This is a genomic window from Streptomyces sp. NPDC004609, assembly GCF_042873655.1.
In the GTDB taxonomy this organism is placed as follows: Bacteria; Actinomycetota; Actinomycetes; order Streptomycetales; family Streptomycetaceae; genus Streptomyces.
Window position 1 is genome coordinate 1 of the sequence record NZ_JBIALS010000051.1, and the last position, 46199, is coordinate 46199.

Consider the following 46199-nt stretch of genomic DNA (forward strand, 5'->3'; position numbering starts at 1 on the left):
GCAGCCCCATCACCTACGAAGCCACACTCGAAGCACCACCAACTACGCTGGCATCAGCCGCATAACCCGTGTTCAGGATTCGGGGTCAAGGCCCGAGTGCACAGCAGAACAGAGGCCCTGTGGAGAGATCCACAGGGCCTCTGGCTTATGTCTTGACGGCGGTGTTTGACGGCGGTGTTTGACGGCAACCGCCTCAGACGGCCACGGGTGTTCTTGCTGGGAGCTGCTTGAAGAAGTGGAAGCAGGTATCCCTGTGCCCGGCCGGAGCGTGTGCGTCAGACGGTCGCGGCCAGCCAGCCGATGGTTTCGGTGGTGTGCTTGCCGTCGCTCTTGGTGGCGCCGGCGTACACCTCGTTCAGGCGGATCAGGAAGCCCGTGTTGGTGACGTCATGAACGCGGATCCCCGGAGTCTCCGGGCCATTGAAGGTCTGGGTCAGCGGGAGGACGACGACGTTGGAACCCGCCGGGAACGGTGTCGGGAACGTGACGCGCGTGAAGGTCGAGGTATTACCGCCGCTCGTCTCGATCGGGTCGTCGGACCGAAGGTCGATCTTGCCGGTCTGGATGAAGCTCATTGTCAGCTTCCTTCGTGTAGGGGGTTGGATTGCTCGGCTGTCTCCGGCAACCGATGGGAGGCTCGTCACGAAATCGGCCCTGTATGCCGAAGTCCCGCGAACGAGTGATCACCTTTCGGACAGCGGGTGATCTTGCGCTTCCCGGCTGGTCCACGTGACAAAGGCGTCTAGACAGCTACGAGGGCACTGGCCGCGCCGTCGTCATTGTCCGGATCGTTGCCGTCACCCCTCAGCGCGTCGCCGACACGATCGAAGGCGGAGCGCTGGGAGTCGAGCCGGACGAAGGTGTAGATGTCCATGGTCACGCGGATCGAGCTGTGGCCGAGGACTTCCATGATCATGCGGGCGTCGGCGCCCTGTTCGTGGAGGAGCGAGGCGCAGGTGTGGCGCAGGTCGTGAAAGCGGACCTTGCGGACGCCGGCGCAGGCGCACAGCACCTCGAAGGAGCGGTTCAGGTTGCGCGGCTCGATGGGGGTCCCGTTCTTGGTGGTGAAGACGAGGCCCTGACCCGTGCCCTTCCCGTTGTCCCCCGCGCCCTTCCGGTCGGCGATCTGCTGGGCGCGCTGGGCACGGAGCGCCGTCACGCACTCGGACGGCAGGGCCACGCGACGAGCCGAGCGCTGAGTCTTCGGCGCGACGATCAGCAGTTCACCGCCGACGCGCTGTAGGGCCTGCCGAACGGTGAGCACACCCTCGTGAAGGTCCACGTCCGACCAGCGCAGCCCCAGCAGCTCACCGCGCCGCAGGCCGATGCGGACCGCCAGTTCGTACGCGGCCCACAGCCGGTTGTCCCGGGCCGCCGCCAGGAGCTGACGCCCCTCCTTGGCCGTGAGCGGTTCGATCTCGCGCTTGGTTCCCATGCTCAGCTCCACGTTCCGGGCCACGTTGCGGGGCAACTCGTCTTCGCGTACGGCGTGCTGGAGAGCGGCACGCAGGATCACCAGGAGGAAGCGCACGGTCCGGTCGGACGGGAGCTTCTTGCAGCACTTCCGGAGGGCGCAGCAGCGCCGCTTGTGCTCCGGCCGCTTCTTGTCCTTGCCCTGCGCGCAGCACTGGCAGGTGACCGCCGTCTTCGCGAGGAAGGCGCGGATGTTGCGAGCGGTGAGCCGGACCAGCTTCTTCTTGCCGAACTCCGTGGGACGTAGTTGCGGACGAGGGATTCGTAGTTGACGTAGGTCGTTTTGCGCACCTTGCCCTTGGCGACATTCGTCAGCCAGTACGCCAGGTACTCGACGATCGTCATCTCGCTGGTGGCGACCGGCAGGCCGTTGAGGGAGTCGGCCTTGAGCTTGGTCAGCTTCTCGTGCGCCTCGTGCCAGCTCTTGCCGTAGACGCTGCGCCGCTTGTACGTGCCGTCCGTGGTCAGCGCGTAACGCACGGTCACGTCCGCTGGAGTGGTGTATCGACGGCCGCTCGGCGATCTCGGTTCTGAGGCTATGCGGTGAGTTCGGTCGGGATGGCGGGTTCGTCGGTTTCTGACTCGATCGGGTGGAGCCGGGCCTTGGCGAGGAGTTCGCGGCCCATGTAGCGGCGGGCCTCGGTCCACTCGTCGTTCTGCTCGGCAAGGACCGCGCCGGCCAGCCGGATCACGGCCGTGCGGTCGGGGAAGATCCCGACGACGTCGGTGCGGCGGCGGATCTCCTTGTTCAGCCGTTCCTGCGGATTGTTCGACCAGATCTGCCGCCGGAGCTCACGCGGGAAGCCCGTGAACGCCAGCAGGTCGTGCTGTGCCGGGTCCAAGTGGGCGGCCGCCTTGGGGAACTTGGCCTCCAGAGCATCCAGGACGTGCCGCACCTGGGCCTGGACAGCCGTCGTGTCGGGCTGTTCGAACACGGTCCGCAGCAGGGTTGCCACCCAGGGCTGGGCCGACTTCGGGACCTGGCTCAGGAGATTCCTCGCGTAGTGGGTGCGGCAGCGCTGCCACGATGCTCCGGGCAGGACGGCGCCGATCGCGTTGACCAGGCCGGTGTGCGCGTCGGGGACGACGAGCTGGACGCCGGACAGGCCTCGGGCGGTCAGCGGGCGCAGGAAGGCGAGCCATCCGGCCCCGTCCTCAGCGGTCGCGACGTCGATGCCGAGGATCTCGCGGTGCCCGTCGGCGTTGACACCGGCCGCGACCAGCGCGTGGGCGTTGATCGTCCGGCCGCCCTCACGGACCTTTCGGGTCAGCGCGTCGGCCCAGACGAACGCGTAGGGTCCGCCGTCGAGCGGACGGTTGCGGAAGGCGGTCACCTGTTCGTCGAGGTGCTTGGCCATCGCGCTGACCTGGGATTTCGAGAGCTGGGTGACGCCGAGGGACTCGGCGAGTTTCTCGACCCTGCGGGTGGAGACGCCGAGAAGGCAAGCGGTGGCGGCCACCGAGATCAGGGCCTGTTCGGCCCGGCGGCGTCGTTCGAGGAGCCAGTGCGGGAAGTAGCTGCCGGACCTCAGTTTGGGGACGGCGAGTTCGACGGTGCCCGCGCGGGTGTCCCACTCGCGTGGGCGGTAGCCGTTGCGGTGGTTGACGGCGTGCAGGGGCAGACTGTCGGGTGCGTTCATCGTGCTGATCTCCTTCGGGGCTTCGACACTTCGAAGATCAGCCGGTGGCCGTTCTCATATCCGGACCCTCACCCTGATGCCCGGGCAAACGCCCGGATCAGGGGGGAACCCGTACACCACTTCCCAGGACGCAACCCTTCCGGCAGGGAGAGCAGGACCAACCGGGTCGGCGGGAGAGGGCGTACAGCTCTGGTCCTCCGGGAGCGGCTCGTGGCCTGAGGCGGCGTTTTGTTGCCCTGGTGAAGGTGGGGCGTATGCGGTCGGACCGGAACACCTCGCCGTGAATAGGCTGAATCGCGACCTGTCGGAAGCTGTGCACATCCGATCAGACTCGAACGCATGGGGGCATCGAGAAGCGGCGGGGCGAGGACGTGTCAGGGCTGCCGCCGCCGGGGGCCGACCGTGCGTTCACGTGGCCGGATCAACCTCATGGCCATGCTCTGTGACGGCTGCTGGAACGTGCTCGCGAACGAACTGGCCGAGCACGAAGGGGCGACCGCCCCGCCCAGAGCGGAGCCCGACCCCGACGACGTGTCGAGGCTGGAGCTGCCCGTCTGCCCCGAGTGCGGCGGGCCCATCCGCCTGTATCCCACCAACTACGACCGGTGGGTCAGCCTGGCCATGTCGGAGCTTCCGGCGACGGAGGTCCCCAGCCGCTACCGATGGCGGTTGGTGCAGGTCCAGGCCCGGAACACGACGGTGATCACCGACACCGTCGCGGTACGGATCAAGGGAGTCGACCCCCTGCTCGGTAATCCGGTGATTCCCGCTCACCAGGCCGTCTGCCCCGGCGGCGAGGCCGAGCAGTGAGCGGCGCCGTGCGTGTTCCCGATGGTGTGGATCCGGTGCTGAGAGCGTGGGCGGCCAGGGGCGTTCCAGGCCGTGCCGAGCGGTGGTGGGGGCGGTGGTGCAAGTCCCGGGTGCCGATGGGGTGGGGGTGAGGGTGACGACTCGTGTCGCACGGATCAGCCGGGGGTGGGACACCGGTGTGGCGGGGGGCTTTTCATGAAGATCAAGGCTCGGAGAGCGGGGCTCGCCGCGCTGGTGGTGGCCGTGTTGGCGGGGTGTCAGGGCGGGGCGGCCACGGGGGACGAGCCGGGGGAGCGGGCGACCGCCGGTCCTTCCGCCCGGGTGCCGGCTTCTCCGGAAGCGCCCCCGGAAGGAGAGCGGCTGTCCTCCGGGGCGCTACAGAGCCGGTGGTGGACGTGGGCGGCGTCGGAGCCCGAGCGGACGAACCCGGTGGCCGATCCTGACGGGTCCTCATGCGGGCGCAATCAGCCGCGGGACGTATGGTTTCTGGCCGGTACTTTCGGCACCCAGGTCAGGCGGACGTGCACCGTCCCCGGCGGGGTGCGGCTCGCCTTTCCCGTGGTGAACAGCATCGGTACGTCGACGAACTGCGCGGACTTCATGCGTACGGCGAAGGGGACCGCCGTACTGGACGGCAGGAGGCTCGGCCCGGAGGTGTACCAGGGGGACGAGATCTCGGTGCAGGCGGCCGCCGGCAACCCCATCACGGAGTCGGCCGGACGGTTCACGACCACCGGGTGCGGGGTCTGGGTCCAGTTGCCTCCCCTGGCACCGGGGCGGCACACGCTGACGATTCGCGGTGAGTCCGCCGGCTTCTCGGTGGGGGTGGACTACTCCCTCGATGTCGGGAGCGCCTCCGGTGCCGGGAGTGCCTCGGCGTAGGCCCCGCGCGGTGCGTTCCCGGTCCGGCCGTGCGGTCCGGCCGGAGTCCCGCGGTCCGGGCGGGGCATACGGCAGTCATGTCGGTCGAGTCCCTCGGCTCGTGCTCATGCGGAGCTGAACGCCCGGAGCCGCCCGGGATCGTCCGGGATCGTCCGGGCCGGGCCGAGGCGGGGCAGGCGGACCCGCCTGCCCGGCTGCCCGTCCGCTCCGGCCCGCGGTGCCGGGGTCCGCCGGTCACCCCGGGCCCGGTCACCCCGGGCCCGGCATCCGGGCCCGCCGGTACCCGAGGTCCCGACGCCCGAGCCGGGCGCACCCGGCCCCGGCGGCCGGAGCGGGTGGGAGGCGGTGCGTCTCGGTCACGGGCGGGGCGGGCGGGCTTCCGGGCCGTACGCTGTTGAGGTGACACGGCTGATCGTGGCAGCGGGCGGAGGGGGCGACGTGATCGCCGCCTCGATGCTGGACGCTGCCCTCCACGGCCCCGGGGCACCGGCGGTGATCCTGACGTTCGCCTGGGACCGGCTGCTGGCCGATCCGGTGCCGGGTCCCCGGGGCCCGGCCGATTTCACGGGGCTGCGGCCCCTCACCGCGAACGTGTACGCGTTCACCGCGAAGGCGGAGCCGATTCCTCCGGCGGGATCCACCTTCCCGCGGCTGGCGGCCGAGCTTCCGCAGACACTGGCGCTCATCAACCCCCGGCACGGCGCCCAGGGCATCAGACGTCAGCTGGAGGAGCTGATCCAGCACCTGGCACCGGAGTCCGTCGACCTCGTGGACGTCGGCGGTGACATCCTGGCCCGTGGCGACGAGCCCGGCCTCCGCACGCCCCTCGCCGACGCGCTCACGCTCGCCGCGTGCAGTCGGCTCGGCACCCCCGTACGGCTCCTGATCGCCGGCCCGGGGCTGGACGGAGAGGTTCCGGCGGGTGAGCTGCGCGGTCTCCTCGGGAGGAACGTGCTCACCCTGGCGCCCGAGCACGTCGAGCCGGTCGGCGCGGTCCTGGAGTGGCACTCGTCGGAGGTGACGGCGATGCTCGCCGCCACCGCCCGGGGGATCCGCGGCCTGTGCGAGGCCCGGGAGGGCGGCCTGGCGATCCCGCTCACCGACGAGGGACCCACGGTGCACGAGGTCGCGCTCGATGTCGCCCTCGGCCGCAACCGGCTGGCGCGGGCCCTCGTGCCGACCCGTACGCTCGCGGAGGCGGAGGAGCTCAGCAGGGAGATCTGCGGTTTCTCGGAGATCGACGACGAGCGGGCCAAGGCGGCGTGGTTCGGCACCCAGCCCCGCCAGGAGATCGATCCGGAGACCGTCCTCGGCCAGGTCGCCCGCTTCGAGCGCGAGGCGCGCGGCCGCAACGCCAGCCACATCACGTTCCGCCGGCTCACCGAGGCGCTCGGCCTGCCCGGCACCCAGCGCGAGGAACTCAGGGCCCTGTTGGTCCGCAACAGCCCCGGACAGTACGTCGCCCCGCTCTGGCACCTCTCGCCCAGAGCCTGACGGTCCGCCGCCACCGTCCGGTGCACGGGTCCGCGCCGGGGTACGCCGGGGCACGAGGCCCGCGCCCGGGAGCCCGCACCCGCCGCCGGTCCGCGGGCCCGGGTCCGGCCCGGGGCGCCGGTCCTCGGGCCCGGGCCAGTCCGGGCGCGCCCGTCCGTGAGGCCCTCCACCGACCGTGAGTCCCCGCACCGTCCGTGAGGCCCTCCACCGACCGTGAGCACCGCCCCTGAGTCCCTGTACGGTCCGTCCCGGAGCCCCGTCCTCCACCGGCTTCGCCCTCCCCCGTACCCGGTGCGCCGGGAGAGACCGGGTCCATGACGGAGCCGCGGTGACCGGCCGGGAGCGGGTGGATCCGGACACGGGCGCTACGTGCGCGTCTTCGCCCCCGCGTGCGGTTCCCCGCGCCCTTCGACCCGGCGGGAACGGCCGGATCTCGGCGTACCGACACGGGAATGTCAGTTCGCTCGGGTACCCTCCGCGTTTTCGGTCGGACTGGGTGCTCCCGGAGGTACGTATGACATGGCGGTGCTCCGGTCTCGGGTGGCCTCCGGGAGCGCGGATGGCCGTGCTCCGGTGGGAGGGCGGCCGCGTCAGCCCGCTGACCTCGGGCAAAGCGATGGGTTTCCGGGCCGAGGGGCGCCGCCGGTGCCTGGGAGCACGCGGGAACGACTGCCCGCTGGGCTCCGTCGTCCTGGGCCGTGCCACACAGGCGCGGTGCCCGGAGTGCGCGCGGCTGGAGCAGGCGTACTCCGTCGCGGCCGACACCCTCCCCGACGACCCGCGGACGTACCGCGTGTATCTGGCCTGGTTCGGGCCCGGGATGGTCAAGGTCGGGATCACCGCCGAGGACCGCGGGCCCGCCCGCCTGCTGGAGCAGGGCGCGGTCGTCTTCAGCTGGCTGGGGCGCGGGCCCCTGATGGCCGCGCGGCGGACCGAGGAACTGCTGCGGAGCGCCCTCGGGATCCCCGACCGGATTCCCTACGCGGACAAGCGGGCCGTACGGTCCGAGCTGCCGGGACCGGTCGAGCGGGCCGCCGAGATCGAGGCTCTGCACCGGCGCGCCCTCGCGCTCGGAGCCTGGGCCGAGACACTGGAGCCGCTGGAGTTCGAGCCCGTCGACCACACGGAGGTGTTCGGGCTCGGCCGGCTGACCGCCGCCGCCTCCGTCGTACGGGAGCTGATCGGCGGCGGCACCGTCGCGGGCACCCTCGTCGCCGTCGCCGGGCCCGATCTGCATCTGTGGACCGCCGAGGACCGGCTCGTCGTGTTCGACACCCGGCTCATGACCGGCTGGTCCCTCGTCGGGGCGGACCCCGCCTCGGGTGTCACCGTGCCCACCGCGGATGTCAGCGCCAGCAGCGGCGGAGCCGTCCAGGACGGACTGTTCTGAACGGGCTTCTCCGATCGGGCTGTTCCCATCGGATCCCATCGGTTCCCATCGGACGGCACCGCCGCCGGCCCCGGCCCGGGAAGCGGATCTCCTGGCCCGTCACCCGTGGACACCGCCCGGTATCGCCCCGCAGGGTGGATGCCATGAGCAACACCAGCACCAGGGCTGCCGCCGCCGTCGAACCGAACCGAGCGTCTCGGGAGCACCAGAAGGACCAGGAGATCCGGGACGCCCGTGGAAACCAGGGCGCCCATGGGCCGGGGGAGGCGCAAGAGGCAACGGAAGTACGGGAGTTCTGGGGGCGCCTCGGCCTCCCCGGGCTCATCGACATCCACACCCACTTCATGCCCCACCGCGTCCTGAAGAAGGTCTGGGCCTACTTCGACGCCAGCGGTGCCACGACCGGTCTGGAGTGGCCGATCACCTACCGCGAGGACGAGGAACGCCGTGTCGCCCTGCTGCGGGAGTTCGGCGTCCGCTCCTTCACGTCGATGCTCTACCCGCACAAGCCCGGCATGGCCGCCTGGCTCAACGGCTGGGCCGCCGACTTCGCCGCCCGTACGCCCGACTGCCTCCACACCGCCACCCTTTACCCCGAGGACGGCGTCGAGCGGTATGTGCGCGAGGCCGTCGAGCGGGGCGCGCGGGTGTTCAAGGCGCACCTCCAGGTCGGTGCGTACGACCCCAACGACGCGCGCCTCGACCCGGTCTGGGGGATGCTCGCCGACGCCGGTGTCCCCGTCGTCACCCACTGCGGCTCCGGGCCCATGCCGGGCAAGCACACCGGGCCGGAGCCGATGGGGCGGCTGCTCGCCCGCCATCCCCGGCTGCGGATCGTCCTGGCTCACATGGGCCTGCCGGAGTACAGCGACTTCCTCGATCTCGCCGGGCGGTACGAGGGCGTCCGCCTCGATACGACCATGGCCTTCACCGACTTCAGCGAGCGCTTCGCGCCCTTCCCGCAGGAAGACCGGCAGCGGCTCGCGGATCTCGGCGACCGGATCGTCCTCGGCACGGACTTCCCCAACATCCCCTATCCGTACCTCCATCAGCTCCACGCGCTCGAAGGGCTCGGCCTCGGCGACGACTGGCTCCGCGCGGTCTGCCACGACAACGCGGCGCGGCTGTTCGCACAAGGGCCGCGGGGCGTGTGAAGGGATTTCTCACAGAATTCCCAGAGAGCGGCAAGGTCCTTTTGAGAGGAGCGTCTTAGCGTCGCCCGCATGACGCCGACCTCACACCAGACTCGTACCGAGATGCTCCGGCCCGACGGCAGCCCCGTCCGCGTGCTTGTCGTGGACGACGAGACCGCGCTCAGTGAGCTGCTGTCGATGGCACTGCGGTACGAGGGCTGGGAGGTGCGCAGCGCCGACGACGGCGCGGGCGCGGTGCGGTCGGTACGGGACTTCCGGCCCGACGCGGTGGTGCTCGATGTGATGCTGCCCGACATGGACGGGCTCGCGGTCCTGGCGCGGCTGCGGCGGGAACTCCCCGATGTGCCCGTGCTGTTCCTCACCGCCCGCAACCGGGTCGAGGACCGGATCGCCGGGCTGACGGCGGGCGGGGACGACTATGTGGCCAAGCCGTTCTCGCTGGAGGAGGTCGTGGCCCGGCTGCGCGGGCTGATACGGAGGTCGGGGACCGCTGCTCCGCGCAGCGACTCACTCCTCGCGGTCGGCGATCTGCTCCTCGACGAGGACAGCCACGAGGTCTGGCGGGGCGGTGAGTCGATCCATCTGACGGCGACGGAGTTCGAGCTGCTGCGCTATCTGATGCGCAATCCCCGGCGGGTGCTCAGCAAGGCGCAGATCCTCGACCGGGTGTGGTCGTACGACTTCGGCGGCCAGGCCAATGTGGTCGAGCTGTATGTGTCCTACCTCCGCAAGAAGATCGACGCCGGCCGCTCGCCGATGATCCACACCCGGCGCGGCGCCGGATATCTGATCAAGCCGGGGGACTGAGACCTCGTCCCCGGCGGTCGGTCCGCGGCGGGCCGGTGCTGCCGCTCTGTAGTGAACGCTCAATCCGATCGGACGAGGTGGTGCCCGGCCGCCGGGACTCCGATGGCCACGGGGGTGTACGAGGAATGGTCCCGTACGCCGTATAAGGGAGCAGTGATGGCAGCGCCGGCTGGTGTCGGGGCCCGGCGCGTCGGTGACCTCGCGGCCGGGATGACGACGGTGTCGGCGGGGCTCGCGGCGATCGCTCTTCCGGGTGGTGACGGGTACGGCGGGAGGTTCCCCGGACCGGTGGTCATGGGCGCGGGTCTCGCGTTCTCGACGGCCGCGACGGCCGACGCGATCATGAGCGTGATTCCGCCGGAGAAGGCGGGTGTGGGGGTCGGGGGGAACGGCCCGCTCGCGTGGGCCGGCAACGCGCTCGGGGTCGCCGTGCTCGGTGCGGTCTCCGCACTCCCGGTTCGCCGTGCTGATGCCGTCGGTCGCCGGGGCGGCGTCGCTCCCGGCGGCCCCGGCGGCCCCGGCGGCGACGGGCGGGCCCGCCGGGCGGGAGCGGATCTCGGACGCGTTCGCCTCCGGCCTGGAGACCGGCCGGCCGGTGGGCGCGGCCGTGGTCGTGGTCCTGGCGGGCGGGCTGCCGGCCGTGCTGCCGCAGAGGCGGGCGGAGGAGCCGGACGCGCGCGGCGGGCGGCCGGCCCGAAGGAGCGCCCGGGTGTAAAAGGGACACCGCGGACCGGGGGCCGGGCGGGATCGGCCGTGGACGATCGGCCGTGGACACACGCTCAAGCGCCCGGGCCGCGGACCGGACCCCACCGCGCGGTGACGGGCCGGGGTGCGGCATAGCATCGGGACGGGGTGGTCCGGTGTGTACCGGTCCGCGCGGCTACGAACGGAACCGAGGAGGATGGCGCGATGGTGAACGCGGCCGATCGTGCGCAGCGTCCCGCGCGGACCAGCGTATGGCTGGAGGCCAGGACCGAACGCGGCCGCAGAGCGACCCAGCCGTCCGGCCTCGACCGCCGGAAGATCATCGACGCGGCGGTGCGGTTGCTGGACGCGGAGGGCTCGGCGAAGTTCTCGATGCGGCGGCTCGCCGCGGAGCTGGACGTCACGGCGATGTCGGTCTACTGGTACGTCGACACCAAGGACGATCTGCTGGAACTGGCGCTCGACTCGGTGTACGGGACGATCCGGCTGCCGGATGTGAGCCCGGAGGGCGAGTGGCGCGAGCAGCTCCGCGCGCTGGCGAGGGAGTACCGGTCGGTGCTGGTGCGGCACCCCTGGGTCTCCGCCCTGATCGGCAACTTCCTGAACATCGGCCCCCACTCGACGGCCTTCTCCCTCGCCGTCCAGCAGGTCATGCGCAACACCGGCCTGCCGCCCGAGGGCCGGATGGGCGGCCTCTCCGCGGTCTTCCAGTTCGTGTACGGCTTCGGCACGATCGAGGGCCACTTCGTCCAGCGGTGCGCGTCGGCGGGGATGAGCGAGGACGAGTACTACCGGGAGGCGATGGGCGCCATCGAGGGACGGCCCGGCCTCCGCCGCACCTTCGAGAGCGCGACCGAGATGCGGGAGGCGGGGGGCGGCACCACGGTCGCGGACGTGCGGGAGCGTGACTTCACCTTCGCCCTCGATCTGCTGGTCGCGGGCATCGAGGCGATGCGCGCGCGATAGCCGGGAGCCGGGAGCCCGGCGGTCGGTTGCGCGCGGCGCGCCGGTTTGCCCGGAGCCCGAAGCCTGGTCAGCCGCCGGTCGCGCGTGCCCGGGGGCCGGGCGCTGGTGGGCGGCCGGTTGCCCGGCGGCAGAGAGCGGTGGCCGACGCCTCCGGCCGGAGCAGCGCGCGACCACACCGGCCCCTTCGGGCATCGGCCCCGGGCGCCGCCCGGCTCTCAGGCGGGCTGGTCCACCTGACTCCGCGCGGACGCCGGGGTCTGAACGGACTCGCCCACCAGCGCACGGCTCTTCAGCGCCACTTCCTTGATGAACAGGGTCACGACGAAGGCCAGCAGCGCGAAGGGCGCCGAGTAGAGGAAGACATCGCCGACCCCGTGGCCGTACGCGTTCTCCATCACGCTCCGCAGCGGCTCGGGCAGCGTGCTCACCTCCGGGATGCCCCCGTCGCCCGCGGCGCCGCCGAGTGCCGCGCCCTGGGGGCCGAGCTTCGCGAGACCGTCCTCGACGTAGTGGCCGACCCGGGTGCCGAGCACGGCCCCCAGCGCGGAGACGCCGATCGCGCCGCCGAGGGAACGGAAGAAGGTGACGACGGACGACGCCGCGCCCAGATCGCCGGGGGACACCTGGTTCTGCGTACACAGCACGAGGTTCTGCATCATCATGCCGATGCCCAGCCCGAGCAGGGTCATATAGACCGCCGTCTGCCAGTACGCCGTGTCGTGCCGGATCGTGCCCAGCAGCCCGAGTCCCGCCGTCACCAGCACGGCGCCGCCGACCAGCCACGCCTTCCAGCGTCCGGTCCTGGTGATGAGCTGGCCGGAGACGGTGGAGGAGAGGAAGAGCCCCGCGATCATCGGGATGGTCATCACCCCGGACATCGTCGGGGTCTCGCCGCGGGCCAGCTGGAAGTACTGGCTGAAGAAGACCGTGCCGGCGAACATCGCGACACCGACGAACAGCGAGGCGACCGAGGCGAGCGTGATCGTACGGTTGCGGAACAGCCGCAGCGGGATGATCGGCTCGCTCGCCCGCGACTCGGTGTACAGGAAGCCCGCGCCGAGCAGCAGGGTGCCGCCGACCATGGCGTACGTCTGCCAGGACAGCCACGCGTACTTGTCACCCGCGAACGTCACCCAGATCAGCAGCAGCGACACCGACGCGCTGATGAGGGCCGCGCCCGTCCAGTCGACCTTCACCCGGCGCTTGACGACCGGGAGTCGCAGCGTCTTCTGGAGCACGACCAGCGCGAGCAGGGCGAACGGCACACCGACGTAGAAGCACCAGCGCCAGCCGAGCCAGTCGGTGTCGGTGATGACTCCGCCGAGCAGCGGCCCGCCGACCGTCGCGAGGGCGAAGTTCGCGCCGAGGTATCCGCTGTAACGGCCGCGCTCCCTCGGGGAGATGAGCGCGGCCATGATGACCTGCGCGAGCGCGCTGAGGCCGCCGACGCCGATGCCCTGGACGACCCGGCACGCGATCAGCATGCCGGTGCTCTGCGAGAGCCCGGCCACCACCGAGCCGATGACATAGATCACCAGGGCTATCTGGACCAGCAGCTTCTTGCTGACGAGATCCGAGAGCTTGCCCCACAGGGGGGTCGTCGCGGTCATCGCCAGCAGCGAGGCGGTCACCACCCAGGTGTAGGAGCTCTGGCCGCCGTCCAGGTCGTTGATGATCTCGGGCAGGGCGTTGGAGACGATCGTGGACGACAGGATGGCGACGAACATGCCGATGAGCAGTCCGGAGAGCGCCTCCAGGATCTGCCGGTGTGTCATGGGCGCGTCGTCGCCGCCCGCTTCCGCGGGACCGCCGCCCCGCACATCGGCCGGAGTGGGCGAAGCCATAGGAGTCCTTTGCGTGCGTACGTCAGGTCGTGTCGTGGGGGTGTCCCGGTGCGGCGGGCGCCGGGCGGGTCCGGCAGTCGCCGAAGGAGTCACGGAGCCGGGCCAGCATGCCGATCAGCTGGCCGACCTCGTCGTCGGACCAGTCCTTGAGGTTGTGCGCGAACATCTCCGTCGACCGCTCGTGCAGCGCTTCGAGCATGTCCACGCCCGACGGGGTCAGCCGCAGAATGCGGGAGCGTCCGTCGTGGGGGTCGGGCGCCCGCTCGATCCAGCCGCCCTTGACCGAGTGGGCCACATGCCTGCTCGTCACCGACATGTCGATGGCGAGCAGCTCGGCGAGGCGGCTCATCCGCATCTCGCCGTGGCGGTGCAGCAGTGAGAGCACGGCGGCGGAGCCGGACGGGCACTCGGGCGGCAGCAGACGCAGCATGCTGCGTCTGAGGGCGCCGATGGAGTTGAGCTGGCGGGCCAGTTCCGCGTACTGAGTCTGTGCCGCCATGGCTCAGTCCCCCCCTACATGTTGTTGCTTAGGGCAACCATAGACATGATTGGTTGCCCCAGGCAAATGAAAAGGGTGCTTGCAGTAGTAAAGGAAAGTAAAGGCTTCGCATGGCGCAGGTCATCCTGGGCGGGGGCGGAGGGGAGCGGCCGTCGCGCGCGGGCGGGAGGGATCCGGCGCACAGCACGGCGCGCGGACCTCCCGCGGGCGGGCGGACGAACCACGGGCGGGCGCCCGTGGGCGGCGGTGGACGGCGGGCTGCCGGAACCGCGGTTCGTGGGAGCGCCGCTGGTCAGGGGCGTACGGCGGGCTCCGTGCCCGGAGGCGCCACGGGACGGGCCGCCAGAGGCGCGGCGGCCCGGGGTTGGGCCCTACCGCTCGGTTCGCTAGGGTCGTGGCCCATGGCACAGAACCCCCATACTCCCCAAGGCCAGGGCCCCGAGGGCAACTACGACCCCGCGGGCAGTACGCAGATGTTCCGCGCCTTCGTCGACGACGGTGTGCCCCAGGGCCGCCGCCAGGCCGCACGGACCCAGTCGGGACCCAAGCCAGGGCTGATCGTGGGTGTCGTCGCGGCGATCGTGATCCTGGGCGCGGTGGCCTGGCTGGCGCTCTCCTGACACCGGCGCCCGCGCCCGGACCGGCACCCGCTTCCGGCACGGCGCGTGTTCCCGTCCCGGTCCGCCTTCCCGGTCCAGCGCCTGCTCCTGCTCCTGCTCGTGTTCCTGCTCCGGCCCGTCGGACGAGTCCGGGCAGGGGCCGACCGCGACCCGCGCCCGGGCTCCGCCCGCAGCCGCGCGCCCGACGACGCCCCCTCCCGTGCCTCGGCCCGGGGCGCCGCCCGGTGTCCGGGGGCGTCGGCGGGGTGGTCGCTCACTTCCAGGTGGCTGTGACGTCCTGGGTCTCGATCCGCATCCCCAGCGGCACGCGCCAGGCGTCGACGCAGACGGTGTACGCCTCCCGGCGCGTCGTCCCCGGAGCGATCGGCGCGGGCAGGGCCTGACGGGACCGGATGGTCGCCCAGTCGACACCGAGGGCGCCGATGATGTGCGTCGCGAAGGTGACGGTGCCCGAAGTCGCGGCTGTCGCGCCGGTGTTGCGGAACTCGACGGTGACCTTCTCGCACCACCGCTTGTCCGTCGTGGCCCGGCCCGGGGCGCCGACCGACAGTACGGCGGGACCCGCGGGAGGCTTCGGCGCCGGGGCGCTCGCCGGCGGGCGGGTGCCCGGGGTCCCGGGCCCGCCGGGTGCCGTGGAGCCGCCCGTACCGCCGCTGTTGCCCCCGCCGCCCGTACCGCCGGAGCCCGGCGTGCCTCCCGGGCCGGACGTGCCTCCGGAGCGCGGCGAGCCGCCCGGGGCCGGGGTGCCCGAGCCGGGGTCCCGGCCGGTCGTCGAGCCGTCGCCTCCGGCCGGTGAGCCCGTACCGGCGCCGCCCGTGACGTCGATGCCTCCGCCGCCGCCCGTGCCGCCCCCGGGGGACCCGGCGGACGGCGACGAGGAGCCCGGTGCGCCGCCGGGGCCGTCGAGTGGCACCAGCGCGACCTTGCCGCGGGGCGGCACGGCGCCCGACGGGGCGCCGCCGGAATCCGGACCGGCGGCGCCCACCGCCGCGTAGCCGTCGCCGCCACCGCCCCCGCACGCGGTGAGCGCCCCGCCCAGGCAGAGCGCCACCGCCGCGAGAACCGATCTCTGACGTCGTCGTCGCATCGCGACAGTGTGGCTGACACACCGTCAATAAGGAACCCCCGAAAGCCGGGAGCACGGAAGGCACGGGGCGGGTGGGCGACCCCGGGGCCACCGAGCGCCCCGGCGCACCCGGCAACACTCCGGCGATCCCCGGGTTGTTCCGGCGAACCCCGGGACCCCTGGGATCTCCGGGACCCCCGGGATCTCCGAGAGGCCCTGGAGGCCCTGGAGGTCCCAGGGCTCTGATGAGCTCCGGGAGCTCCCGGCGACCCCGTGAGCCGGCGGCTCAGTCCGCGGTGAGACCGTGCCGCAACTGCGCGAGCGTGCGCGTCAGCAGCCGCGAGACGTGCATCTGGGAGATGCCGACCTCCTCGCCGATCTGCGACTGCGTCATGTTCGCGAAGAAGCGGAGCATGATGATCTGCCGTTCCCTCGGCGGGAGTTTGGCCAGCAGCGGCTTCAGGGACTCGCGGTACTCCACACCCTCCAGCGCCGCGTCCTCGTACCCCAGGCGGTCCGCGAGAGAGCCCTCGCCGCCGTCGTCCTCGGGGGAGGGGGAGTCCAGCGAGGAAGCGGTGTAGGCGTTGCCGACCGCGAGGCCGTCGACGACCTCCTCCTCCGACACCCCGAGCACGGCGGCCAGTTCGGGCACGGTCGGCGAGCGGTCCAGGCGCTGGGCGAGGTCGTCGCTGGCCTTGGTGAGCGCGAGCCGCAGCTCCTGGAGCCGGCGCGGCACCCGCACCGACCACGAGGTGTCGCGGAAGAAGCGCTTGATCTCGCCGACGACGGTGGGCATCGCGAACGTCGGGAACTCCACGCCCCGTTCGCAATCGAATCGGTCGATCGCCTTGATGAGCCCGATCGTGCCGACCTGGACGATGTCCTCCATCGGCTCGTTGCGGCTGCGGAAGCGGGCCGCCGCGTACCGCACGAGCGGCAGGTTCAGCTCGATCAGGGTGTCGCGGACGTAGGTCCGCTCGGGGCTGTCTCCCGTGCCCTGGGCGTCCAGGGCACGCAGCCGCAGGAACAGGGAACGGGACAGAGTGCGAGTGTCGATGGCCTCCGTGCTGTCAGGCGTGACAGGTGCGGGTGCGCTCTTTGTGAGCGTGAGCACCTTCGAGCTGCCCTGTTCTGCGGACATGCCACCCCCTTGAGGTCGCGGTCGGTCGCGGTGGCCGCGACCAACGGAGGAACGCAGCCTGCCCCTGAGATACCGGCGGCGAGGCTGCGGCAAACGCGTCTCCCGCAGAATGTCACATGTCGGCAACACGCTGAAGTGACATGTCGACAAGTAATGGGCCAATCCGCGCAGGAAGCGGGGGGTGTGCGGAGAACGGACCCGGCGGAGGTGCCCGGGAGGGGTGTACCCGTTCCGACTACGCCTCGATCCTGTTTGCGGATCGCAATCGAGCGAAGCTCCTGGCGAGTAGCCTTGACACATGCATCTGGGAGACTCCCAGTTCCTGGCTGATCTGCGACTGCGTCAGATTGCTGTAGTAGCGCAGCACCAGGATCCGCTGCTCCCGCTCGGGCAGTTGTACGAGCAGATGCCGTACGAGATCGCGGTGCTCGACGCCCACCAGCGCCGGGTCCTCGTACCCGAGGCGGTCGAGCAGGCCCGGCAGCCCGTCGCCCTCCTGGGCCGCCTCCAGTGAGGTCGCGTGGTACGAACGCCCGGCCTCGATACAGGCGAGCACCTCGTCCTCGCCGATCTTCAGCCGCTCGGCGATCTCCGCGGTGGTGGGCGTGCGGCCGTTCGCCGTGGTCAGGTCCTCGGTGGCGCCGGTGACCTGGACCCAGAGCTCATGGAGCCGCCGGGGTACGTGCACGGTCCTGACGTTGTCCCGGAAGTATCGTTTGATCTCCCCGACGACCGTCGGCATCGCAAAGGTCGGGAACTGCACCCCGCGGTCGGGGTCGAACCGGTCGATCGCGTTGATGAGCCCGATCGTGCCGACCTGGACCACGTCCTCCATGGGCTCGTTGCGGCTGCGGAAGCGGGCGGCCGCGTACCGCACGAGCGGCAGATTCGCCTCGATCAGCGCCCCGCGCACCCGGGAGTGCTCAGGAGTGCCCGGCTCCAGCCCCTTGAGTTCGCCGAAGAGCACCTGGGTGAGCGCACGGGTGTCGGCGGCGCGGCTCTGGGGGCGGGCGGGGGTCTCGGGAGCGGTTTCGGTGAGGGTCTCGGTGAGGGGCCGGCCGGAGGAGTCGACCGCGCTGCCGGTGGAGTCCGCCGCGGTTCCGGTGGAGGCGTCGCCGCCGGTGGAGGCGCCGGAGATACGGATTCCGGTGCCGGTGTCGGCGGACGTGCCCAGGGGCCCCGGGCCGGGCGTGGCCCCGGGTACTCCGGGGCCGGCGGGCGGCGAGGTGGCGGCATCGGGGGCGACGGGGGTGACGGGGTGCGCGTCCGCCGGGACAGGGACCCGGGCGGAGGGGGGATCGGCTTCTGGTGCGGCGGATGAATCGTCCGGGCGCTCGTTCTCGGGCGGCGCCTGAGGCGCGGTACTGGCCGGCACGATGACGCCACCCCTTTGCGGTCAACTACGGTCAACTCATCCGTCAAAAGCGGTCATAGCATCACAAGACATGTCCACTGTGTGCAAGCACCAGATAAAGCCGTGTTGAGGGCAAGTCGGGATTTAAACCTCAGAAAGCCCCTCGCCATCGGGGCGAGGGGCCGGAGAACGGAACCGTACGAAGGCCGCCGAAGCGGTGCGCACGCGGTACTACGAGTAGACGGCGGCGTATGGATTCATACGGAAACGGTTTTAGAACTCGTAGTCGGCGATCACCCACGTGGCGAATTCCCGCCACTGGGCGGCGGCCGCCTGGTGGGCGGGGTGCTCGATGTACCGCTTCAGCGCGTCGGCGTCGGCGACGGCGGAGTTGATCGCGAAGTCGTAGGCGATCGGCCGCTCGGTGATGTTCCAGCCGCACTCCCAGGACTCCAGCTCGGGCACGAGCGTGCCCAGCTCCTCGAACGCCTTCGCGCCGGCGGCCACGCGCGGCTCGTCGCGGGCGACACCCTCGTTGAGCTTGATGAGGACCAAGTGGCGGATCACGGGACACTCCTCATGGGGCCTGGGCCTCAGGGGGTACGCGTTCTAGTTGACCAGCTCGGTCATGAACTCGCCGACAGCCTGGGCCGCGCTCGATATGCCCTCGAAGCCTATCTGGACCAGATCCGCGGCCTTCGCCGGGGATGTGATGATCGTGTACAGCACGAAAACGACGACGACATAGAGGGCGATCTTCTTCGCCTGCACCATCAGCCCCTGCCTCCCCGGCGTTCCCCCGCGACCCCTGCCGCTCTCGGTGGGTCCGCAAGCACTCTGACCTTCACCGACCTCTGCTGATCGCGCAGTCGCGGAAGTCTAACCGAGCATTTATGGACCAAGGGCCCTGCGATCGGGGCCCTTTGCCGATCACTTTTATGCCGGTGGGGGAGCAGGATGGCAGGTGAGCCCGTACGGATCTGGCAGGAATCCGGCGGGATCAGGACCGGCCCTCACTGCGGGGCCACGCGACGCGCGCTTCCCCCGATGCGACGCGGGCCTGTGGGACCGGTCCTCGCCGGGGGGAGCGGCGGTCCCCCCGTTTGCCGCTTCCCCCGACCCGACAGCCCTGGCCGCTCTCCGCGGCCGGGGCTCTGTCCGCATTCGGCCTCTCCCGCGGGCGTCCGGCCTCATCGCTCCCCGCATCCCGCCGCTCCGGAACCCGCCGAGACGGGAGCCCGGAGACCGGACACCGGCCGGAGACCAGAACGGCCGGTCAGGCCGATTCCAGCAGCGTCCTGATGTCGTCCGGCGTCCAGAACCCCGCCGCTCCCGGGGCGTGTGCCAGATATCCGGCGATGGCCGCGGTGTCCCACGTACCGGCCGAGCGGAGGCCGGTGGCGAGATGCTTCAGGTAGGCGGCCGAGGGCCGGTTCCACTCCACTTCCGCGCAACGCCACGGGGCGGTGAGCGTGACAACAGGGAGGCCGTCCAGGAACCCGGGGCACACCAGGGTCTCGTACCGTCCGGGCCCCAGCACCTCCCTCCCCTCCACGAGGACCGTGGTCAGATCGAGGTCCGGTCCGGGGAGCCGGTACATCTCCTGCGCCGCGATGTCGGAGAACTGCTGCGCGCTGATCAGATGGGCGCGCGCCCAGACCCTGCCCTCGGCAGCGGGGTCGTAGAAGCCCCTGCCACCCGTCCACGCCGCCGACTCGGTCGCGAAGTACAGCACACCGGGAAGCTCGATCGGCACGGAGCGCTCGGGGGCGCTCCGGTCCCGGCAGCCGGGGTGCGTCCTCGCCGACCCGGCAGGCCGGCCGCCGGCGAGATAGCAGCGGAGTCTGCCGTCGTCCATGTTGGAGCCGTACGAGGCGTACCAGACCCTGCCGGCGGGCAGGGGGAGCGCGGAGGGCACGGCCGTGAGGCGATGGACGGGGCTCGGGTCGACGGTGGCCGAGGGATCCCCGGGTGTCTCGGTGCTCACCCTGCCGCCTCCAGGAGGTTGGCCATGTGGGGCGTCGAGTCTGACAGAAGCACGCTGCCGGAGCCGCACGGCAGCGGCCACGCCACGGAGACCACATGCGAGACGGTCACCATGACAGGCAAGAGGATCAGACGCGGACCCACTCCACAGGGCTGCTGCGGCCCACGGATGCCGCATGGCAGAGCTTCGGAATGTGGGATGCGTCGGTGGAGGCGACCTTCATCGGCCCGCCCGAGCACGCTGCCGTCGCGACCACGAGTGCGTCCCAGAGACCAGAGACTCAGGGCCGCGGGCGGGGCAGCCGACGGCGGTCCGGCCGTCGGGCGTCACTCTCCGTAGAGGGTGGGCAGATCGACCAGGAGGACGTCGTCGCGCTGGGCGGCGGACTTGATCAGATCGGGATAGAAACCGTGCAGGGAATACAGGGCCAGAGTGGCGCCGTCGATGTCGTACCCCTGCTCGGCGAGGAGAGTGCGGATGTGTTCCAGGCGCTGTAGGTCACCGGTTCCCCGGCGGGCGGCGGTCGCCTTGGCCTCGCCGAGGAGCGCGATCCTCGCCCGGGGTGCCTGCGGACGCTCACCGGCGGCCAAGGCGATGACATCGACCTCGTGCTTGGTCCGGGCGGCCTGGTCGGCGACCTCGGTCGTACCCACCGGACCGGTCAGTCCACCGGGCAACAGGGCGTGGGCGTAACGGCGGGTGAAGTCGCGGGCCAAGTCCTCGAAATGCGGGCCGAGGATCTTGGAGTTGAAGGTCGGAGCGGCCTGCTGCCACACCTGCTCGGCGAAGCCCTGCTCCACGGCGGCTGCCTGCGGCAGGGTGATCAGCTGGTTGAAGCGGATGACCGGGTCGGCGAGGGTGATGATCGGATGCCGAGCACGGAGGATGTCCTGTTCCCGCTGGATGTACCCGGTGGACTCCAGCACGCCGAGCGGGTGCGCGACGGCATTGCGCGGGCGTTCCAGAGCCGCACCGATCTTGCTGGGGGTGGTGGCCCCGTTCGCGAGCGCGGTGAGGATGTCGTAGTAGAGCGTGTGCTGCGTGATCCTCGGATCCTCACGCAGCAGGTACTCGGTCTCGGTGCGCGAGTACACCGCCCGGCCCGGGTCGAGGAGCGTCCGGGTGAGCCACGTGTCGAACCCGTCGTCGGGGTGCGGACGGGCGGCCACCGGCCGGTAGCCGGGTGCCCCGCCGAGGACCGCGTGCACTTTCAACGCGGTCAGTGGGTCTTCGATCTGCCAGAAGGCCCGGCTGTCCCGGTAGCCGAAGGGGCCGAGGCGCAGGTCGACGACGGCCCGGCCGCGCAGTGGCTTCGTCCCCGAGAGCAGCTCGTGCATGACGCTCATCGCGGAGCCGCACAGGATCAAGCGCGGGCCCGGTCCGGCCCCGGGCCGGGTGCCGCGCTGACGCTCGTCGTAGAGCTGCTGAAGCAGCCCCGGAATCTCGGGTGAGTGTTGGAGCAGGTACGGCAACTCGTCGATCACCAGCAGTGGACGCGGCGAGCGGGCTGTCACATCAAGGGCGTTGGACAGCACATCACGCCAGTCCGTCAGACGCAGACTCCCGGGCCGCAGGCCGGCGTGGGCGGCGACCGCGTCACTGAACCGCTGGATCGCGGGCAGCCGCCCCTCTTCCCTGACCGCCGTCACGTACAGGCCGCCGACCCGCTCGGACAGGGCCTGCAGCAGATACGACTTCCCGTGCCGCCGCCGCCCGGACACGATGCCGAGCCGCATCGCAGGATCCGGATCAGCGAGGAACTCCGCGAGCAGACCCCACTCCTGGTCCCGGTCCACCACGTCATCCGGTTTGGCCAGCAGGTTGCTCTTCACCGGACCTCCAGCTCATCGACCAGGACGGATTCCGTCTAAGTCTACTTGGACAAAATCTGTCGCACTGGGATCCATCAGTACTCTCCCGAAGTCGGTCGGCAACCCGTGAGTCTGTCGCTATGGGCGCCCTCCTGTGATTGCGGGAGGTGATCCCTTCGTGTGCGGCACCAACTGTGTCGGCGAACAAGGGAGACAGGGGAGGGCGGAATGGCCGGCGTATGGACATGCCCCCACAAAAAACACCCCCCTGAGCGCGTTTCCGCAGATCAGGAGGGTGTGAGAGCGGTAGCGGAGGGATTTGAACCCTCGGTGACTTGCGCCACACTCGCTTTCGAGGCGAGCTCCTTCGGCCGCTCGGACACGCTACCGGGAGAGAGCTTAGCCCACGGGGGCCGTGTGCCGAAATCCGTATCCGGGTGGGGGCGGGCAGAGGGTCCCGGAAGGTTCAGCCGTTGCGGAAGAAGGCGGTGAGGGTCCTGGCGCAGGCGTCCTCCAGGACACCCTGGATGACCTCGGGGCGGTGGTTGAGGCGGCGGTCGCGGACGACGTCCCAGAGGGAGCCGGCCGCGCCCGCCTTCTCGTCGCGGGCGCCGTAGACCACGCGGTCCACCCGGGACTGGGTGATCGCGCCCGCGCACATCGTGCACGGCTCCAGGGTGACGACCAGGGTGCAGCCGGTCAGCCGCCAGCCGCCGAGGCGCCGGGCGGCCCTGCGGATCGCCAGCACCTCGGCGTGGGCGGTCGGGTCGCCCGTCAGCTCACGTTCGTTGTGTCCCGCTGAGAGCAGGCCCCCGTCGCCGCCGAGCACGACGGCGCCGACCGGCACATCGCCGGACAGCACCGCGTGCTCGGCCTCCGCGAGGGCGAGCCGCATGGGCGCCTCCCAGGGATCACGTACGGGATCCCCGGCTCCGTGTGGGGCGTCCGTCACTATCGGACGGTCTCCAGCACATCGCCCGCGCCCAGCGCTTCCGCGATCTCCAGCAGTGCGTCCGATTCCAGTGCCAGCAGCTCCTTGTCCGAGAGGCCGAAGTCCAGAAGGATGTCCCGCTCGCCGACCGGACCCGAGGGGGCCGTGGCGGCCGCCGGGTCGGTGTCGGCGTCGTCGGTGTCACCGGTCTCGTCCGGCTCTCCGTCCTCCGTGCCGTCGAGGTCCAGCGCGTCCAGGTCGTCGGCGGGGTCGTCATCGTCCCTGCCGAGGAGTTCATTGGTCAGGATCTCCCCGTACGAGGAGCGTGCGGCCGCTGCCGCGTCGGAGACGAAGATACGAGGGTCGTCCTCGCCCTCCACCCGGACGAGGCCGAACCAGGCGTCCTCCTGCTCGATGAAGAGGAGCACCGTGTCCTCGTCCACCGAGGCGTCGCGGGCCAGGTCGGCCAGATCCGACAAGGTCTCCACATCGTCGAGCTCTGTGTCGCTCGCTTCCCACCCGTCTTGAGTGCGCGCGAGCAGTGCGGCGAAGTACACCGTGACTCTCCCACTGATCAGAGGTGTGACGATTGGGCGGCGCGGTGGTGCGTGTTCCGCCCACTCGGAATCGTGGCAGAAACCGGGGCTTTGCGAGAGGTCTTCCGTCGTTGCGTCGGCCATCAGTTCTCGACTGGGCCTTTTGCCGAGACTCCGCTCACACTTTTGCGCACGCCATCGGAGTTACCAGCGGAAGGTCCGCATACGCATCTGCCGGCGCATCCGGGCGGCCCGGGCGCGGCGCGGCTGGACGCGTTCACGCAGGGCTTTCGCCTCGTTCAGTTCGCGGAGGAACTGGGCGCGCCGCCGCCGGCGCTCGTCGTCCGATTCACTCTCCGCGTCGCTTCCTTCGCGCGTTTCGTCCGAATCACCTGTTCCGGGTGCTCCGTTCGTTCCGCGTGTTCCGCGTGTTCTGGGTTCCGTGTGTGTTCCGTGTGCTTCGGGCGCTGTTCCGCTGTGCTCCGTGTCGTGCTGTTCGTGCTCCGGTTCCGGCATGGGCCTCACCTCCCCACGGCTCTCCTTTTGCCTCCACCTTCCCTCGCCCACCTCCCTTGATGCGAGCCGGGCTACTGTGGAGGCCATGCGGATCCACGTTGTCGACCACCCGCTGGTGGCGCACAAACTCACGACGCTGCGCGACCGGCGCACCGACTCCCCCACCTTCCGGCGGCTCGCCGATGAACTGGTCACCCTGCTCGCGTACGAGGCGACCCGGGACGTGCGTACGGAGCAGGTCGACATCCACACCCCCGTGACGGGGACCACCGGAGTGAAGCTCTCGCACCCCCGGCCGCTGGTGGTGCCGATCCTGCGGGCGGGGCTCGGGATGCTGGACGGCATGGTCCGGCTGCTGCCCACCGCGGAGGTCGGCTTCCTCGGGATGATCCGCAACGAGGAGACGCTGCAGGCGTCCACCTACGCGACCCGGATGCCGGAGGACCTCTCCGGCCGTCAGGTCTACGTCCTCGACCCCATGCTCGCGACCGGCGGGACGCTCGTCGCGGCGATCCGTGAGCTGATCGAGCGCGGTGCGGACGATGTGACGGCGGTCGTGCTGCTGGCGGCGCCGGAGGGCGTCGAGGTGATGGAGCGCGAGCTGGAGGGGACGCCGGTGACGGTGGTCACGGCGGCGGTGGACGAGCGCCTGAACGAGCAGGGCTACATCGTGCCGGGCCTGGGCGACGCGGGCGACCGCATGTACGGCACGGCCGACTAGGAACCGTCCGTACGGCGCGGCGGGCCGGGGCCCGTGGTGCCGTACGGTGCGGTGGGCTAGGGCCCGTGGTGCCGTACGGGGAGCAGGACCCGCCTCGGGCGCCCGATCAGCTGGAAGCCGTCTCGTACGCCCGACCGGCGGTCGTGACCCTGGTCAGCAGGTGGCCTTGGGGCGCGGTGCCGGGGCCGACAGGGCCGAGAGGGCCTTGTCCGCCGTGGGCTTGGGTGCGAGGGCGGTGAAGGCCGTGCCCAGGATCAGGTCGACATCGGGGGTTGTCCGGGCGTCCGTCTTGGTCGTCGCGGTCGGGAGCTGGGTGCCGAGCACCGAGAAGGGGCCTTTCGCCGCCGCGGGCGCGCCGAGGAGGACCGCGGCGCCGGGGACCTTCTTGTCGTAGGCGGCGGGCGCGTTGCCGACCTTGCCGATCGTGAAACCGCGCTTCTTCAACTCGTCGGCGGCGGCCTTGGCGAGACCTCCGCGCGGAGTCGCGTTGTAGACGTTCACGGTGATCTGGGCCGGTTTGAGCGCCACCGCGGGCATCGCGGGAGACGCGCCGGGGCCGGGCTTGCAGCCGGCTTTGCGGGCGGCCGCGGTGGTCTTGGTGTCGTCGCCGGTGAAGACGCCGATGAGCTGGAACGTTCCCCAACCGGCCAGCCCAAGCGCCACCACCGCCGCGACAACCGCCGTGACGATCCTGCGACGGTTGCGGGGGCGTCGCATTCGGGGGTACTTGTCGCCCGTGATGCGGTACTTTCCCCCCATCCCGGGGGGAGTCAGCATGCTCATGGGCGCAGCGTAGTGCGGGCTGGTGGCCAGGGATACAAGATGATCAACTGATTGCGTCCGTACGGTCCCGGAATGGGCCCGAAAGGGTCAGCCGGCCTCCACCAACGGGCGGTCCCGGCCCGCGCTCGGCAGGGTTCCGGCACGGTCGGCTCCGGATCGTTGCGGCTCCGCCCCCGCGCGCGGACCCGCACGGAACAACGGGGCGGCGGCACGGCCGGACCAGGGTGGCGGACGGCCGGGCCCGGGTGGCGGCGCGGTCCGCCGAGGACGCCCCCGGCCCGCGCCTCGCCGTCGGCCGACCGTCGGGGCGCGCTCGGTCCGGGGCCCGGGTCAGCTCAGTTCGAGCACGCGCGCGTGCAGGACCTGCCGCTGCTGGAGCGCCGCGCGGACCGCGCGGTGGAGTCCGTCCTCCAGATAGAGATCGCCCTGCCACTTCACGACGTGCGCGAAGAGGTCGCCGTAGAACGTCGAGTCCTCCGCGAGGAGCGTTTCGAGGTCGAGCTGCCCCTTGGTGGTCACGAGCTGATCGAGGCGGACCGGGCGCGGGGCGACGTCCGCCCACTGCCGGGTGGACTCCCGGCCATGGTCGGGGTAAGGCCGTCCGTTTCCGATGCGCTTGAAGATCACACGGAAAGCCTACCGGTCAAGCGGCTCCGGGCGCAGCCATGGCAGGTGGGTGCGATCCCGGGCAAAACAACTGAGACCGGAAATACCGGGGGCACATATGGCCGGGAGCATGGCGTGGCCAGCGCGGAAAATCGCGTCCGGGTACGCGCTCACCGGAGCCGCCCTCGACCTCGGCGCCCTTGTCCGGGACGGGCCGTGCCTGCCCGGCGCGCCGATCCGGATCCCGCTCGCGATGCTGAACCGGCACGGTCTGGTGGCCGGGCGACCGGCACCGGGAAGACCAAGACGCTCCAGCTGATCGCCCGAGCAGCTCTCCGCGAACGGTGTCCCCGTCCACCTCGCCGGCATCAAGGGCGATGCGTCGGGGATCTCGGCCCCGGGCAGCCGAACGACCGCGTCCGGGAGCGGGCGGGCCAGGTCGGGCAGCGCTGGACCCGGATCGGGCGGGAGGTCACCCGTTCGCTGTTCGGGACCGCCCGGCGGAGGCGCTGATCCACGGGACGCGCCTCCGCCGGACGGCAGCCGGGGGTGTTACTCCGTCACTTCCCCGTGGCCGTCGTGCAGACCGCCGCCGCTGCCCGTGTCCCCGCCCGTGGGCACGGAGGTCACCGGCCGGGTGAGCGAGCCGAGGTCGTGGGCGTAGGTGCCCGCCGCGTTGGCGATGATGCCGATGTTCACCGCGTACGCCGCCATGTTGATGTTGTTGATGTCGTCGCCCTTGGCGTGGTAGTTCGGGTCGTACGCGAGCCCCGCCGTACCGCCGAACTTCGCCGCCTGGGCCGCCGTCTTCTTGCCCTCGGCGCCGGTGAACGTGCCGCCGGAGGGGATGCCGGCGTCGATGAACGGACCGTAGTCCGAGCGTCCGGTGAAGTCGGTGCCCTCGTGCGGGGTGCCGCGCCGGTCGAGGAACTCGTTGATGTCGCGCTCCAGCTGGGCGGAGCCCTCGGGGCCCGGGCCCGCGCCGACGCCGTCGGAGTTGTCACCGTCGTAGACGAAGAGCCCGTAGTTGGGCGAGGCGATCATGTCGAAGTTCAGGTACAGCTTGATCCGCTGCTTCTGCGCCGGGGTCAGCGCGGCGACGTACGCCTCGGAACCGAGCAGGCCGTTCTCCTCGGCCGACCACCAGGCGAAGCGGACCTTGTTCGCGGGGCGCTTCTCGGCCTTGGCCAGCTCCTGGGCGACTTCGAGCAGTCCGGCGGAGCCGGAGCCGTTGTCGTTGATGCCGGGGCCCTCGACGACCGAGTCGAGATGCGCGCCGAGCATCACGGTGCTGGCCGCGTCGCCGCCGCGGGTCTCCGCGACGACGTTGTTGGTGGTACGGGTCTGCTGCTGCTGGCGCAGCTCCAGGGAGACGTTCACCGGGCCGCCGGCCAGGTCGGCGACGAGCTTCTCGCCGTCCGCCCGGGTGACGCCGCCGGTCGGGATCTTCGCGGAGTCGGTCCCGCCGAGGGTCCCGCCGAGCGCGCCGTCGGTGTTGTTGTAGACGATCGCGCCGACCGCGCCCGCCCCGGCCGCGGCGGCCTGCTTCTCGGCGAAGGTGCAGCCGCCGCGCTTGATCAGGGCGATCTTTCCGGTGAAGGTCGCGGACGCGTAGTCGCCGGGCTCGCAGCCGGTGGTGTCGTCGACCGGGACGGCCGACAGATCGGCCGTGATGCCGCCGGTCGGGGTGGACCTCGTGTAGGTCATCGCCCGGACCGAGATGTCGCGCGGGGCGGGGGAGACGACGGAGAGCTTCTCGGCGAGCGTCTCGGTGTGGACGAAGTCGAAGCGCTCGTAGCGGACGTCGTAGCCGTACTTCCTCAGCTGCTGATAGACGTACGCGGCCGAGGCGTCGTGTCCGAGAGTTCCCGCCGCCCGGTGGCCGCCCGTGGTGTCGGCTATCTGCTGGAATTTCTCCAGATGCTTCCGTGCGTCCTTTGCGGACGATTTGCCGACGAGTTTCGCCGCGAGTTTTGTGGCGTTCTTCGTCGCCCGGTCGCCGGGGGTCTGGCGTTCGGCGGTCGCGGGGGAGGCGGATGCCAGCAGGAGCGGGGTCGCGATTGCGGCGGCGGCCAGTGCGGCCACGGCTCTGCGACGGGTTGCCTTCACAGAGTTCCTTCCCGATAAGGACTGGGTCGACGGGAAGCTAGCGGGGTCGGCGGGGCCATGGGAATGCATGTGCCCCAACTCACTTCTCATTTCATCTCATTGGCATGAAAGAGCCGGGACATCTCCTTCGACACGCCGTATATCGGCCACGCATGGCCGTATTCGCGTCTTCCTCTCACCTCCTGTTTCCTTGTCGATAATTCCGTCCGTTGGACCGGCGGGATGCCCGGGAAGTCCGCGGGAATCCCACCGGTCCGGATCGAAAGCGGCCCGGCCCGGTCCCCTACCGGGCGACCACGTCGCCGTGACCGTCCGCGGGGGATCCGGCCCGGGGCCGGATGCCGGGCGTGTGCTTGTCATGCGGTGTGTAGTTGTCACCCCGCGGGGTGTAGTTGTCGCCGTTCGGAGGGATGTCGTCGCCCGCCGCGAGGGGACGGGTCAGCGAACCGAGGTCGTGGGTGTAGGTGCCGACCGCGTTGGCGATGATCGCGATGTGGGTGGCGAACGCCGTCATATTGACGTTGCTGATGTCGTCGCCCCGCTCGTGGTAGTTCGGGTCGTACGGGGTATTGGCCGTGCCGCCGTACCGGGCCGCCTGCTCGGCCGTCTTCAGTCCGTCCGACCCCGTGCTGGTGCCGCCGGAGGCGATGCCCGCCTCGGCGAATCCGGCGTAGTCGGTGCGGGCGTTGAAGTCCGAGCTGTCGTGCGGGGTGCCGCGCCGGTCGAGGAACTCGCGGATGTCGCGCTCCAGCCGGCCCGAGCCCTCGGGGCCGGGGCCCGCCCCGACGCCGTCGGAGTTGTCGCCGTCGAGCACGAAATTGACGTAGTTCGGCGAGGCGATCATGTCGAAGTTCAGATACAGCTTGTGCTGCTGCCGCTGCGCCGGGGTCAGCGCCCTGGTGTACGCGTAGGAGCCGTGCAGACCGCCCTCCTCGGCGGACCACCAGGCGAAGCGGATCTTGTGCTTGGGCTTCTGTTCGGCCTTCGCCAGTTCCTGGGCGACTTCGAGCAGTCCGGCGGAGCCGGAGCCGTTGTCGTTGATGCCCGCGCCCAGGGAGACACTGTCGAGGTGGGCACCGAGCGTCACCGAGTTGTCGGGGTCGCCCCCCTTGGTCTCGGCGATCACGTTGTTGGTGTTGCGTGTCTCGATGAGATGGTCGAGGTCGAGGTTGACCGTGACCGGGCCGTTGGCCAGCTCGGCGGTGAGCCGTTCGCCGTCGCCCCCGGTCAGCCCGGCGGTGGGGACCTTCACATTGTTCTGGTCGACGAGGGTGCTCTTCAGCAGGGTGTGGTTGTCGTTGTAGACGAGTACAGCGACCGCGCCCGCCTCGGCGGCTTTGAGCTGCTTCACCCAGTTGAAGCAGCCGCCGCGCTTCATCAGCACGATCTTGCCGGTATAGGACCGGGAGGCGAAGTCGGACGCCTCGCAACCGGTGGTGGCGTCGACCGGGACGGCGGCCAGTTCGGCGGTGATACCGCCTGCCGGAGTCGACTTGGTGTAGGTGAACGCGAAGGTCTGGATGTCCCTGGCGGTGGGTGAGACGGCCTTGAGCCGCTCGTGCTTCGTCTCCGTATAGATGAAGTCGAAGTTCTCGTACCGGACGTTGTATCCGTATTTCTTCAGCTCGTTGAAGACATAGGCGCCCGAGGCGTCGTGGCCCAGGCTGCCGGCCGCCCGGTTACCGGTGGTGTCGGATATTCGCTGGAAGCGCTGGAGGTGTTTGTACGCGTCGGCCGCGGACGAGTTGGCGACAAGCCGTTCGGCGAGGCTGGTGGCCGTCGTGGCGTCCTTGCCGCCCGTGGGGGACTGGCCCGCGGCGGACGCCGTCCCGGGCGAAAACAGAAGCGGAGTTGCGAGCGCGGCGGCGGCAAAGGCGGCTGCCGCGCCCCGGTGTGATGCCTTCACAGAGATCCTCTCCAGATGCGGACAAGGTCGAGCGAAGGGTCATGATGCACGAACACAATCGGTTCATCATCTGATCACGTAATTCCCGAACAGCGGGGAATTCCGGCGTGTTCATCACTTCTTGCGGATCGCCATACCGGGGGTCTGTCAACTCCCTTTCGGTGGATTCACGTGATGTCCTGCTTCACGTGATATCACCAGGTGAGGCCGATGCTTTTCAGTCTTCTGTCACCTCCCGCCCGTTCATTTCGCCGCCCCTTTCGCCTCCTTTGCCGCGCGCTTCATCTCCTGCTTGTGCGCACGCACCTTGGCGAGGGAATCCGGTCCCGTGATGTCGGCGGCGGAGCGGTACGACCCGTCCTCGCCGTACGCACCCGCCGCCTCGCGCCAGCCCGTGGGCCGTACGCCGTACTGCTTGCCCAGCAGCGCCAGGAAGATCCTGGCCTTCTGCTCGCCGAAGCCCGGCAGCGCCTTCAGCCGCGCCAGCAACTCCGTGCCGGTGGACACCCCGTCCCAGAGGGCGCTCGCGTCACCCCCGTACTCGTCCACGAGGTACTGGCAGAGCACCTGCACCCGCTTGGCCATATTTCCCGGGTACCGGTGGACGGCGGGTTTCTGCTTCAGCACCTCCGCGAACGCCTCGGGGTCGTACGCGGCGATCTCGGCGGCGTCCAGATCGTCCCCGCCGAGGCGCCGGGCGATGGTGTACGGACCGGAGAAGGCCCACTCCATGGGGACCTGCTGGTCGAGCAGCATCCCGACGAGGGCGGCGAGCGGACTGCGGCCGAGCAGTGCGTCGGCCTCGGGCTGCTGGGCGAGACGGATGTCGGGGCTCATGCTCCGATGATCACCCCGTGGTCGGCGCACCGCCAGCGAACCACCCCGGGAGCCCCCAGCCTGCGAGCTCCCGTCCCCGTACGCCCCTTCGTCCGTGAGCCTCTGCCCGTACGGACTCCCTCGCCGCGGCCCCGCCCCGGGCGCCCCGGGCGGGCCCGGCATGCGGAAGGCCCCCTCCGCGGCGCGGAAGGGGCCTGGGGGAGAGGTTCGGGCCGTCAGGCGGGGGGCGTGGACGGGGTGCCGAAGATGGTCGCGTGTTCCAGGACGTCCTCCATGGGATCGTCGATCTCGCCGATCGAGATCAGCGTCAGATGGTGGCCCTTGTGGACGTCGTCCGCCGCCGCCGTGGTGGCCGGGAGGACGGCCGCCAGCGCCGTCGCGCCCAGCGCGGTGAGGAACAGCTTGGTCTTCATGTCGTGTCCGCCTGCCTGTTCGTGGGTGACCACCCGTCTTCGCGGATGACCACTCGTCGAGCATCGACCGGTGTGACCGGTGTATCGCCCGGCCGGCCCGGAAGGTCACGGGGTTAAACCAGTTCGGCACACAATTCACCCGGTCGGCCGAGCGTGAACCGTCATACGGGCGCCGGATGGTAGATGATCACCACCGTCTCGCAGGGGCCGTCCGCGAACAGCTTCAGCGCCTCCAGTTCGTCCTTGTCGACGGACAGCCCCCAGCGGAGCTTGGTGCCCACCCACTCGGAGATGTAACGGCACTGGGCGTCGTGCGAGGAGGGCAGCCAGGAGGCGATGTCCTGGTCGGCCTTGTCCCGCTTGGTGCGGGCGGTCACGGCGGTCAGTGTCGCCGCCGCGCCCTGGTCGTTGGCGTACGCCTCCCGGCGGGCCGCGGACCAGCCGGACGCCCCCGATCCCCATGCCTCCGGGAGCGGCACGACATGGTCCACCTCCAGGCCGGCCGATCCGTTCACGGCCTGCTGGTCGTAGTACGAGACCCAGCGCCCGCCCGACAGCGCGCAGCCGGCGCCGGCGGCCGCGGCCTCGACGGCCTCCGCGATCAGGACCTCCTCGCGGGTGGAGCAGCCGTCGGCGGGGTCCTTGCCCTGGTTCCAGTGCGGGAACGAGGTGCTGGTGTACCCCGTACGGTCCTCGTCCCCGGTGAGCATGACCGAGATGGCGTCCTCAAGCTGGGCGATGACCGCCGGGGCAGCCGGGGCCGCCGGCGCGACCCGGGCGGCCGGAGCGGCCTGTGCGGGGCCCGCCGGGCCTGCGGGGGCGAGGAACGGGGCGAGGGCGAGGGACAGGGCCGCTGCGGCGCGTCCGATGTGAGGGTTCATGATGCGTTGATAGCGGGGTGGGGGGGGGGGGGGGGGGGGGGGGGGGGCGCCCCCCCCCCCCCCCCGGGGGGGGGGGGGGCCCCCCGCCCCGGCGGGGGGGGGGGGGAGCCCCCCCCCCCCGCGGCCCCCCCGGGGGGGGGGCGCGGCCCCGGGGGGGGGGTGTGGTGCTGGGTGTTTTGTTGGGGGGGGGGGGGGGGGGGGGGGGGGCGGCCCCCCCCCCCCCCCCCCCCCCCCCCCCCCCCCCCACTCGTACGGGGCGGAGATTGGGCCCCGTGCTGACCCGCCGTTACGGCAGACCGGTGTGCAGGGCGTTCATCAGCGTGCCGGTCGGGGTGTCACCGGACATCTCCCAGACCATCGCGCCGAGCAGGCCCTTCGATTTGATCCAGTCGGTCTTCTTCCCGATCGACCAGGTGTCGTCGAAGCTCCACCACTGGCCGCCCGGACCGGTGTAGCCGTAGGTGGAGACGGACTGTTCGTCGTGGTGGACGGTCATGTTCGGATAGCTGGTCATCAGATTGTGGTAGCCGCGGGTGCCCGCCTCCTCGGGGAACTGCCCCGTGGCGGCGCCGTTCGCCGTCTGCCACTCACCGTTGACACCGGTCGCGCCGCTCGCGACCTCCTTCCAGCCCCGGCCGTAGAACGGGAAGCCGACGGTCAGCTTCCGGGGGCTGACTCCGGCGTCGAGATAGGCCTTGACCGCCGTCTCGATGCTGAAGTCGAAGGTGTACGGGTCCTGGGTGTCCCGGAACAGGTTGGACTGGTGCCCGGTGCGGTTCGGCTCCCAGGAGTTGTCGCTGCCCGCGCCGTGGAAGTCGTACCCCTGCACATTGGCGAAGTCGAGATAGCTGAAGATCTTCGTCAGATCCCAGCCCGCGGTGATCTTCGCCGGGTCGGCGGGGGTGAAGGCGGTCAGCAGCCGGTGCGGCCCGCCGAGCGCGTCGAGCTGCTTGCGGAACTCGGCGAGCAGGGCGGTGAGGTTGTCCTTGTCGGCCGGCCGGTACACATTGCCCGGGTGGCCTTCCGAGCCGGGCCACTCCCAGTCGATGTCGATGCCGTCGAAGACCCCGGCGCCGGTGCCGGGGCCGCCCGCGCCGCCTGCGACCGGCAGATTGCCCTTGATCCAGACGTCGATGCAGGAGCGGACGAACTTCTCGCGGGACGCCTGGGTCGCGGCGGCGTCCGAGAAGAACTTGGAGAAGGTCCAGCCGCCGAGCGAGACCACGACCTTGAGGTGCGGGTGCTTGGCCTTCAGCTTCTTGATCTGGTTGAAGTTGCCGCGGAGCTTGCCCCAGCCGTCGTCGGCGACCCCGTCGACGGACTGCGCGGCCGACATGGGCCGCCCGTAGTCCGCTTCGGCGTCACCGGCGCCCGTGCCCTCGTTCGGGTCCTGGGGGTTGCCGGAGACACCCTTGGTCACACCGGCCTGGCAGGTGAGATTGACCGGGTCGACGTTCTCGAAGGCGTAGTTGATGACGTCGAGCTTCGCCGCGGCCCCCGAGGTGTCGAGGTTCTTGACGAAGAACTGGCGGCCGTAGATGCCCCACTGGGTGAAGTAGCCGACCTTGTAGTAGTTGCCCGGTCCGGCCACGTCGTCGGTGGTGACGGGGAGGGCGTTGGAGGCGGGGGAGGAGTTGTCCGCGGTGTCCCGGGCCTTGACGGTGAACGTGTACGCGGTGGCGGGGGACAGCCCCTCGATCGTGGCGCTCGTGGTGGTCACCGTCTTGACCAGGACATTGTCCCGGTAGACGTCATAGGCGGCGACGGCGACGTTGTCCGTCGACGGGTTCCAGGCGAGGCTCACACCGGAGGCGGTCTTCGCGGTGGAGCGCAGATTGCCCGGCGCGGTCGGCGGTACCGGATCGGTCGCCGGGTCAACGGTCCGCACCGTGAACGCGGGGCTCGGCGGTCCGGTGTTGCCCCGGGTGTCCTTGGCCCGGACGGTGAAGGTGTAGTTCGTCGCCGGGGTCAGCCCGGTGACCGTCGCGGCGGTGGCGGTGGAGGTCGCGACCGTGCTCGTGCCGCTGAGCACCTCGTACGAGGCGACGGGGTAGTCGCCCGCGGTGGCCGCGTCCCAGGCGAGCGCCACCGTACGGGCGGTGACCGAGGTCGCGCGCGGGGCGCCGGGGGCCGTGGGCGGCTTGTCGGGGGTGCCGTCGCACTTGTCGCCGTTGACCGTGCAGTTGGTGGGGGTGAAGGCGGGGCCGCTGGCGAGGAACCAGTAGCTCCAGGGCTCGCTGGTGCCGTTGGCGGGGATCGTCGCGTTGTAGTACGCGTTCTTGACCGTCACCCGGTTCCCGCTGACCGTCGCGTCGCCGTGGTAGTGGCCGCCGAGGGTGGTGCCCGGCGGGAGGTCGAAGGTGAGGGTCCAGCCGTTGACGGGGGTGGCCGCGCTGTTGCGGATGACGAAGGAGCCCCGCCACCAGGAACCGTGGTCCTGGGTGGTGAAGGCGGCGGTGAGGGTGCCCACGGCCTGGGCGGGGGAGGCGAGGCCCGTGAGGCCGGCGAGGGGGAGGAGCAGGACGGCGAGCAGCGCGGTGATCCGGTGCCTGATCGTTCGTGTCGTCGGTGGGGGGTTCTTCTTGAACATGGCTCTCCCTGGGGGTAGGGGTGTGCGGCCGTGCTCAGTCGGTGTGTGTTCGGGGTGCGGTGTTCGCGTGCGGGTGCGCTTGCGGGCGGGTGTTCTCACGGTGCCGGTGCGGTGTTCCCGCCGGTGCGGAACGCGGGGTGCGGGGTGCGCGTGTTCGGTCGGCATATACGGCCGGTCGGTGTCCGTGTTCGGTCGGGGTACGTGGCCGGTCGGTTCCGTGTTCGGCCGGGTCGGGGCCCTGGTCCGGTCCGCGCCGGGCGTACCCGTCGGACGTACGGACCGGGGCGCCCGGGCCTCGGGCGTACATGACAACCTTTGACGCTACTTGGTCTGGACCAATTCGGCAGGGAGTGCGGGAAGTCGGGTTTCCGTCATTGTCGGCATTCCGCCAGCTGCGGCTCCCGGGTGTGGCTCCCCTCGGCGGCAGAGGTCTGTACCTTTCGTGGTGGCCCGACTTACGGTCGGAACCCCTTAACTGGGCTTGCGGGGAGGCGGAATGGCGGGCACGGGTCGCCACCCGGCGTCGGCGGCCGCGGACGGCCGGGCTCCCGGCGGCCCGGACAAGCGGAGGCTCGCCGCGCTCGGGGTACCCGCGGACGACGAGTTCCTGTACCGGATGCTCCTCGGCCGCCCCCGGGCGACCGTCGCCGAACTCGCCGCGGCCACCGGCTGGGACACCGCCCGCGTCCGCCGCAGGACCCGCTCCCTGGAGAAGCGCGGGATGCTCACGCGGATGCAGAGCCGCCCGGTCCGGTTCAGTCCGGCACCCCCGGATGTGGCGATCGAGGTGCTGGCGCTCCAGCGCCAGGAGGAGATCGAGCGCGCCCGGCTGGTCGCGGCCTCCCTCACCGACGAGTTCCGCTCGGCCCGGCGCCACGCGGAGGGCGGCCCGGCGCTCCAGGTACTGGCCGACCGGGAGGCGATCGCCCAGCGCTTCTTCCAGATCCAGCGGTCCGCCCGGGACGAGATGCTGATGCTGGACCGGCCCCCCTACGCCGTGCAGCCTGCGCCGCAGCAGACCGCCGTGCAGAGGGAGTTGCTCAGGCGCGGGGTCCGGCACCGCACGGTCTACGACCACCGTTCCCTGGGGTCGCCCGAACAGCTCGCCCGGTGCCGGGAGCTGTCCCGGCTGGGCGAGGACGGCCGGGTGCTCGCCGATGTCCCGCTCAAGCTGGTCGTCGTGGACCGCAGGGTGGCACTGGTGCCCGTCGCCGAGTCGGCGGAGGGGGAGGTGCGCGAGGTGATGGTGCTGCACGCCTCGCCCCTGCTGGACGGGCTGCTCGTGCTGTACGAGCTGCTCTGGCAGCGTGCCGTGCCGCTGTGGCCGGGCGCGGGCGGTGCCGAGCGGGAACTGTCGTACGAGGACGAACGGTTACTGGCCCTGTCGGCCTCCGGGCTGACCGATCAGGCCATCGCGCGCCGGCTCGGGGTCGCGCAGCGCACGGTGGAGCGCCGGATGCGCAGGATCATGAACCTCCTCGGGGCCCGTACCCGCTTCCAGGCCGGGCTCCAGGCCGCGAACCGCGGGGTGGTGATGGCGCCCGAGGACCACGGTGTGATGTGACCGGCGGGCGTCACCGCGGGGCGTAGTGCCCCAGGAACATGTCCACACCGCTCACGACGAGCCGGTCGGTGAGGTCGTCGCTCAACGAGGCGCCGTAGTGCCCGAAGACCAGATGCGGATGGACCAGCAGCGCGTGCAGCTGGAGCGTCGCGACCTCCAGGTCCGGGACGGTGAGCCTCCCCCGCTCGGTCAGGGCGCGCAGCGCGCCCGCGACGGCGGGGTGGTGACTGGTGGGGCTGCCGTGCTGCCATGCCTCGGCCAGGGCGGGGAAGCGGTGCTGTTCGGCGGCGACGAGGGTGCGCAGGGCCGCGACCTCGCGGTCGTTGCGGACCGCGTGGACCCAGGCGCGGGCGGTCTCGATCAGGGCCGAGCGGAGGTCCTCGGCGTCGGGGAGCCGGGCGAGGGCGACCGCCGAGTCGTCGCCCACCGGCTCGTCGAGTGCGTGGGCGACCACGGCCGTGAACAGGGCTTCCTTGCTGCCGAAGTGGTTGTAGACCGTCACCTTGGAAACGCCCGCCTCGGCGGCGATGGCGTCCATGCCCACCCCGAAGCCGTCCCGCAGGAACAGGGTGCGGGCCGCCGCGACGATGGCCCGGCGCTTGCGCTCGGCGCGCGGGCCGCTGGGGCCGCTGTGCCCGTCGGGGTGGTGCGGGGCGGTGTCCACGCTCATGACCCGGAGTTTAGTGCATATATGAACTGTACGGTTGAGTTCATGTGAACTGAACTGTACGGTTCACATGAACTCTCTCCGTATCTCCCAGGAGCTCTCATGGCCACCACCGACGAGCACCCCGCCCCCGGCCCCGAGCACCCGCACGGAACCGGCGCCGGGTCCGGGCCCTCCTCCGGCGACCCGCACGGGACCGGCGATCATCATGGGCCCGGTCACGCGCAGGAAGCACCCGGCGATACGCATGCAGCGCACGGTGACACGCATGCGGCGTCCGGCCGGGCGCACGGAGGGCCGGACCGTGCGCACCCGCCCGCCGACCCCCACCGCTGGGCGGCGCTCACGCTCATCTGCGTGGCGCAGTTCATGCTGATCCTGGACGTCACGGTGGTGAACGTCGCGCTCCCCGACATGGCCGCCGACCTCGGGCTCGGACGCGCGACCCTGACCTGGGTGGTCACCGCGTACACCCTCTGTTTCGGCGGGCTGATGCTGCTCGGCGGCCGGCTCGCGGACGCGCTCGGCGCCCGCCGTACCCTCCTCGCGGGCCTGGCGGTCTTCACCGCCGCCTCGCTGGCCGCAGGTCTCGCCCAGGGCGCCCCGCTGCTCATCGGCGGACGGGTCGCGCAGGGCGTCGGCGCGGCGCTGCTGTCCCCGGCCGCGCTGGCGATCGTGACCACCTCCTTCCACGGCCCCGAACGCAACAAGGCGCTGGGCGTGTGGGCGGCCGTCGGCGGCACCGGATCGGCCGTCGGCGTCCTGCTCGGCGGCGCGCTGACCGACGGCCCCGGCTGGCAGTGGGTCTTCTACGTCAACGTCCCGGTCGGTATCGCCCTGCTCGCCGCGATCCCCGCCCTGGTCCCGGCCCGCGCACCCCGGCCCGCCGGGCTCGACGCCCCCGGAGCGCTGCTGGTCACCGCCGCCACCGGCTCCCTGATCTACGGGCTCGTCCGCGCGGGCGACAGCGGCTGGAGCGATGCGCTCACCCTGCTGGCCCTGTTCGGTTCGATCGCGCTGTACACGGGCTTCGCCTTCGTCGAACGCGCCTCCCGGGCCCCGCTGATGGATCTGCGGATGTTCACCCGCCGGCCGGTGATCGCGGGCTCGTTCCTGATGCTCGTCGCCACCGCGCTGCTGATCTCGTTCTTCTTCCTCAGTTCCGTCTATCTCCAGCACGTCCGCGGCTTCAGCCCGCTGCGGACCGGCCTGGTGTTCCTGCCGGTGGCCGTCGCGGTCGGCCTCGGCGCGCACCTCGGCTCCCGGCTGGTGGGGAAGGCGGGCAGCCGCGCCTGCGCGGTGGCCGGACTGGTGGTCGCCGCCGCGGGCAGTGTGCCGCCGGCCCTGCTCTCGGACGGCTCGAATGTGTACGCCACCCTGCTGCCGGGTCTCACCGTCGCCTCCTTCGGCATCGGCGCGGTCTTCGTGACGGCGACGACCACGGCCCTCGCGATGGTCGACCACGAGGAGGCGGGTCTCGCCTCCGGTGTGGTCAACACCTTCCACGAGGTGGGCGGTTCGGTCGGGGTGGCCGTCGTCTCCACGGTCGCGGCGGCGGGGATCGGCGGGGGCCTGGCGTCCGGTTTCACCGGCGCGTACACCGTGCTGGCGGTGACGGCCGCCGTGAGCGCGGTCCTCTCCCTCGGCCTGGTCCCCCCGGGCAGGCCCCGGACGACGGGCGGCCCGCATGTCCACTGAACCGACGGCCGCGCCCGGCCGCCGCGGTGCCCCGGCGCGGAACCGCGGCCCCGGATCCCTGGCCCGTACGCTCCTGATGGCGGCCGTCGTCACGCTGGTGTCCCCCGGCCGCGTCGAGCGCGGGAGGCTGGTCGTGACGGGTCTGGGATGCCACTTCGCCATCGAGCCCGCCGAGGCCCTGCGGCTGGCCGAGGCGGACTCCGGCGAGGTGATGGCGTACGTCGCCGAGGCCGAGGAGGACCCGGACTCCCGGTACGGCGACGGCCCCTGGAAGGTGGACACCGACAGGGCGTGGGACGCTCTCCACCGCTGTCTGACCGACGGCACCCTCACCTACGGCGGCGGACCGTACCCGCTCTCGTACACGGTCCTGGGCGGGCGGCTGCTGACGGACGAGGAGCACGAGTACATCGTCGTCCTGGCCACCCCGCAGCAGACCCGGGAGGCCGCCGCGGCCCTCGCGGACATCGACGAACCCTGGCTGCGGGCACGGTTCTTCGGCCTCGGGCTCACCGAGCGGGACGGCTACCGGGGCGCCGGTGACGAGCGCGACTTCCAGTGCACCTGGGAGAACTTCGTGGCCGTCCGCGCCTTCTACGAGCGGGCGGCCGGAGCGGGCCGCGCGGTGCTGTTCACGGCCGACGCCTGACACCCGCCTCCCCGGCCCGAGCCCCCGCGAACCCCCGCGCAGGCGGGCCGGTGGGCGTCGGTGTTTCGGGAGGTTCGGGCCTTCGTGAGGGAGGCCACATCCGCTGCCGAGAATACCCCCTGGGGTAACTCTGTTAACGTCGGTGACATACCCCGGGGGGTAATAGGGCAGGCGAAAGGATCAGGGCAGTGTTTTTCATCGACACCGTTGAGGTGCCCGGGCTCGGCAACCGGAGCTATCTGGCGGGTGGCGCGGACGCCGCCGTGGTGGTCGATCCGCCCCGGGACATCGACCGGGTGCTGGAGGCCGCGGCCCGCCGTGAGGTCCGGATCACCCACGTCGTCGAGACGCATGTCCACAACGACTATGTGACCGGCGGACTCGAACTCGCCCGCCGGACCGGCGCCTCCTATCTCGTACCGGCGGGGGCGCGGGTCTCCTACGAGCGCGTCCCGGTCTCCGACGGCGACCTGGCCGAGATCGGGCCCGGACTGACCCTGCGCGCCGTCGCCACCCCGGGGCACACCCCGCACCACACCGCGTACGTCCTCGAAGACGACGGCCGGGCCGTGGGCGCGTTCACCGGGGGCTCGCTGCTCATCGGGACCGTGGGACGGCCCGACCTGGTCGAGCCCCGGCTGACCGAGAGCCTCGCCCGCGCCCAGCACGGCTCGGCGCACCGGCTGGCGGACGAACTGCCCGACGACACCGCCGTCCTGCCCACCCACGGCTTCGGCAGCTTCTGCGCCTCGTCGCAGAACGGCTCCGCCACCGCCACCACCATCGGCCGGGAGCGGGCCGTCAACGAGGCGCTGGTCAAGGACGCCGACACGTTCGTGGCCGAGCTGCTCTCCTCGCTCGACGACATCCCCGCGTACTACACGCACATGGGCCCGCTGAACGCCCGCGGCCCGCTGCCCGTCGATCTGACCCCGCCCGCCGTCGCCGACGCGGACGAGATCGCCGAGCGGCTGGCCGAGGGCGAGTGGGTGGTCGACCTGCGGAGCCGTATCGCCTTCGCCGAGGGCCATGTCGCCGGATCGTTCAACTTCGAGGCGAGCGGTCAGCTCGCCACCTATCTCGCCTGGCTGATCCCGTGGGGCAGGCCGGTCACGCTGCTCGCCGAGTCGGCCGAGCAGCTCGCGGACGCCCAGCGGGAGCTGGTGCGCGTCGGCATCGACCGGCCCGCCGCGGCGGCCACCGGCACGCCCCGGGACTGGGTACGGAAGGGGGAGCGGCTCCGCTCCTTCCCGCGTGCCGCGTTCGCCGATCTCGCGACCGCGCTCGGGTCCGCGCCCGGCGGGTCGGGTTCCACGCCCGGGAACGAGTCCGGGTCGGCTTCCGGAATCGGTTCCGCTCCCGGGAACGGGTCCGCGCCCAGGAACGGGTCCGCGAGCGGGAACGTGGTCGTCCTCGACGTACGGCGGGACTCCGAGCGGGCGGGCGGCCGGATCAGCGGCTCCGTCCACATCCCCGTGCACCGGCTGCGCTCCCGGCTCCACGAGGTACCGCCCGGCACGGTGTGGGTGCACTGCGCCGGAGGCATGCGGGCCGCGATCGCCGCGTCCCTGCTGGACGCGGCGGGGCGTGACGTCGTCGCCGTGGACGACGGCTTCGACGCCGCCCGCGCGGCCGGCCTGCCCGTCACCGAGGGGTGACCCCGGTGTCCTTCTTCCGCCGTACGGCCGACCGGATCGTCCGGAGAAGTCCCCAGTTCCGTACGAGTCCTCCGGACCGGGCCGGCCACCCCGAGGGGTCCGGCGAGGCAGCCCCCGCCGGCCGCCGGGCGGGTGCGCCCGGCCGTATCGGGCCCGCCGAAGCCGCGCGCCGCACCCCCGCCGGAGCCGTACTGCTCGATGTCCGCGAGCGGGCCGAATGGGACGCGGGCCATGCGCCTCACGCGGTCCATCCGCCCCTGTCCGCCCTGGTGTCCGGGGCTCCGCTGCCCCGGGCCGCGCGGGGCCTGCCCGTCGTCGTGATCTGCCGCTCCGGTGTGCGGTCGCGGCAGGCGGCCGACCTGCTCGCCGCGCGCGGTGCGGAGGCCGTCGACGTCACCGGCGGCATGCGGGCCTGGGCGCGGGCCGGGCTCCCGGTCGTGGACGCGCGCGGAGACGGCGGCTGCCCGGCGTGAGTACCCTGCTGGCGGCTCTGCTCGCCGGAGCCGTCGTCGGGCTGGCACTCGGGGCCCTCGGGGGCGGCGGCAGCGTGCTCGCCGTACCCGCCCTGACCTATCTGCTCGGGTTCACCCCGGCGGCGGCCGGCACCGCGAGCCTGATCATCGTCACCGCCACCTCCGCCACGGCGCTGTTCGCGCACGCCCGCGACGGGCAGGTCCGGTGGCGTACGGGCGCGCTGTTCGCCGCGGCGGGGCTGGTCCCGGCCGCGCTGGGGGGCGCCGCCGCGGGGAGGCTGCCGGAGGCGGTGCTGACCGGCGCGTTCGCGGTGGTCGCGGTCGTCGTGGCGGTGCGGATGCTCCGCGCCCCGGAGACCGCCGAGTCCGTACGGAAGGGGCCGTTCTCCGTGGCCGGCACCGGTGCCGGGCTGGGCGCGGTGACCGGAGTACTGGGCGTGGGCGGGGGCTTCCTCGCCGTGCCCGCCCTCGTCCGCACCCTCGGTCTGCGGATGCGCCCGGCCGTCGGCACCAGCCTGCTGGTGATCACCGTCAACTCGCTGGCCGCGCTCATGACCCGTACCGGAACGGCCGGCGGACTGGACTGGGCGGTCGTGGCCCCGTTCGCGGGGGCGGCGGTCCTCGGCGCCTGGGACGGCAAGCGGCTGTCCGGGAAGGTCCGGGGCGGAACGCTTCAGCGGATCTTCGCGTACGCGCTGCTGGCGGTGGGCGCGCTGATGCTGGCGGATGTGGTCGTATGACCGGCCGCACGGGACACAGCGAGCCGCACGGGCGGTGGCAGGGGTGGGAACGGTCTCTCCCCGTCCCGCCGGGCCCTGTGGCGGGAGGCTCACGCCAGGGAGAGGAACAGCTTCTCCAGCCGTGCCCGCATCTGCTCGGGGTCCTCCCCGCCCTCGCGACCGGACTCGATGCCGGTCAGGCACTGCTGGAGGCCGGTGGCGATGATCGCGAACCCCGCCCTGTCCAGCGCCCGCGACGCCGCCGCCAGCTGCGTCACGACGTCCTCGCAGTCCCGCCCCTCCTCGATCATCCGGATCACCCCGGAGATCTGGCCCTGGGCGCGGCGCAGTCGGTTCAGTACGGCCTTCAGCTCGGCGCCTGCGAGATCCAGCTCCACGGCAACTCCTTCATAGATACCCCTGGGGGTAATTTAACCTGGTGGACGCACCGGTGAATTCCCCCGACCACGCCATGAGACATCAGCGACCCCGTACGACCCCTTCCCAAGGATGGCATCCGGCATGAGCACCACCACAGCACCGGCCCTCGACGTCGAGCAGGCCCGCACCCGTATCCACGACCTGGTCGTCATCGACGTCCGTACGCCCGGTGAGTACGCGTCCGGCCATCTGCCCGGCGCCCTCAACATCCCCCTGGACGCTCTGCGCGGCGCCCTCCCCGAGATCCGCGAGGCCGCGGACCGGAGCGAGGTACTCGTCGTCTGCGCCTCCGGCGCCCGGTCCGAGACCGCCTGCGCGCTGCTGGCCGAGCACGGGGTGTCCACCGCGACGCTCTCCGGTGGCACCAACGCCTGGGCCGAGCGCGGCCATGAGCTGGACCGGCCCGAAGGACCGGCCTGCTCGACGCGGAGCGGCTGGTCGATGGAGCGTCAGGTCCGCTTCACGGCGGGCAGCCTGGTGCTGACGGGCGTGGGGCTCGGCCGGGCGCACCACCCGGCGTGGCTGCTGCTCTCCGCGGGGGTCGCGGGCGGGCTCGTCTTCTCCGCGCTCACCAACACCTGCGGGATGGCGGCCGTGCTCGCCAAACTGCCCCACAACCGGCCCCGCGCGGCGGATCTGGAGCGGTCGCTGGAGCGTCTGCGCCGGGGCTGAGCGCCTCCTTTTTTGTGGCTCCCTCTCCCCCCGGACTCCGTCCGGGGGGAGACCCACCGGGGGCCTTCAGTGTGCGTCGACGGTCGACCGTGCTCGACCGCTCGTTCCTCACGGCCTCCGCGCGCTCTCCCTTTCGACACCCACGGCCCCCTTCGGCTCACTCGCCAAGCCCATGAGGGCAAGGGAGGGGTGCGGGAACTCCTTCCGTTCACCCATCGGGCCCCACGGGCGAAGGGGAGGGTGCAGGCTCTTGGAGGGGACTCGCCAGGTCCGGATCCCGTGGAAGGCACGGGCTCCGGGCCCGCCGCGCCGGTGGTCACCGGTGCGGCGGGCCCGGCTCCGGTGCCGTCCGGCCCCCGCACGGGTCGGACGGCACCGCGTGGTCAGGACGCCGTACGGATCCGGGCCTCCACGCCGTCCAGTACGCAGGCCAGCCCCACATCGAAGGCCGACCCCCGCTCCCGGTCCGCTTCGACGTGCTGGAGCGCGGCATACCGCTTCCGCAGCCGGGGGTAGGGCTGCGCGGCGGCCACCGCGGCCGGCCAGATCTCCTCCACCCACTCCTGCTCGCCCTTGCCGCTCCTCGCGAGCGTCGTCAAGAACGCGGCCTCGGTGATCGTCGTCCCGATGACATACGAGAAGACCGTGCTCATCAGGGTGTCGGCCTCCGCGAGGTCGTCGAAGCCCGCGGCCTCGAAGATGCCGAGCGCCGCGTCGGAGAGCCGCATCATGTTGGGCCCGAGATAGGCCATGCCCACCTCGCCGAGCACGGACGCGATCCAGGGGTGGCGCAGGATCGCCTCCCGCAGGCTGCGGGCGCAGCGCTCGGCGGCGGGCCGCCAGTCCTCGCGGCCGGTGGCGGGCGGGACCTCGATCTCGCCGTAGACCTCGTCCACGACGAGTTCGATCAGCTCTTCCTTGTTGGTCACATGCGAATACATCGAGGTGGCGCCCGCGTTCAGCCGGGTGCCGAGCTTCCGCATGCTCAGGGCCTCGATGCCCTCGCTGTCGAGCAGCGTGAGCGCCTCGGCCACGATCTGCTCCCGGCTCAGCGCGGGCTGGTCCCGCCGCCGCTTCTGCGGACGCGTCCATACGGAGGCGAACTCCTGGGCGGGCGGATCCTCCCGCGCGGGCTTCGCCACCCTCCTCGCCGCCCTCGTGGCCCCCTCGGCCTTCTCCGGCGTCCCCGCCTTCTCCAGCTCTTCCGGCTTCTCCAGCCGCTCGTCGACCGACACCCCGGCTCCCTTCGTGGCTTGTACGGACCAGCCTAGCGCAGCATCCGAACGGCGTACGTACTTGCGCACACTGTGCGGTCTCCGTACAGTGTGCGGTGAAGCGCACGCCGTACGGCATCTCTGGAGGGAAGGCTCATGCAGCAGGAACGTCACCCACGACGCTGGCTGATCCTGATCGTGCTCTGCCTCAGCACGCTGGTGCTGGTGATCGACAACATGGTGCTCACGGTGGCGATCCCGCCGATCACCGAGGACCTGGGGGCGAGTGCCCAGGACATCCAGTGGATCATCGACTCGTACATCCTGGTCTTCGCCGGGCTGCTGCTGACCTCGGGAAGCCTCTCGGACCGATTCGGCCGGCGAAAACTGATGATCATCGGTCTGGTGCTCTTCGGCGGGGCGTCCGTCCTGGCCACGGTCGCCGACAGCCCGGATCAGCTCATCCTGGCCCGGGTGCTGATGGGCGTGGGCGGTGCGCTGGTGATGCCGAGCACGCTGTCGATCCTGATCACGGTCTTCGACGAGGACGAGCGGCCGAAGGCGATCGCTGCCTGGAGCGCGGTCGCGATGGTCGGTCTGGTCGGCGGTCCGGTCCTGGGCGGTGCGCTGATCGCGAAGTTCTGGTGGGGCGCGGTCTTCCTGATCAACATCCCGATCGCGGTGCTCGCGATCGTCGCCGCGATGGTGCTGATGCCGGAGTCCAAGGGCCCGTGGCGCAAGGCCGACCCGGTCGGCATGGTGCTGTCGATGGCCGGTATGACCGCGCTCGTCTGGACGATCATCGAGCTGCCGAAGGAGGGCATCACCGCGCCCGGCACGCTGGCCGCGCTGATCACGGCCGTGGTGAGCCTGGTCGGGTTCGCGGTCTGGGAGACCCGTACCGACGCGCCGATGGTGCCCGTCAGCCTGTTCCGCGACAAGGTCTTCACCGGGGCGAGCTTCTCGCTCGTGCTGCTGACCTTCGCCAACGGCGGTCTGATGCTGGTGCTGACGCAGTATCTGCAGTTCGTGCTGGGCTACTCCCCGACCGAGACCGGTCTCGCCTTCGCCCCCATGGCCGTGGCCGTCATCGTGTTCAACGCCATCGGAGCCTCGCTGGTCGCCAGGACCGGCAACCGGGCGATGGCGGTCATCGGACTCCTGGTGATCGCGGCCGGGTTCGGTGTCCTCGCGACCCTCTCGCAGGGTGACGGCTTCGGACTGCTCGCGTCCTCCATGGTCCTGATGGGCGCGGGCAGTGGGCTGGCGATGCCGGCGGCGATCGCCGCCCTGATGGGAGCCGTGCCGGAGGAGCACGCGGGTGTCGGCTCGGCCCTCAACGACACCATCCAGCAGGCGGGCGCCGCCCTCGGCGTCGCGATCCTCGGCGCGGTCCTGTCGAGCACCTACACCGGTGCCATGCCGGACTCGGCGCCCGAGGCCGCCCGGGAGTCCGTCTCCGTCGCCCTGCTGGACCCGGCTCTCGCGGACGGCGCCCGGGAAGCCTTCACCACGGCGATGTCGACCAGCTTCCTGGCGGGCGGCGCCGGGGTGATCGCCGCGGCGGTGCTGGCGATGCTGCTGATGCGGGACCGCAAGCCGGCCGCCACCGAGGGGGACGCCGGGGACGCGGGCACCGGCGGGAGCGCCGGGGTCGCCGGTGGTACGGAGACGGCCCGGCCCGCCGGGGACACGGCACCGGGGCCCGTGGCGATGGTGACGGCGGAGCGGGTGTCCGTGGAGCCCGCCCGCTGAGCAACGCGGGACGACCGACCACCGGTCGCGCGGCACACCGGTCGCGCAGGACGACGAAGACCCGAGACACGGAGCCCCCGAGACGAGGACACCGGGACGGCCCGGGGGACCCGGACGACGAGCCGGGGGGGGGGGGGGGGGGGGGGGGGGGGGGGGGGGGGGGGGGGGGGGGGGGGGGGGGGGGGGGGGGGGGGGGGGGGGGGGGGGGGGGGGGGGG

Annotated in this window: 44 protein-coding genes, 1 tRNA gene and 3 pseudogenes; 19 read left to right on the plus strand and 29 right to left on the minus strand. The window is 71.6% G+C overall.

Features of this window, described 5'->3' with window-relative positions:
* Positions 1-275: 275 nt before the first annotated feature.
* The 4 genes and pseudogenes from ACFYT4_RS32895 to ACFYT4_RS32910 all read right to left on the minus strand — a co-directional run.
* Entirely contained in the window at positions 276-575 is a 300-nt protein-coding gene (locus tag ACFYT4_RS32895; protein ID WP_389277476.1) for a hypothetical protein, read from the minus strand.
* A gap of 167 nt (positions 576-742) precedes the next feature.
* Complete coding sequence (locus tag ACFYT4_RS32900) at positions 743-1531, minus strand: tyrosine-type recombinase/integrase (protein ID WP_389277479.1); 789 nt, start codon at positions 1529-1531, stop codon at positions 743-745.
* The gene (locus ACFYT4_RS32905) at positions 1513-1959 is read right to left on the minus strand and encodes a hypothetical protein (protein WP_389277481.1); all 447 of its coding nucleotides are present in this window, start codon (positions 1957-1959) and stop codon (positions 1513-1515) included. Before ACFYT4_RS32905 ends, ACFYT4_RS32900 begins: the two co-directional genes overlap by 19 nt.
* Before the next feature lie 50 nt (positions 1960-2009).
* Positions 2010-3071: pseudogene (locus ACFYT4_RS32910) on the minus strand (IS256 family transposase); the annotation flags it as partial.
* 444 nt (positions 3072-3515) lie between these two features.
* Between ACFYT4_RS32910 and ACFYT4_RS32915 the strand changes: the two are divergent.
* The 8 genes and pseudogenes from ACFYT4_RS32915 to ACFYT4_RS32950 all read left to right on the plus strand — a co-directional run bounded on the left by ACFYT4_RS32915 (position 3516) and on the right by ACFYT4_RS32950 (position 11321).
* Entirely contained in the window at positions 3516-3923 is a 408-nt protein-coding gene (locus tag ACFYT4_RS32915) for a DUF6083 domain-containing protein (protein WP_389277484.1), read from the plus strand.
* Between the two features lie 561 nt (positions 3924-4484).
* A complete protein-coding gene (locus ACFYT4_RS32920) occupies positions 4485-4805 on the plus strand; it encodes a hypothetical protein (RefSeq protein WP_389277487.1) in 321 nt (106 codons plus the stop codon).
* Positions 4806-5204: 399 nt separating this feature from the next.
* Positions 5205-6299 (plus strand): DUF1152 domain-containing protein, encoded by a 1095-nt coding sequence (locus tag ACFYT4_RS32925; RefSeq protein WP_389277490.1) that lies wholly within the window; start codon positions 5205-5207, stop codon positions 6297-6299.
* A gap of 514 nt (positions 6300-6813) precedes the next feature.
* A complete protein-coding gene (locus ACFYT4_RS32930) occupies positions 6814-7689 on the plus strand; it encodes a DUF2797 domain-containing protein (RefSeq protein ID WP_389277493.1) in 876 nt (291 codons plus the stop codon).
* Between the two features lie 143 nt (positions 7690-7832).
* The gene (locus ACFYT4_RS32935) at positions 7833-8843 is read left to right on the plus strand and encodes an amidohydrolase family protein (protein ID WP_389277496.1); all 1011 of its coding nucleotides are present in this window, start codon (positions 7833-7835) and stop codon (positions 8841-8843) included.
* Positions 8844-8912: 69 nt separating this feature from the next.
* On the plus strand, positions 8913-9650 hold the full coding sequence (locus tag ACFYT4_RS32940) for a response regulator transcription factor (RefSeq protein WP_389277499.1): 738 nt from the start codon (positions 8913-8915) through the stop codon (positions 9648-9650).
* A 171-nt stretch (positions 9651-9821) separates the two neighbouring features.
* A pseudogene (locus tag ACFYT4_RS32945) lies at positions 9822-10365 on the plus strand (MFS transporter); the annotation flags it as partial.
* Positions 10366-10559: 194 nt separating this feature from the next.
* Positions 10560-11321 (plus strand): TetR/AcrR family transcriptional regulator, encoded by a 762-nt coding sequence (locus ACFYT4_RS32950; RefSeq protein WP_389277502.1) that lies wholly within the window; start codon positions 10560-10562, stop codon positions 11319-11321.
* Between the two features lie 215 nt (positions 11322-11536).
* Here ACFYT4_RS32950 and ACFYT4_RS32955 read toward each other — a convergent pair whose 3' ends face one another.
* Positions 11537-13165 carry an MDR family MFS transporter gene (locus ACFYT4_RS32955; protein ID WP_389277505.1) on the minus strand — a complete coding sequence of 543 codons (1629 nt, stop codon included), beginning with the start codon at positions 13163-13165 and terminating at the stop codon, positions 11537-11539.
* Between the two features lie 22 nt (positions 13166-13187).
* Positions 13188-13664, minus strand: a complete 477-nt coding sequence (locus tag ACFYT4_RS32960) for a MarR family winged helix-turn-helix transcriptional regulator (RefSeq protein ID WP_389277508.1) — start codon at positions 13662-13664, stop codon at positions 13188-13190.
* A gap of 401 nt (positions 13665-14065) precedes the next feature.
* Here ACFYT4_RS32960 and ACFYT4_RS32965 point away from each other — a divergent pair, with 401 nt between their 5' ends.
* Positions 14066-14284: a hypothetical protein gene (locus ACFYT4_RS32965; RefSeq protein ID WP_389277511.1), complete on the plus strand. Its 219-nt coding sequence runs from the start codon at positions 14066-14068 to the stop codon at positions 14282-14284.
* 253 nt (positions 14285-14537) lie between these two features.
* Here ACFYT4_RS32965 and ACFYT4_RS32970 read toward each other — a convergent pair whose 3' ends face one another.
* From ACFYT4_RS32970 to ACFYT4_RS33020, 11 genes are all read right to left on the minus strand, one after another.
* Entirely contained in the window at positions 14538-15371 is an 834-nt protein-coding gene (locus ACFYT4_RS32970; RefSeq protein ID WP_389277514.1) for a hypothetical protein, read from the minus strand.
* 265 nt (positions 15372-15636) lie between these two features.
* The gene (locus ACFYT4_RS32975; protein ID WP_389277517.1) at positions 15637-16491 is read right to left on the minus strand and encodes an RNA polymerase sigma factor SigF; all 855 of its coding nucleotides are present in this window, start codon (positions 16489-16491) and stop codon (positions 15637-15639) included.
* Positions 16492-16726: 235 nt separating this feature from the next.
* Complete coding sequence (locus tag ACFYT4_RS32980) at positions 16727-17665, minus strand: RNA polymerase sigma factor SigF (protein ID WP_389277588.1); 939 nt, start codon at positions 17663-17665, stop codon at positions 16727-16729.
* Positions 17666-18118: 453 nt separating this feature from the next.
* Positions 18119-18412: a Dabb family protein gene (locus ACFYT4_RS32985; protein ID WP_389277519.1), complete on the minus strand. Its 294-nt coding sequence runs from the start codon at positions 18410-18412 to the stop codon at positions 18119-18121.
* 42 nt (positions 18413-18454) lie between these two features.
* Complete coding sequence (locus tag ACFYT4_RS32990) at positions 18455-18619, minus strand: hypothetical protein (protein WP_389277522.1); 165 nt, start codon at positions 18617-18619, stop codon at positions 18455-18457.
* 502 nt (positions 18620-19121) lie between these two features.
* Positions 19122-19832: a histone deacetylase gene (locus ACFYT4_RS32995; protein ID WP_389277524.1), complete on the minus strand. Its 711-nt coding sequence runs from the start codon at positions 19830-19832 to the stop codon at positions 19122-19124.
* A gap of 326 nt (positions 19833-20158) precedes the next feature.
* Positions 20159-21664: an ATP-binding protein gene (locus ACFYT4_RS33000; protein WP_389277527.1), complete on the minus strand. Its 1506-nt coding sequence runs from the start codon at positions 21662-21664 to the stop codon at positions 20159-20161.
* A gap of 283 nt (positions 21665-21947) precedes the next feature.
* Positions 21948-22032: transfer RNA gene (locus tag ACFYT4_RS33005), tRNA-Ser, on the minus strand.
* A gap of 77 nt (positions 22033-22109) precedes the next feature.
* Positions 22110-22538: a tRNA adenosine(34) deaminase TadA gene (tadA, locus tag ACFYT4_RS33010; protein ID WP_389277591.1), complete on the minus strand. Its 429-nt coding sequence runs from the start codon at positions 22536-22538 to the stop codon at positions 22110-22112.
* A gap of 56 nt (positions 22539-22594) precedes the next feature.
* Positions 22595-23131 (minus strand): hypothetical protein, encoded by a 537-nt coding sequence (locus tag ACFYT4_RS33015; RefSeq protein WP_389277529.1) that lies wholly within the window; start codon positions 23129-23131, stop codon positions 22595-22597.
* Between the two features lie 183 nt (positions 23132-23314).
* Complete coding sequence (locus ACFYT4_RS33020) at positions 23315-23626, minus strand: hypothetical protein (RefSeq protein WP_389277532.1); 312 nt, start codon at positions 23624-23626, stop codon at positions 23315-23317.
* Positions 23627-23711: 85 nt separating this feature from the next.
* Here ACFYT4_RS33020 and upp point away from each other — a divergent pair, with 85 nt between their 5' ends.
* Positions 23712-24347: a uracil phosphoribosyltransferase gene (gene upp, locus ACFYT4_RS33025; protein ID WP_389277535.1), complete on the plus strand. Its 636-nt coding sequence runs from the start codon at positions 23712-23714 to the stop codon at positions 24345-24347.
* Positions 24348-24500: 153 nt separating this feature from the next.
* Here upp and ACFYT4_RS33030 read toward each other — a convergent pair whose 3' ends face one another.
* Together ACFYT4_RS33030 and ACFYT4_RS33035 are read right to left on the minus strand one after the other, a co-directional pair.
* The gene (locus ACFYT4_RS33030) at positions 24501-25130 is read right to left on the minus strand and encodes a LytR C-terminal domain-containing protein (protein ID WP_389277538.1); all 630 of its coding nucleotides are present in this window, start codon (positions 25128-25130) and stop codon (positions 24501-24503) included.
* A 330-nt stretch (positions 25131-25460) separates the two neighbouring features.
* Positions 25461-25757, minus strand: a complete 297-nt coding sequence (locus tag ACFYT4_RS33035) for a type II toxin-antitoxin system VapB family antitoxin (protein ID WP_323448625.1) — start codon at positions 25755-25757, stop codon at positions 25461-25463.
* 97 nt (positions 25758-25854) lie between these two features.
* Here ACFYT4_RS33035 and ACFYT4_RS33040 point away from each other — a divergent pair.
* Positions 25855-26201: pseudogene (locus ACFYT4_RS33040) on the plus strand (helicase HerA-like domain-containing protein); the annotation flags it as partial.
* An 87-nt stretch (positions 26202-26288) separates the two neighbouring features.
* Here the strand turns inward: ACFYT4_RS33040 and ACFYT4_RS33045 are convergent.
* The 6 genes from ACFYT4_RS33045 to ACFYT4_RS33070 form a co-directional block, all read right to left on the minus strand.
* Positions 26289-27845 (minus strand): M28 family metallopeptidase, encoded by a 1557-nt coding sequence (locus ACFYT4_RS33045; protein ID WP_389277541.1) that lies wholly within the window; start codon positions 27843-27845, stop codon positions 26289-26291.
* Between the two features lie 283 nt (positions 27846-28128).
* Positions 28129-29751: a M20/M25/M40 family metallo-hydrolase gene (locus ACFYT4_RS33050; RefSeq protein ID WP_389277544.1), complete on the minus strand. Its 1623-nt coding sequence runs from the start codon at positions 29749-29751 to the stop codon at positions 28129-28131.
* Positions 29752-29994: 243 nt separating this feature from the next.
* Positions 29995-30588 carry an HhH-GPD-type base excision DNA repair protein gene (locus ACFYT4_RS33055; RefSeq protein WP_389277547.1) on the minus strand — a complete coding sequence of 198 codons (594 nt, stop codon included), beginning with the start codon at positions 30586-30588 and terminating at the stop codon, positions 29995-29997.
* A gap of 215 nt (positions 30589-30803) precedes the next feature.
* Entirely contained in the window at positions 30804-31001 is a 198-nt protein-coding gene (locus tag ACFYT4_RS33060) for a hypothetical protein (protein ID WP_389277550.1), read from the minus strand.
* Between the two features lie 161 nt (positions 31002-31162).
* On the minus strand, positions 31163-31882 hold the full coding sequence (locus ACFYT4_RS33065) for a DUF1524 domain-containing protein (protein ID WP_389277553.1): 720 nt from the start codon (positions 31880-31882) through the stop codon (positions 31163-31165).
* 286 nt (positions 31883-32168) lie between these two features.
* Positions 32169-34472 (minus strand): glycosyl hydrolase family 18 protein, encoded by a 2304-nt coding sequence (locus ACFYT4_RS33070; RefSeq protein WP_389277556.1) that lies wholly within the window; start codon positions 34470-34472, stop codon positions 32169-32171.
* A gap of 496 nt (positions 34473-34968) precedes the next feature.
* Between ACFYT4_RS33070 and ACFYT4_RS33075 the strand changes: the two genes are divergently transcribed.
* The gene (locus ACFYT4_RS33075) at positions 34969-36036 is read left to right on the plus strand and encodes a winged helix-turn-helix transcriptional regulator (RefSeq protein WP_389277559.1); all 1068 of its coding nucleotides are present in this window, start codon (positions 34969-34971) and stop codon (positions 36034-36036) included.
* A 10-nt stretch (positions 36037-36046) separates the two neighbouring features.
* Here the strand turns inward: ACFYT4_RS33075 and ACFYT4_RS33080 are convergent, their stop codons facing one another.
* Positions 36047-36706, minus strand: coding sequence for a TetR/AcrR family transcriptional regulator (locus ACFYT4_RS33080; protein ID WP_389277562.1), 660 nt, complete (start codon positions 36704-36706; stop codon positions 36047-36049).
* 63 nt (positions 36707-36769) lie between these two features.
* Positions 36770-36952: a hypothetical protein gene (locus ACFYT4_RS33085; protein ID WP_389277565.1), complete on the minus strand. Its 183-nt coding sequence runs from the start codon at positions 36950-36952 to the stop codon at positions 36770-36772.
* A gap of 108 nt (positions 36953-37060) precedes the next feature.
* Here ACFYT4_RS33085 and ACFYT4_RS33090 point away from each other — a divergent pair, with 108 nt between their 5' ends.
* The 5 genes from ACFYT4_RS33090 (at position 37061) to ACFYT4_RS33110 (ending at position 41921) form a co-directional block, all read left to right on the plus strand.
* Entirely contained in the window at positions 37061-38401 is a 1341-nt protein-coding gene (locus ACFYT4_RS33090; RefSeq protein ID WP_389277568.1) for an MFS transporter, read from the plus strand.
* The gene (locus ACFYT4_RS33095; RefSeq protein ID WP_389277571.1) at positions 38391-39050 is read left to right on the plus strand and encodes a YfbM family protein; all 660 of its coding nucleotides are present in this window, start codon (positions 38391-38393) and stop codon (positions 39048-39050) included. The genes ACFYT4_RS33090 and ACFYT4_RS33095 overlap by 11 nt, the downstream gene beginning before the upstream one ends.
* Before the next feature lie 188 nt (positions 39051-39238).
* Complete coding sequence (locus tag ACFYT4_RS33100) at positions 39239-40708, plus strand: rhodanese-like domain-containing protein (protein WP_389277574.1); 1470 nt, start codon at positions 39239-39241, stop codon at positions 40706-40708.
* 146 nt (positions 40709-40854) lie between these two features.
* On the plus strand, positions 40855-41181 hold the full coding sequence (locus ACFYT4_RS33105) for a rhodanese-like domain-containing protein (protein ID WP_389277594.1): 327 nt from the start codon (positions 40855-40857) through the stop codon (positions 41179-41181).
* Complete coding sequence (locus tag ACFYT4_RS33110) at positions 41178-41921, plus strand: sulfite exporter TauE/SafE family protein (RefSeq protein WP_389277577.1); 744 nt, start codon at positions 41178-41180, stop codon at positions 41919-41921. Before ACFYT4_RS33105 ends, ACFYT4_RS33110 begins: the two co-directional genes overlap by 4 nt.
* A gap of 89 nt (positions 41922-42010) precedes the next feature.
* On the opposite strand, the gene ACFYT4_RS33115 is transcribed toward ACFYT4_RS33110, so the two are convergent.
* On the minus strand, positions 42011-42298 hold the full coding sequence (locus ACFYT4_RS33115; RefSeq protein ID WP_389277580.1) for a metal-sensitive transcriptional regulator: 288 nt from the start codon (positions 42296-42298) through the stop codon (positions 42011-42013).
* A 124-nt stretch (positions 42299-42422) separates the two neighbouring features.
* On the opposite strand from ACFYT4_RS33115, the gene ACFYT4_RS33120 reads away from it, so the two are divergent.
* Positions 42423-43013 carry a rhodanese-like domain-containing protein gene (locus tag ACFYT4_RS33120; RefSeq protein ID WP_389277583.1) on the plus strand — a complete coding sequence of 197 codons (591 nt, stop codon included), beginning with the start codon at positions 42423-42425 and terminating at the stop codon, positions 43011-43013.
* 383 nt (positions 43014-43396) lie between these two features.
* On the opposite strand, the gene ACFYT4_RS33125 is transcribed toward ACFYT4_RS33120, so the two are convergent.
* Complete coding sequence (locus tag ACFYT4_RS33125; RefSeq protein ID WP_389277597.1) at positions 43397-44155, minus strand: TetR/AcrR family transcriptional regulator C-terminal domain-containing protein; 759 nt, start codon at positions 44153-44155, stop codon at positions 43397-43399.
* Positions 44156-44383: 228 nt separating this feature from the next.
* On the opposite strand from ACFYT4_RS33125, the gene ACFYT4_RS33130 reads away from it, so the two are divergent.
* Positions 44384-45982, plus strand: a complete 1599-nt coding sequence (locus tag ACFYT4_RS33130) for an MFS transporter (RefSeq protein ID WP_389277585.1) — start codon at positions 44384-44386, stop codon at positions 45980-45982.
* Positions 45983-46199: the final 217 nt, after the last annotated feature.

Excerpts from the sequence above, each read along its gene's own strand:
- ACFYT4_RS32895 (WP_389277476.1), bottom strand. The coding sequence starts at position 575 with ATGAGCTTCATCCAGACCGGCAAGATCGACCTTCGGTCCGACGACCCG.
- ACFYT4_RS32930 (WP_389277493.1), top strand. The coding sequence starts at position 6,814 with ATGACATGGCGGTGCTCCGGTCTCGGGTGGCCTCCGGGAGCGCGGATG.
- ACFYT4_RS32935 (WP_389277496.1), top strand. The coding sequence starts at position 7,833 with ATGAGCAACACCAGCACCAGGGCTGCCGCCGCCGTCGAACCGAACCGA.
- ACFYT4_RS32940 (WP_389277499.1), top strand. The coding sequence starts at position 8,913 with ATGACGCCGACCTCACACCAGACTCGTACCGAGATGCTCCGGCCCGAC.
- ACFYT4_RS32950 (WP_389277502.1), top strand. The coding sequence starts at position 10,560 with ATGGTGAACGCGGCCGATCGTGCGCAGCGTCCCGCGCGGACCAGCGTA.
- ACFYT4_RS32955 (WP_389277505.1), bottom strand. The coding sequence starts at position 13,165 with ATGGCTTCGCCCACTCCGGCCGATGTGCGGGGCGGCGGTCCCGCGGAA.
- ACFYT4_RS32960 (WP_389277508.1), bottom strand. The coding sequence starts at position 13,664 with ATGGCGGCACAGACTCAGTACGCGGAACTGGCCCGCCAGCTCAACTCC.
- ACFYT4_RS32965 (WP_389277511.1), top strand. The coding sequence starts at position 14,066 with ATGGCACAGAACCCCCATACTCCCCAAGGCCAGGGCCCCGAGGGCAAC.
- ACFYT4_RS32970 (WP_389277514.1), bottom strand. The coding sequence starts at position 15,371 with ATGCGACGACGACGTCAGAGATCGGTTCTCGCGGCGGTGGCGCTCTGC.
- ACFYT4_RS32975 (WP_389277517.1), bottom strand. The coding sequence starts at position 16,491 with ATGTCCGCAGAACAGGGCAGCTCGAAGGTGCTCACGCTCACAAAGAGC.
- ACFYT4_RS32990 (WP_389277522.1), bottom strand. The coding sequence starts at position 18,619 with ATGGTGCAGGCGAAGAAGATCGCCCTCTATGTCGTCGTCGTTTTCGTG.
- tadA (WP_389277591.1), bottom strand. The coding sequence starts at position 22,538 with ATGCGGCTCGCCCTCGCGGAGGCCGAGCACGCGGTGCTGTCCGGCGAT.
- ACFYT4_RS33020 (WP_389277532.1), bottom strand. The coding sequence starts at position 23,626 with ATGCCGGAACCGGAGCACGAACAGCACGACACGGAGCACAGCGGAACA.
- upp (WP_389277535.1), top strand. The coding sequence starts at position 23,712 with ATGCGGATCCACGTTGTCGACCACCCGCTGGTGGCGCACAAACTCACG.
- ACFYT4_RS33030 (WP_389277538.1), bottom strand. The coding sequence starts at position 25,130 with ATGAGCATGCTGACTCCCCCCGGGATGGGGGGAAAGTACCGCATCACG.
- ACFYT4_RS33055 (WP_389277547.1), bottom strand. The coding sequence starts at position 30,588 with ATGAGCCCCGACATCCGTCTCGCCCAGCAGCCCGAGGCCGACGCACTG.
- ACFYT4_RS33060 (WP_389277550.1), bottom strand. The coding sequence starts at position 31,001 with ATGAAGACCAAGCTGTTCCTCACCGCGCTGGGCGCGACGGCGCTGGCG.
- ACFYT4_RS33065 (WP_389277553.1), bottom strand. The coding sequence starts at position 31,882 with ATGAACCCTCACATCGGACGCGCCGCAGCGGCCCTGTCCCTCGCCCTC.
- ACFYT4_RS33070 (WP_389277556.1), bottom strand. The coding sequence starts at position 34,472 with ATGTTCAAGAAGAACCCCCCACCGACGACACGAACGATCAGGCACCGG.
- ACFYT4_RS33075 (WP_389277559.1), top strand. The coding sequence starts at position 34,969 with ATGGCGGGCACGGGTCGCCACCCGGCGTCGGCGGCCGCGGACGGCCGG.
- ACFYT4_RS33080 (WP_389277562.1), bottom strand. The coding sequence starts at position 36,706 with ATGAGCGTGGACACCGCCCCGCACCACCCCGACGGGCACAGCGGCCCC.
- ACFYT4_RS33085 (WP_389277565.1), bottom strand. The coding sequence starts at position 36,952 with ATGCGTATCGCCGGGTGCTTCCTGCGCGTGACCGGGCCCATGATGATC.
- ACFYT4_RS33095 (WP_389277571.1), top strand. The coding sequence starts at position 38,391 with ATGTCCACTGAACCGACGGCCGCGCCCGGCCGCCGCGGTGCCCCGGCG.
- ACFYT4_RS33120 (WP_389277583.1), top strand. The coding sequence starts at position 42,423 with ATGAGCACCACCACAGCACCGGCCCTCGACGTCGAGCAGGCCCGCACC.
- ACFYT4_RS33130 (WP_389277585.1), top strand. The coding sequence starts at position 44,384 with ATGCAGCAGGAACGTCACCCACGACGCTGGCTGATCCTGATCGTGCTC.